Annotated in this window: 57 protein-coding genes and 4 pseudogenes; 20 read left to right on the top strand and 41 right to left on the bottom strand. The window is 55.5% G+C overall.

Annotation, left to right across the window (positions count from 1 at the left end):
- Positions 1-28: 28 nt before the first annotated feature.
- From B5G40_RS11350 to B5G40_RS11275, 16 genes and pseudogenes are all read right to left on the bottom strand, one after another.
- Positions 29-1,882 carry an antirestriction protein ArdA gene (locus B5G40_RS11350; RefSeq protein WP_087399684.1) on the bottom strand — a complete coding sequence of 618 codons (1,854 nt, stop codon included), beginning with the start codon at positions 1,880-1,882 and terminating at the stop codon, positions 29-31.
- A gap of 12 nt (positions 1,883-1,894) precedes the next feature.
- Positions 1,895-2,428 carry a hypothetical protein gene (locus B5G40_RS11345; RefSeq protein ID WP_242959408.1) on the bottom strand — a complete coding sequence of 178 codons (534 nt, stop codon included), beginning with the start codon at positions 2,426-2,428 and terminating at the stop codon, positions 1,895-1,897.
- Positions 2,415-4,514, bottom strand: a complete 2,100-nt coding sequence (locus tag B5G40_RS11340; RefSeq protein WP_087399683.1) for a type IA DNA topoisomerase — start codon at positions 4,512-4,514, stop codon at positions 2,415-2,417. The genes B5G40_RS11345 and B5G40_RS11340 overlap by 14 nt, the downstream gene beginning before the upstream one ends.
- Positions 4,511-5,254 (bottom strand): DUF4366 domain-containing protein, encoded by a 744-nt coding sequence (locus tag B5G40_RS11335; RefSeq protein ID WP_087399682.1) that lies wholly within the window; start codon positions 5,252-5,254, stop codon positions 4,511-4,513. The genes B5G40_RS11340 and B5G40_RS11335 overlap by 4 nt, the downstream gene beginning before the upstream one ends.
- Positions 5,244-5,525, bottom strand: a complete 282-nt coding sequence (locus tag B5G40_RS11330; protein ID WP_087399681.1) for a DUF4315 family protein — start codon at positions 5,523-5,525, stop codon at positions 5,244-5,246. Before B5G40_RS11330 ends, B5G40_RS11335 begins: the two co-directional genes overlap by 11 nt.
- Positions 5,512-6,252: a phosphoadenosine phosphosulfate reductase gene (locus B5G40_RS11325; protein ID WP_087399680.1), complete on the bottom strand. Its 741-nt coding sequence runs from the start codon at positions 6,250-6,252 to the stop codon at positions 5,512-5,514. The genes B5G40_RS11330 and B5G40_RS11325 overlap by 14 nt, the downstream gene beginning before the upstream one ends.
- Positions 6,253-6,267: 15 nt before the next feature.
- Complete coding sequence (locus tag B5G40_RS11320) at positions 6,268-8,118, bottom strand: CD1108 family mobile element protein (RefSeq protein ID WP_087399703.1); 1,851 nt, start codon at positions 8,116-8,118, stop codon at positions 6,268-6,270.
- A gap of 35 nt (positions 8,119-8,153) precedes the next feature.
- Positions 8,154-9,179: a DNA cytosine methyltransferase gene (locus B5G40_RS11315; protein ID WP_087399679.1), complete on the bottom strand. Its 1,026-nt coding sequence runs from the start codon at positions 9,177-9,179 to the stop codon at positions 8,154-8,156.
- Entirely contained in the window at positions 9,172-9,495 is a 324-nt protein-coding gene (locus B5G40_RS11310) for a hypothetical protein (protein ID WP_087399678.1), read from the bottom strand. Before B5G40_RS11310 ends, B5G40_RS11315 begins: the two co-directional genes overlap by 8 nt.
- Before the next feature lie 71 nt (positions 9,496-9,566).
- Positions 9,567-9,968, bottom strand: coding sequence for a hypothetical protein (locus B5G40_RS11305; RefSeq protein WP_087399677.1), 402 nt, complete (start codon positions 9,966-9,968; stop codon positions 9,567-9,569).
- Between the two features lie 30 nt (positions 9,969-9,998).
- Positions 9,999-12,335 carry a VirB4-like conjugal transfer ATPase, CD1110 family gene (locus B5G40_RS11300; RefSeq protein ID WP_343286735.1) on the bottom strand — a complete coding sequence of 779 codons (2,337 nt, stop codon included), beginning with the start codon at positions 12,333-12,335 and terminating at the stop codon, positions 9,999-10,001.
- Positions 12,336-12,369: 34 nt separating this feature from the next.
- Positions 12,370-12,756 (bottom strand): PrgI family protein, encoded by a 387-nt coding sequence (locus B5G40_RS11295; protein ID WP_087399675.1) that lies wholly within the window; start codon positions 12,754-12,756, stop codon positions 12,370-12,372.
- Between the two features lie 15 nt (positions 12,757-12,771).
- The gene (locus B5G40_RS11290; RefSeq protein WP_242853675.1) at positions 12,772-13,638 is read right to left on the bottom strand and encodes a VirB6/TrbL-like conjugal transfer protein, CD1112 family; all 867 of its coding nucleotides are present in this window, start codon (positions 13,636-13,638) and stop codon (positions 12,772-12,774) included.
- A 69-nt stretch (positions 13,639-13,707) separates the two neighbouring features.
- Complete coding sequence (locus B5G40_RS11285) at positions 13,708-16,902, bottom strand: S-layer homology domain-containing protein (protein ID WP_087399674.1); 3,195 nt, start codon at positions 16,900-16,902, stop codon at positions 13,708-13,710.
- Between the two features lie 12 nt (positions 16,903-16,914).
- A pseudogene (locus tag B5G40_RS17540) lies at positions 16,915-17,016 on the bottom strand (Maff2 family protein); the annotation flags it as partial.
- A gap of 90 nt (positions 17,017-17,106) precedes the next feature.
- Complete coding sequence (locus B5G40_RS11275) at positions 17,107-18,723, bottom strand: recombinase family protein (RefSeq protein ID WP_087399672.1); 1,617 nt, start codon at positions 18,721-18,723, stop codon at positions 17,107-17,109.
- A gap of 226 nt (positions 18,724-18,949) precedes the next feature.
- Between B5G40_RS11275 and B5G40_RS11270 the strand changes: the two genes are divergently transcribed.
- Complete coding sequence (locus B5G40_RS11270) at positions 18,950-19,444, top strand: AAA family ATPase (RefSeq protein WP_087399671.1); 495 nt, start codon at positions 18,950-18,952, stop codon at positions 19,442-19,444.
- Positions 19,445-19,497: 53 nt separating this feature from the next.
- Here the strand turns inward: B5G40_RS11270 and B5G40_RS11265 are convergent, their stop codons facing one another.
- From B5G40_RS11265 to B5G40_RS11185, 18 genes are all read right to left on the bottom strand, one after another.
- Positions 19,498-19,692: a transposon-encoded TnpW family protein gene (locus B5G40_RS11265; protein WP_087399670.1), complete on the bottom strand. Its 195-nt coding sequence runs from the start codon at positions 19,690-19,692 to the stop codon at positions 19,498-19,500.
- Positions 19,693-19,706: 14 nt separating this feature from the next.
- On the bottom strand, positions 19,707-20,549 hold the full coding sequence (locus B5G40_RS11260) for an ATP-binding protein (RefSeq protein ID WP_087399669.1): 843 nt from the start codon (positions 20,547-20,549) through the stop codon (positions 19,707-19,709).
- The gene (locus B5G40_RS11255; RefSeq protein ID WP_087399668.1) at positions 20,546-21,304 is read right to left on the bottom strand and encodes a phage replisome organizer N-terminal domain-containing protein; all 759 of its coding nucleotides are present in this window, start codon (positions 21,302-21,304) and stop codon (positions 20,546-20,548) included. The genes B5G40_RS11260 and B5G40_RS11255 overlap by 4 nt, the downstream gene beginning before the upstream one ends.
- A 112-nt stretch (positions 21,305-21,416) precedes the next feature.
- A complete protein-coding gene (locus B5G40_RS11250) occupies positions 21,417-21,803 on the bottom strand; it encodes a cysteine-rich VLP domain-containing protein (RefSeq protein ID WP_082430360.1) in 387 nt (128 codons plus the stop codon).
- On the bottom strand, positions 21,793-23,418 hold the full coding sequence (locus tag B5G40_RS11245) for a relaxase/mobilization nuclease domain-containing protein (protein WP_087399667.1): 1,626 nt from the start codon (positions 23,416-23,418) through the stop codon (positions 21,793-21,795). Before B5G40_RS11245 ends, B5G40_RS11250 begins: the two co-directional genes overlap by 11 nt.
- Positions 23,390-23,788: a plasmid mobilization protein gene (mobC, locus tag B5G40_RS11240; RefSeq protein ID WP_044960461.1), complete on the bottom strand. Its 399-nt coding sequence runs from the start codon at positions 23,786-23,788 to the stop codon at positions 23,390-23,392. Before mobC ends, B5G40_RS11245 begins: the two co-directional genes overlap by 29 nt.
- A gap of 566 nt (positions 23,789-24,354) precedes the next feature.
- Complete coding sequence (locus B5G40_RS16695) at positions 24,355-25,029, bottom strand: hypothetical protein (protein ID WP_072854003.1); 675 nt, start codon at positions 25,027-25,029, stop codon at positions 24,355-24,357.
- Between the two features lie 271 nt (positions 25,030-25,300).
- Positions 25,301-26,023, bottom strand: coding sequence for a hypothetical protein (locus B5G40_RS16690; protein ID WP_143185511.1), 723 nt, complete (start codon positions 26,021-26,023; stop codon positions 25,301-25,303).
- 111 nt (positions 26,024-26,134) lie between these two features.
- Entirely contained in the window at positions 26,135-26,653 is a 519-nt protein-coding gene (locus B5G40_RS11225) for a hypothetical protein (RefSeq protein WP_087399666.1), read from the bottom strand.
- A gap of 39 nt (positions 26,654-26,692) precedes the next feature.
- Complete coding sequence (locus B5G40_RS11220) at positions 26,693-26,971, bottom strand: hypothetical protein (RefSeq protein WP_072852880.1); 279 nt, start codon at positions 26,969-26,971, stop codon at positions 26,693-26,695.
- 261 nt (positions 26,972-27,232) lie between these two features.
- Entirely contained in the window at positions 27,233-27,694 is a 462-nt protein-coding gene (locus B5G40_RS11215; RefSeq protein ID WP_072852882.1) for a hypothetical protein, read from the bottom strand.
- Positions 27,695-27,866: 172 nt separating this feature from the next.
- Positions 27,867-28,007 carry a Maff2 family mobile element protein gene (locus B5G40_RS11210; protein WP_087399665.1) on the bottom strand — a complete coding sequence of 47 codons (141 nt, stop codon included), beginning with the start codon at positions 28,005-28,007 and terminating at the stop codon, positions 27,867-27,869.
- Between the two features lie 36 nt (positions 28,008-28,043).
- On the bottom strand, positions 28,044-29,810 hold the full coding sequence (locus B5G40_RS11205; RefSeq protein ID WP_087399664.1) for a VirD4-like conjugal transfer protein, CD1115 family: 1,767 nt from the start codon (positions 29,808-29,810) through the stop codon (positions 28,044-28,046).
- Positions 29,807-30,289 (bottom strand): PcfB family protein, encoded by a 483-nt coding sequence (locus tag B5G40_RS11200; RefSeq protein WP_087399663.1) that lies wholly within the window; start codon positions 30,287-30,289, stop codon positions 29,807-29,809. The genes B5G40_RS11205 and B5G40_RS11200 overlap by 4 nt, the downstream gene beginning before the upstream one ends.
- Before the next feature lie 5 nt (positions 30,290-30,294).
- Positions 30,295-31,188, bottom strand: coding sequence for a DUF6017 domain-containing protein (locus B5G40_RS11195; RefSeq protein ID WP_087399662.1), 894 nt, complete (start codon positions 31,186-31,188; stop codon positions 30,295-30,297).
- Between the two features lie 282 nt (positions 31,189-31,470).
- Entirely contained in the window at positions 31,471-32,580 is a 1,110-nt protein-coding gene (locus B5G40_RS16685) for a ComEC/Rec2 family competence protein (RefSeq protein WP_143383407.1), read from the bottom strand.
- A gap of 40 nt (positions 32,581-32,620) precedes the next feature.
- Positions 32,621-33,454, bottom strand: coding sequence for a hypothetical protein (locus B5G40_RS11190; protein ID WP_087399661.1), 834 nt, complete (start codon positions 33,452-33,454; stop codon positions 32,621-32,623).
- A 203-nt stretch (positions 33,455-33,657) separates the two neighbouring features.
- Entirely contained in the window at positions 33,658-33,867 is a 210-nt protein-coding gene (locus B5G40_RS11185) for a helix-turn-helix domain-containing protein (RefSeq protein WP_087399660.1), read from the bottom strand.
- Positions 33,868-34,592: 725 nt separating this feature from the next.
- Between B5G40_RS11185 and B5G40_RS11180 the strand changes: the two genes are divergently transcribed.
- Positions 34,593-35,639 carry a Fic family protein gene (locus tag B5G40_RS11180; protein ID WP_087399659.1) on the top strand — a complete coding sequence of 349 codons (1,047 nt, stop codon included), beginning with the start codon at positions 34,593-34,595 and terminating at the stop codon, positions 35,637-35,639.
- Between the two features lie 65 nt (positions 35,640-35,704).
- On the opposite strand, the pseudogene B5G40_RS11175 reads toward B5G40_RS11180, so the two are convergent.
- Positions 35,705-35,905, bottom strand: a pseudogene (locus B5G40_RS11175) (helix-turn-helix domain-containing protein); the annotation flags it as partial.
- Positions 35,906-36,180: 275 nt separating this feature from the next.
- On the opposite strand from B5G40_RS11175, the gene B5G40_RS11170 reads away from it, so the two are divergent.
- Positions 36,181-38,211, top strand: a complete 2,031-nt coding sequence (locus tag B5G40_RS11170) for a DEAD/DEAH box helicase (protein ID WP_087399658.1) — start codon at positions 36,181-36,183, stop codon at positions 38,209-38,211.
- Between the two features lie 17 nt (positions 38,212-38,228).
- Positions 38,229-38,882, top strand: coding sequence for a hypothetical protein (locus B5G40_RS11165; protein WP_087399657.1), 654 nt, complete (start codon positions 38,229-38,231; stop codon positions 38,880-38,882).
- 350 nt (positions 38,883-39,232) lie between these two features.
- Here the strand turns inward: B5G40_RS11165 and B5G40_RS11155 are convergent, their stop codons facing one another.
- Both B5G40_RS11155 and B5G40_RS11150 read right to left on the bottom strand, forming a co-directional pair.
- Positions 39,233-39,430: a helix-turn-helix domain-containing protein gene (locus B5G40_RS11155; protein ID WP_087399656.1), complete on the bottom strand. Its 198-nt coding sequence runs from the start codon at positions 39,428-39,430 to the stop codon at positions 39,233-39,235.
- Positions 39,431-39,761: 331 nt separating this feature from the next.
- Positions 39,762-40,034 (bottom strand): annotated as a pseudogene (locus B5G40_RS11150) (tryptophan--tRNA ligase); the annotation flags it as partial.
- On the opposite strand from B5G40_RS11150, the gene B5G40_RS11145 reads away from it, so the two are divergent.
- The 6 genes from B5G40_RS11145 (at position 40,035) to vanT (ending at position 45,847) form a co-directional block, all read left to right on the top strand.
- On the top strand, positions 40,035-41,186 hold the full coding sequence (locus B5G40_RS11145; RefSeq protein WP_087399655.1) for a DUF7088 domain-containing protein: 1,152 nt from the start codon (positions 40,035-40,037) through the stop codon (positions 41,184-41,186).
- Positions 41,173-42,585, top strand: coding sequence for a DUF4340 domain-containing protein (locus tag B5G40_RS11140; protein ID WP_087399654.1), 1,413 nt, complete (start codon positions 41,173-41,175; stop codon positions 42,583-42,585). The genes B5G40_RS11145 and B5G40_RS11140 overlap by 14 nt, the downstream gene beginning before the upstream one ends.
- Positions 42,586-42,722: 137 nt before the next feature.
- Positions 42,723-43,760, top strand: coding sequence for a D-alanine--D-serine ligase VanG (vanG, locus tag B5G40_RS11135; RefSeq protein ID WP_087399653.1), 1,038 nt, complete (start codon positions 42,723-42,725; stop codon positions 43,758-43,760).
- Complete coding sequence (locus B5G40_RS11130) at positions 43,757-44,245, top strand: D-alanyl-D-alanine carboxypeptidase family protein (protein ID WP_242959404.1); 489 nt, start codon at positions 43,757-43,759, stop codon at positions 44,243-44,245. Before vanG ends, B5G40_RS11130 begins: the two co-directional genes overlap by 4 nt.
- 4 nt (positions 44,246-44,249) lie before the next feature.
- The gene (locus tag B5G40_RS11125; protein ID WP_087330640.1) at positions 44,250-44,717 is read left to right on the top strand and encodes a serine O-acetyltransferase; all 468 of its coding nucleotides are present in this window, start codon (positions 44,250-44,252) and stop codon (positions 44,715-44,717) included.
- Complete coding sequence (vanT, locus tag B5G40_RS11120; protein WP_087399652.1) at positions 44,714-45,847, top strand: serine racemase VanT catalytic subunit; 1,134 nt, start codon at positions 44,714-44,716, stop codon at positions 45,845-45,847. The genes B5G40_RS11125 and vanT overlap by 4 nt, the downstream gene beginning before the upstream one ends.
- A gap of 38 nt (positions 45,848-45,885) precedes the next feature.
- Here vanT and B5G40_RS11115 read toward each other — a convergent pair whose 3' ends face one another.
- Together B5G40_RS11115 and B5G40_RS11110 are read right to left on the bottom strand one after the other, a co-directional pair.
- A complete protein-coding gene (locus B5G40_RS11115) occupies positions 45,886-46,638 on the bottom strand; it encodes a 4Fe-4S binding protein (protein ID WP_087399651.1) in 753 nt (250 codons plus the stop codon).
- On the bottom strand, positions 46,631-47,077 hold the full coding sequence (locus B5G40_RS11110; RefSeq protein WP_206407233.1) for a hypothetical protein: 447 nt from the start codon (positions 47,075-47,077) through the stop codon (positions 46,631-46,633). The genes B5G40_RS11115 and B5G40_RS11110 overlap by 8 nt, the downstream gene beginning before the upstream one ends.
- 330 nt (positions 47,078-47,407) lie before the next feature.
- On the opposite strand from B5G40_RS11110, the gene B5G40_RS11105 reads away from it, so the two are divergent.
- The 10 genes from B5G40_RS11105 (at position 47,408) to obgE (ending at position 55,943) form a co-directional block, all read left to right on the top strand.
- Positions 47,408-50,038 carry a cation-translocating P-type ATPase gene (locus tag B5G40_RS11105; RefSeq protein ID WP_087399650.1) on the top strand — a complete coding sequence of 877 codons (2,631 nt, stop codon included), beginning with the start codon at positions 47,408-47,410 and terminating at the stop codon, positions 50,036-50,038.
- A 306-nt stretch (positions 50,039-50,344) separates the two neighbouring features.
- On the top strand, positions 50,345-50,599 hold the full coding sequence (locus tag B5G40_RS11100; RefSeq protein WP_087399649.1) for a DUF2508 family protein: 255 nt from the start codon (positions 50,345-50,347) through the stop codon (positions 50,597-50,599).
- Positions 50,600-50,652: 53 nt separating this feature from the next.
- The gene (locus B5G40_RS11095; protein WP_087330653.1) at positions 50,653-50,922 is read left to right on the top strand and encodes a pro-sigmaK processing inhibitor BofA family protein; all 270 of its coding nucleotides are present in this window, start codon (positions 50,653-50,655) and stop codon (positions 50,920-50,922) included.
- 131 nt (positions 50,923-51,053) lie between these two features.
- Entirely contained in the window at positions 51,054-51,668 is a 615-nt protein-coding gene (locus tag B5G40_RS11090; protein WP_087268341.1) for an S-layer homology domain-containing protein, read from the top strand.
- 42 nt (positions 51,669-51,710) lie between these two features.
- The gene (locus tag B5G40_RS11085; RefSeq protein ID WP_087268344.1) at positions 51,711-52,148 is read left to right on the top strand and encodes a MarR family winged helix-turn-helix transcriptional regulator; all 438 of its coding nucleotides are present in this window, start codon (positions 51,711-51,713) and stop codon (positions 52,146-52,148) included.
- Between the two features lie 36 nt (positions 52,149-52,184).
- Entirely contained in the window at positions 52,185-53,207 is a 1,023-nt protein-coding gene (locus tag B5G40_RS11080) for a putative glycoside hydrolase (RefSeq protein ID WP_087399648.1), read from the top strand.
- A 300-nt stretch (positions 53,208-53,507) separates the two neighbouring features.
- Positions 53,508-53,819, top strand: coding sequence for a 50S ribosomal protein L21 (gene rplU, locus B5G40_RS11075; RefSeq protein WP_087337843.1), 312 nt, complete (start codon positions 53,508-53,510; stop codon positions 53,817-53,819).
- A 1-nt stretch (position 53,820) separates the two neighbouring features.
- Positions 53,821-54,153, top strand: a complete 333-nt coding sequence (locus B5G40_RS11070) for a ribosomal-processing cysteine protease Prp (RefSeq protein ID WP_087188874.1) — start codon at positions 53,821-53,823, stop codon at positions 54,151-54,153.
- 49 nt (positions 54,154-54,202) lie between these two features.
- Positions 54,203-54,487 (top strand): 50S ribosomal protein L27, encoded by a 285-nt coding sequence (gene rpmA, locus B5G40_RS11065; protein WP_087268353.1) that lies wholly within the window; start codon positions 54,203-54,205, stop codon positions 54,485-54,487.
- A gap of 175 nt (positions 54,488-54,662) precedes the next feature.
- On the top strand, positions 54,663-55,943 hold the full coding sequence (gene obgE / locus B5G40_RS11060; protein ID WP_087188872.1) for a GTPase ObgE: 1,281 nt from the start codon (positions 54,663-54,665) through the stop codon (positions 55,941-55,943).
- Positions 55,944-55,985: 42 nt separating this feature from the next.
- On the opposite strand, the gene B5G40_RS11055 is transcribed toward obgE, so the two are convergent.
- Both B5G40_RS11055 and B5G40_RS16905 read right to left on the bottom strand, forming a co-directional pair.
- Entirely contained in the window at positions 55,986-56,264 is a 279-nt protein-coding gene (locus B5G40_RS11055) for a DUF1294 domain-containing protein (protein WP_343214251.1), read from the bottom strand.
- Positions 56,258-56,541, bottom strand: a pseudogene (locus B5G40_RS16905) (hypothetical protein); the annotation flags it as partial. The pseudogene B5G40_RS16905 and the gene B5G40_RS11055, both read right to left, overlap by 7 nt.

Below are 56,541 nucleotides of genomic sequence, written 5' to 3'. Positions count from 1 at the left end.
CATTCCAGACGCCATTTCTTGCTCCGGCTCATAAGTCATGCTCCGGGGGCTTCTTCTGATGAGCCTTGTCCGGGGGCTTGCGCTCGCCGCACTCCCGCTTTGCGTCCTCCAGCCGTTCCCGGATAGAGGGCTTTTTCTCCGGCGTGGTTCTGCGCGCCTCATCCTGGGCTTTCTCCAGTTCCTCCCCACGGCGGCCGTTGTTGATGATCCCGTCGATCATCCCATAGTCGTCCTCCAGAGTCATTTCAGCGGTGCGGAGAGGGTTTTCCTGCTCCACCGGCAGGGCGACAATCTGACCGTTCAGGTTGATGAACTGCTCCGGCTGCTTGAAGTGCTCCATGTACTTCTGCGCCAGTTCCGGGGGCAGAGAGGTGAAGGACTCCTCGCCGAGACCCACCACCAGGAATGTGCCAGCCACAATGTCGTAAATCTCCCCATGCTCGTCCCGGAGGGAACGGTTCAGGTCCAGGCTGATGAGCTTGCCTTCGTCGTTCAACACCAGCCCCACCGGATCGTCAAAGGGATAGGAGGCGGCAATATCGCCGCCCACCTCCGCTTGCAGCGCATGGAGGCCGGGGTCGATCTCCTTCACATAGGGTTCCTTCATGGGCTCCACCACCAGGACGGTCAGCTTCTCCGGCGCGGTATGTTCGGGGGTGTCTCCGCTGGGGATGGCAAAGGCGCGGCTGCCGTTGGCCATGATAAGATACTTCCCGTCCTCGGACTCATGGTGGAAACCGTATCCGGCCGCCTCCATCTGTTCCCGGCTCATATCCGTCACATGGAAGGTGCCCCTGGGGGTCCGCACCGTTTCGCCGGTCTCACGGTCGTCCGGGGTGGGCGCCGCTTGCTGGCCGTACAACTCCGCCTCATATTCCCGGTTTGCCTGTTCCGCAAAGGCCAGCATCTCGTCCACATGGGACTGATCCGGGTTTTCGATTGCCTCCCGAATTGCCTGGGGGTCCACATCCAGACATTCCTCATAGCCGGTGGCGTCCTTGAACTTCTCGATCTCCGAAGGCAGATAGTCCTCCTGGGTCTGTCCCAGGGCGGCCAGCTTCTCGTCCAGGGCGGAGATACGCCCGGCCATCAGATTTTCGTAGATTTCTTCCTTCGCCGCGTGTTCCTCCGGGTGCTCGGCGGCATACTGCGGATCGTTCTGCCGGAAAAACTCGTCCATATCGTAGGCAAGGTCCATGGCCCATTCCGAAATTTCTTCTTCGGGGATGTCGTCCTGGAAGGTCATTACCCGGTATTCCTCCGGGATGCTGCCGCGCTCGCCATCGTAATACTCATGGAAGCTGTCCCCGGTGTCCCGCACATAGCCCAGGTCGGTGAACTGACCGCTTTCCTCCAGGGCGATGTCCCGTCCGTATGCCTCATAGTCGATGTAATTGCGCAGATGCTCCGGCACCTGCATAGCGTCCAGTTCCTCGATGTAATACCGGCCCAGATCGTCGTGGTCGTGGATGTCGGGGTAAACATCGTAGCAGTCCAGGTTCTCCGTCAGGTTGATAAGCTCCTGGATGCTGCCCGTGTGATCGCCGATCTCCATAGCCGCCTGGAAACGCTCGTATTCATCCTGGCTCATATCATCCAGTTTGGAGGCCAGGTAGTTCAGTTCGTCCAGGTTGGCATACTCGCCCAGCAGGTCATAGAGACCGTCCACATAGCAGTCGTAGTCCGTGATGAACCATTCCTCATAGGTCTGCCCGAAGTCGTCCTTCGCGCCGATCCCGATGCGCTCAAAGACCTTTTTCAGTTCCTCCGCCGTGGTGGGAAACTTCACCCATTCACCCACAAGGGCGCCCTCGTTGTACTTGCCCAGGTTGGTGATGAAGGCGGCAAAGGGATAATCTTTGTCATAGTCATAATGGGGCATACCGACACCTCCTTACAGTTCCGGCGCAGACTTTTCCCGATGGGGCTGCGCCTTGCTTTGACCCGCACACTCTTTCCGGCTCTGCTCCAGCCGCTCCTTGATGGAGGGCTTTTTCTCCGTCTGCTTCTCCTTGGGGCGCTCATGCTCCCACTCATCGCCGGAGAGAGTGAGATAGCCTCGGCTCGTAAAGCACCCCTGTTCCTCCTGCATGGCGTGGTTGCCGAAGGGAACGGGATCAATAGCATCCAGCAGCTCCGGGGGCAGAAGGACGTCCAAATGCTGCGCCAGATAGCGCCAGCCCACATCCTCCACTTTGCTGATGTTGTTCTCCAGGATGAAATACTCCGTGTTGGCGGGAAACTCTCGGAACTGCTCCCAAGTGGTCAACCGGAAGGGGGACTCCTGCACAGCGGCCAGGAGGTCCCTATCCTCCGGGGAGAGGGAGGACAGAGCCCGAAGCGTTGCCTCCTGCTCCGCAGGTTCCCCCTCCTGGGGGAGCATTGCTTTCAGATCGTTCAGCGAAATATCCGATTTACTTTTTGCCATTCACACCCTCCTTTCGCTTGGGAAACTCCAGTTTGAAGCGGACATACTTTTCTCCGGTATCATCCAGCACCACCACCGCGTCATAAGCGGCGCCCTTCTTTTCAGACCACATCCCCCTGACGGAGGTGCGGCCCTTCTTCAAAAGGTCGGCGGCCATCTTCTTTGTCAGCTCCTTTTTGCGGGAGGTCCAGAAACGGTCGTCCTTCCACAGCACGAAGCGGCAGGAGCGGTCGGAGCAGTAAAAATTCTTTTTGCCCTCGTAGACCGGCTTGCCGCAGCGGGGGCAGAGGCCCACGGTCTCCCGCTCCGGGGCGAACAGTTTCTGACCTTCCTCGGAGATATGGGAATAGGTTTTTACCAGCTCCCGCGTCATTTCAGAGATCCCCGCCATGAAAGCGGCGGGGTCTCCCTCGCCCCTGGCGATGGCGGTCAGTTTCTGTTCCCACTCCGCCGTGAGCATGGGAGAGGTCAAAGTGTCCGGCAGGACCGTAACCAGGTTGATCCCCGCCTTGGTGGGGATGACGCTTTTTCCCTTGCGCTCCACAAAACCGGCCGCCACCAGCTTTTCCAGGATCGCCGCCCTGGTGGCCGGAGTGCCCAGGCCCTTGCGCTCGACGTCCTCCGGCATATCGTCTTTCCCGGCAGTCTCCATCGCCGCCAGGAGGGTGTCCTCCGTATAGGCTTTGGGTGGGGTGGTGAAGTGCTCGGTGACAGCGGCCTCCACCTGGTCAAAAAGTTGACCCTCGGTGAAATCCGGCAGGGTGGCGGGTTCCGCCTCGCCCTCCGGCTCCTCCTTCAGGGAGGCGCGGAAAATGCGGTCAATGTCCTTCCATCCCAGGGACAGCACACGGCGGCCCTTGGCGGTGAAAGCCTGCCCGCCGCAGGTAAAGGCCGCTGTGACAGTCTCGTACACAAAGGGCTCCGCAACCGCGCACAGCAGCTCCCGGCACACCAGCAGAAGGATATTGCGCTCGCCCACGGGCAGTTCGGATAGACTGGCCTTCTCCAGCTCCAGGGTAGGGATGATGGCGTGGTGGTCGGACACCTTCTTGTCATTCACCAGCAAAGTCACATCCGGGAAGAACTCCTTGCATCCATCAAAGGGCGGCAGCTTGGCCGCCAGGTGGAGGACCGCCGAAGCGGTCTCCGCCATGTCAGAGGTCAAAAATCGGCTGTCCGTCCGGGGATAGGTCAGCAGCTTCTTCTCATAGAGGGATTGCGCGTAGTCCAGCGTCTGCTTCGCCGTGTAGCCGAACACCCGGTTTGCCTCCCGCTGCAAGGTGGTCAGGTCGTAGAGCTTGGGCGGCGCCTCTTTCTTCTGTTCACGGGTGACGGAAGCGCAGACCGCCTCCGCACCGGCACAGGCCGCCCGCAGGGCCTCCGCCTCCTCCGGAGCGGCGATCTTCTCCGATACCGCCTCGGCTCCGCCCAGGGTCAGGCGTACATGGTGGTACTTCTCTTTGCGGAACATTGTGATTTTGCTGTCCCGGTCCACCAGCATGGCAAGGGTGGGCGTCTGCACCCGCCCCACATTCAGAGTGCGGTGATACAGCACCGAAAAAAGCCTTGTGGCGTTGATCCCGATGAGCCAGTCCGCTTTCTGGCGGCAGAGGGCGGACTGGTACAGCGGGTCGTACTCCGCACCGGGGCGCAGGTCAGCGAAGCCCTCCCGGATCGCCGCGTCCTCCATCGAGGAGATCCACAGACGGGAGAAGGGCTTCCGGCATCCCGCCATCTCATAGACCAGCCGGAAGATGAGCTCGCCCTCCCGCCCGGCGTCGCAGGCGTTGACCAGCTCGGTGACATCCTCCCGGTCCATAAGGCGTTTCAGGTGCTGGAAGGCGTCCTCCTTGTCCTTCGCCAGCACATAGCGGAAGGGCTCCGGCAGGATGGGAAGGTCGTCATACTTCCACTTCTTATAGCCGGGATCGTACCCAGCCGCGTCCATCGGGGACACCAGATGCCCCACGCACCAGGAAACGATGAGCCCATTCCCCTCAAAACAGCCATCGGCCCTGGATGTGACACCCAGAGCCGACGCAACGGCTTTTGCAACACTCGGTTTCTCGCAGATCACCAGCTTCATTTCGTATCCTCCGTTTCTTCCTCCGGTTCAGGCTCATCCTCGTTGATATATTCCTCCTCGTCCGCAAAATCGTAGTCATCCGGGTCCGCGCTGGCCTTGGACGCCTGCTTGGGACGGATGAACTTGCTGTAGGCGAAGGCTCCGCCGCCGCCCAGCACCACCAGCACCAGTACCAGCGCCAGGGCGCCCATGCCCCCGGACTTCTCCTCCTCCGGTTCGGGTTCGGGCTCCGGCTCCGCGCCGGCGCACTCGGCCATATTCACCGCGCACACCTCGCAGGAAGTGTTCACCGCCCCGGCCTGGCATTTCTCCGTACAGGTGCAGACCGCCGGTGCCTTCTGGGCCTCGCCATCCTCCATCAGGGCAAGAAGGTCCGCCTCGTCCACCTGGTTCAAAAAGTGAACGGCGGTCTCCGCGTCCTCGTTTGCCCGGTCGATCAGGATGTAGAAATAGTTGCCCGCCTTGGTGGTGACCGTGATGAGCTGCTTGTCGCCGTAGAAATCGTCCACCAGGGTGGCGTTGCCCTCCGGGGTCAGCGGCTGTCCCTCCGGCTCCATGCCCCCGGTGCTCTCCTCTGCGGGTTCCTCCTCGGCGGGCTCCGTCACTTCCGGCTCGGCGTTTTCTGTATAATAGGGTTCTCCCTCTCCGCCACCGGCGAAGGCCGGAACCGCAAAAGCCGTGGTACAAAGTACCACGGCCAACATCGCCGTAAACAGCCGGATGATCTTTTTATTCTTCATACTCGGCGTCCTCCACCTCGTTCTCGCCGGGGTCAGCCGACGCCTCCGCCTCCATCATGCCCTCCGGCAGGGTGATGAGGCCGCTGGCGTAGGCCTTCAGGAAGGCGGTCAGTTCCTTGTTGTCCATCCGCACCGCCTTGACCATGCGGACGATCTCCAGGTTTTCTTCCTCGGTGAGCTGCGCCTCCAATTCCCGAAGGCGCTTCTGCTGGGCGGAGATCTTCTCCTTTGTCTTTTCAATATCCTTGCGAATCTTCTCAACCGTTGCCATGTGTGTAAAACTCCTTTCCAAATCGTTCTTTCCATGAGTAGTTGCGGCCCAGACCCTGGACTGTTTTCAAATTGGGACGGGCGTTATCCTCCAGCATGATGGCACGCCGGAACAGATCCGGGTGGTGATCCCGAAGCCGGATGATTTCCTCCGCCCTCATGCTGGGGCAGAAAAAACAGGACGATTTTCCCGGCTGGGGCAGCCCTGCCGCCTCGATCTGCCGGATGCAATCGTCCCGTGTCCATCCCCATTCCATCAGGGGATACCACTTGCTGTATTTTCGGTCGGCCAGGTCTCCCAGCAGCACCTTGTCGCTGCGGTAGCCCTCGCCTGCGTCGTAGCCGATGAATTTGACTACCCGCTTGCCCGCCTCCCAGGTTCGGCGGCATGGCGGGTAATGGTTGCAGAACTTTTCCTGCGGCCCGATCTTGTGTTTCAGGGAACACCGCTTGAAGCCGTAGGCGATGGACGGAAGGCTGCAACTTTGCAGACATTCATCCTCCAGCGTCAGCCGTTTTCCGTCACGGGTGGTCTTATACACTCTGGTAATGGGCGGCATCCCGTGGTCCTTCAGCCAGCGGTCCATCACATCCAGATAGGCGTAGGTGTGGGGATGCTCCGCCCCCGTATCCGCAAAGAGAATCAGGTCTACCGGGATACGGTGCTGGTGCAGCCCGATCAGAAGGGCGGTGCTGTTGGCGCCGCCCCCATAGGAAACCATATTGATGCTTCATCACCTCCATCAGTTGTACGGCGGTCTGCCATATGCGTAGAAATGGGACTGCCAGTAACTTGTGTTCAGGTTGGAATACTGGATGGGGTCGCCGCAATGCAGCATCATCCCGTCGCCCACATAGATGCCCACATGGGACACGCCGCTGGTGTCGTAGGTGCCCACGAAGAACACCAGATCGCCGGGCTGGGGGTCGGATACCGGCGTGGAGATATTGTAGAGCCCCTGGGCGCCCAGCCGCCCGGTGTTACAAAGCCCGGTGCTGGTCAGCACATAGCTGACGAAGCCGGAACAGTCAAACGATGTCTCCGGGCTACTCCCGCCCCACACATAGGGGTATCCCAGGTATTTCTCCGCCTCGGTGATGAGGGTAGCAAACCGTTCATCCGTCAGGTACTCGGCGGGGATGTCCCAGGCCGTAGGCGGGTTCTCGATGTACTTGCCCACATACCCGGAGGACGGAAACAGATCCGGCCGGTTGCCCAGAGTGGACATATAGGTGGCGTACAAGGAAAGCTGTTCTTCGCCCATCATGTAAACAGGCACATGGGAGAGGTCGAAGTTTTCCAGCGTGACGGTGCAGATATACCAGGTGTAAGGCACCTGAACCGTGTAGGGGTTACCCTCGCTGTCAGTCCGTGTTTCCGTCCGATACCGGGTTTCCGTGGTCACGGTTTCGGTGAGAATATATTGTTTGTCAAAGAGGGTTTGAAGGTCGCCCTGTACCTGGTCGATGGTGAACACCCCTTCATGGAGCGCCGACAAAATGGAAATCAGCACATAGGGGTCGTGCTCGATCTCGTCCAGGTCGAAGTGATACTCGTCATAGTCGTGGGTGGCCTCGTAGGTATCCAGGTACTCCCGCAATTCATCTTCTTTGGCGCAGTAGGCTTCTTCCGTCGCCAGCATATCCGCATCCTCGGACAGATAGGAGGACGCCATGATGTTGGACACCCCGCCGCCGAACATGGAGGAACAGGATTGCAGGGAGCCCAGCAGCATCACCAGCAGAAGGCCGATGCCGCCCACGATCAGCGCACCCTTCCAATGCCGTTTCAGAAAAAGGGCGGTGCGCTTGGACTCCTGGGCGGTTTTCTTGGCCGCTTTTGCCGTGGCCTCCGCTGTTTTCCCGGCCTGGGCGGTCTTGCCCGCCGCCCGGTATGCCGCCGCATATTGCTTTTGCAGCTTCCGTTTCTGCCACAGGCGGGAGATAGGATTGGATGCAAGCTGGGGGTTCTCCGCCACGGCTTTCCGATAGTAGAAATCTGCATTGGCCTTGACCGCCGCCTGCTCCGCCTTTGCCGCGTCTCGCCAGGGTTTCAGCTTGCGTTCCGCCCGCCAGTTCTGGACACGGCGGTTTCCATAGCCCACAGCCTTCTCAAAGCTGCGTTCCCCCAGGTGGCCCGACTGGACGCCGGAATTTTCCTGCTCCACCTCCCGAACCTTGCCGTGAATCGCTGCGCCTGCCTCCTGAATGGGGCGGGACAGCGGATTGGCATGGGGCTTTCCCGGACTCTTATTGGGGATCGCGTCCCTGGCGGCATCCAGCCGGTCCGCCGCCTTGTCCGACTTGCGGATGGCCCCTTGCAGCTCCGGTTTGACCTGGTCCGCCTCGGAAAACTGCAATCGGGAGGATGGACGGCCCGCTGCCGCCTCGCCCTCCCGATAGGCTCTGCGCTGTTTCCGACGCTTCTTTTTGGCTGCTGTCTGTTCCCGGTGCAGTTCCACACGGTCCACCGCTTTCCCAGCGGCGCCCGCCGTGTCGCCGGATACGGAATGGTCCTGCTCCGGCGTCCGGTCAGAGGGATAGGTCGTCTCGCCCGTGACCAGATTGACGGATACCGCCCCGTCACGGGTCATCTTCTGCGCCTCCTTTTCGGGGGCTTTCCATTCTTTCAAGGTGCGTCACCTCCTGTTCCATAGGGGCAGATGTTGACACAGGCCCCGGTTTCGATCATGGCGATGTACTGGAAAATGGGATAGGCCTGGGGTGGGCAGACCGCGTTCCCCAGGGTTTTCAACCGCAGCGCCCGGTTGTCGGTATCCTCGGTCATGCGGGGGACTCCTTCGGGCTCGGAACGCCAGAGGATGCGTCCGTCCATTTCGGGGGGAATCCCATAAGCCATTCCACCCAGTCCGGGTTCAGCGCCGCTTTCTCGGAAAGGGGCTGCTCCTGCCGGTTCACCTGGGCCGACAGGTTGGAGGACGGGGATTTGTCCCGGAAGGCCACCGGTTTCAGGGTGGAACGGTAGCCCTCCGATGCTGCCGGGGTCAGATAGAACACCGCCGCCGACAGGGACAGGCTCCAGATCGTCCCGTCCTTGTTCCGCTTGCGGAATATCCCGTTGTCCGACAGGTACACATCCAGGTTGGCAGCGTCCCGCCCCGTGGATTTGTCGGAGGCAAGGGGTGTGGGAAACATCAGCCGCGACGATAAAAGTTCGCTGGCGCTCATGCCATGCGCCGACGCCGCAAGCCGGAAATACGAATGGGAGAACAGCGTATCCCGCTTTTGCCAGGTCAAAAATCGTTTTGTCGAGCCCCATATTGATGAAGCCAGCAACATTTTCCCCAAGCACCCAACGGGACCGCAGTTCGGCAATAACGCGGCACATTTCCGGCCACAGGTAGCGTTCATCCGCAAAGCCCCGCCGCTTTCCTGCGGTGGAGAAGGGCTGGCATGGGAATCCGCCGGAGAGGATGGTGACGGTTTCAAGTCCTGTTTTCTCAAAAAATGCCTCCTTCGTGAATGTGGTGATGTCCCGGAACTTCGGCACATCCGGCCAATGCTTTTGCAGGATGGAATAGGGATAATCCGCCCACTCGCATTGACAGACCGTTTCAAAGCCTGCCGCCTCTGCCGCCAGGTCCAGCCCGCCGATGCCGGAAAACAGGCTGACATGGGTGAGGCGGTCAGGCATGGGGCTGGTCCTCGTCGTCCTCGCCCTCCACATAGAAGGCGTCCAGCTCGCACAGCTCCAGGGACTTCAGCCGAGCGAGGTCGGCCTTGTCACCGAACACCAGGTAGCGGCCGGGGATGCTCCAGCGGTCAAACATCTGGTCGGCGATCTCGCCATACCGCCGGGCGGTGTCGATCAGGTTCTCCATGTCCCGGCGGTCCTTGATCTTCCCGGCAAGGAAGGCCAGCTGGTGGAGCAGCCCGTAGAGATGCACTTCCTCGTCAATGTGAGCCTCATAGGTCTTTTCCTCGATAACATATAACTTTTCCTGTTCCATATTGTGCTCCTTCCTGAATTTTGGGCATAAGAAAACCCGCCTCGGTTGAGGCGGGAAAACAAGCCACTAAATCAATGAATCTTCAATTCAGATCTCATAATTTCAATTAGGGCAGCAAATTCCTGTAATTCCTTTAGAACGGTATCCTTGTCCAACATTTTTTTATCTGCGATATTGAGTCGTGACAAAAGAACAAGGTTTTTAACCCTCTCGGTTTGTTTTTTTACTTCATCGCTCCCATAAAGCAATAGTTCAGGAGTAAGTAACTGAAATTCATCCATCGCATCTCTAGTAGAATTAATATCTGTATCTCTGGTAGATTTCAGGTACTTTTCAATTATCGGCAGATATGTTTGCACTCTTTTTTCCAAAAGGAACAGATTGACACTATTTTTGTTCTGCATATGCGTAGTTACAACACCAATTAATGCGCCAATAATTACACCTGCAAGACCAATAATTGCTTCACCCAAAGCGATCGCCCCCCTTATTTTTTTATTATATCATTTCCTTTCTATTTTGTCATGTTCCACCTCGCTGGGTTTGGTGGTGAGCAGTTTATAGAGCTCGGTATCCTTCGGGAAATCATCTGCAAAAGGCAGAATGACATTGTTGAAGAACAGCAGCCCGTGGCCCGGCTCGGAGTTGGTCACATAGGCAAGCTGCTCCGAAGAAATGTTCAGCCGCTCCGCCAGTATCTTCCGGTCACCCGCCGCTTGGTTGAGCATATAGATGAAGTCGCTGTTCTCTAGGATGTTTTCAATCTCCGGGGAGGAAAGCAGGTCTTTGGGGTTCTGGGTCGCCCCGGTGGGGATGCCGCCCCATTTTCTGAACCGTTTCCAAACCTCGGCGCTGTACGCTGCGGTCTGTTCCTCCTTCAGCAGAAGGTGAAACTCGTCCACGAAATACCAGGTGGATCGCCCGATAGCCCGGTTGATGGTGACGGTGTTCCACACCGCGTCCTGAACAATGAGCATCCCCGGCTTTTTCAGGTTCTTGCCCAGGCCCTTGATGTCGAAGCAGACCAGGCGGTTGGAGATGTCCACGGTGGTGCGGTGGTTGAAGAAGTTCAGCGAACCGTTCACATACAGGTCCAGCGCCTGGGCCACCCGGTCGGCCTCCGGGATGTGCTGGGACAGCAGGGCGTTCATCAGGTCGCCCAAAATCGGCATATTCTCCGGCCGTTGGTCGGCAAAGTAGGGCTGGTAGATTATCTGCACCGCCCGGTCAATGACGGTTTTCTCGATGGCCTCCAGCCCCGTCTTGCTGCCCATGATGAGCTCGCAGAAGGACAGCACGAAGTCGGATTTCAGCGCCAGCGGGTTTTCTTCCTCGGAGTAGTTGAGGTTGATGTCCAGGGGGTTCACATAGTCGGTGCTGGACGGGGACAGCCGGATCACTTGACCGCCCAGCCGCTTCACCAGGGGCGAATACTCGTCCTCCGGGTCACAGATGATGACATTGTCCTGGGTCATCAGCATGATAAAGGTGATCTCCCGCTTGCAGCTCATGGATTTGCCGCTGCCGGGCGTGCCAAACACAAGGCCGTTGGGACAGCGGGATTGCTTGCGGTCCAGCAGGATCATGTTGTTGGAGAGGGCGTTGAGGCCGTAGTACATGGCGTCGCCGCCCATGAACACCTCCTGGGTGACGAAAGGAACGAACACCGCCAGGGCCGAAGTGGTCAGGCTCCGTTCGATCTTGATGCGGTTAAGGCCCAACGGAAGGCTGCTCATAAGCCCGTCCTCCTGCTGAAAGTCCAGCCGGGTCAGAAGGCAGTTGTAGGTCTGGGCGACGCTGGCCGCTTGGGATACGGCGATCTCCAGTTTTTGCCGGGTCTCCGCCGTGTGCAGCACCAGGAAGGTCATGTTGAACATTCTCTCGTTGCGGGATTGCAGGTCGGTGAGAAGGTCCTTTGCCGCGCCGCCGTAGGTGGAGAGGTCGGAGGGAAGAATGTCCATATCGTAGCCGCTGCGCACCGCCCGCTTCTGCTCCTGTATCTTCATGGCGTCCAGGTCGGTGATCTTCCGCTTGACCATTTTGATGGCCTCGTTCTGGTTGATGCCCCGGATGTGCATGGTGACCATGATATTCCCGTCCGCCTCCATGAAGTCGGTGAGGATACGGTCGTGCATCTCCGGCGCCAGGATTTGCAGGAAGGACACCGCCCCGAACCGCCTGCCAATGCGGAAAGTGCGGGTCTCCCCGAAGTGGAAGGAGGACGGAGAAATGAAGTCCTTCACCGAAAGACCGCTGGCCGGGAGCCAGTTCCATTCAAAGGCAAACTGCCCACCCTCCGGGTGGAGGATGTTGTAAAGCAGCTCCAGCCGTTCCTTTCCGTCCAGCACATGAGCCGCCGCACCCATGACCTTGAAGCGATTGAGAGTGTCGGTCTCAATGCGGGCAAAGCGGGCCCTCGCCGCGGGAAGGTTCTCCGCCTCGATGGTCAGGGTGACATACTTGGTTTTCACATAGCCGTTGTTGCCCCGCTTGTACTGCATCCGCAGGATGTCCACCGCCTCGTCCCGGATGGAGTCCAGGTCGTTGCCCTGTCTGCGGATGCCGAACATTTCATCGGCGGCGCTGCCTCCGCTGCGGCTGTCCAAAGAAACCTGGACGCCGATGGAGGGGTCGTAGCCGTTGTAGAAGTCACAGAGGCTTTCAAAGATGCTCCGCTGGTCCTCCGGCCCCGCCAGGCGGTAATTCACATCCTCAAAGGCGATGGTCTTGGAGAAAGTCCCGCCTTCCAGCCTGCACAGGCCGTCGGGGAACATATTCTGAAACGGGATGCTGTCCTGCACCGTATGGTTTTTCCCGTCGCCTTTGGCTTGACGGATCACCGCCTCGATCTGCTTGCGCTCAGCACGGGTGAGCTTACGCTTTTCCGGTTTTTCTGCCTTTTCTCGCAATCTGCTTCACCTCCTGTTCCAGTTGGGATTGCCGCACCAGGGCGGAATAGAGATTGTTGGTCTGGTAGATGCGTACCTTCGGCCGGATGAATTTGTTCTGGATCAGATGGCCCAGGAACACTTCCAGCGGCTGCCCGTTCTTCTCGTACATGGCGAACAGGAAAAAGGGCAGCATCACCAGGATCATGCACAGCGCCGCCGTGGTGGTCCCCAGGCTCGCCTTTGCCAAAAAGAAAAGCGGCACGCCTACCAGCGCCGCCGCTCCAAAACAGATCACTTGCCGTTTGGTCAGCCCGAACAGGACCTTGCTCTGTATCCGGCTCAGGTCCTTCGGGATCGTTACATAAGCCAATGTTTCACACCTCCTTTAGTGGGCGCCGAACAGGGATTTTGCAAGGCTACCGGTCTTGAACAGGGTGTAGCACAGTAGGACTGTATAGCCCATGCAGCCCCAGATGGCCGCGGATATGTTGTCGCCGGATGTGGAGATGCCCTCCACCAGCACTGCGTAAATCCCCACGCAGATCATAATGAGGAAGGCCTGGAAGCCCAGGGCCAGCAGGGAGCGAAGGTAGTTCTGCCCCGTGGAGCCCCATTCCCGGTTGACCATCGTGGCAAAGGGGATGGGACCGATGGAGGTCACCAAATACACCTCAATCATTCTGCCGTAGATCACCAGGAAGATGCAGATGGAAAGTATCTGCGTACACAGCCCCACGAACACGCTCTGGAACCACAGCCCCAGCAGGGCGCCCACGCTCCAGTCGGCAAGCTGGGTCTCCAGATCGCCCACCACGCCGGAGATGTCGATGCCTGCGTCCGAGATAATGACCCCCGCCGACTGGCTGACCACATTCTGCGCCACATCGAACACCGCCATGACGATGTTCCAGGTGTTGGTGACGATCAGCACCGCGCAAAAAGTTTTGAAAATCCACTTGAAGAAAATCCAGGTGTCGAAGTCGTGAAGGTTGTTTTTCTCGATGATGAGCTGGATCAGCTCGTAGCACATGACGAAGGTGAGGATAATACCCGCAATGGGGACGATCACCGTCTCCGAGAGATTGCGGATCATGTTGAAGATGCTGCTGTTCCAAGCGGCGGGCGTCATGCCGACCTCCCCGGCGATCTCGCCCACCTTTGTGTTCAGGGTATCAAACATCCCGGTCAGGTTTGAAATGATACCGTCAATGAGCAGTTCCTTGAACCACTCCTGGATCATGTCCAATATCAAGGGAGATCACCTCCTTTGCGGGGGCTCCCGCTATGAAGCGAAAGCCCCCGCTGGGTTTGGAATATATGGTCATGCTTTCAGCCAAGTTTCCGCATCTTGCATAGATACCGTATGCCTATTGGCTGCCTCCAGAATGTCATAGTAGGCCCAATAACTCTTGGACACATCCGGGAACAGAACCAGACCACGGGGATGGTCGGCAATATACTCCTGGTCGGCCTCACGCCCCAGCAGGCGGTTGACGATGGTAACGACCTCGGCGCGGGTGATTTCATCGTCGGCATGGAAAGTGCCGTCGCCGTAGCCTACCACCCAGCCATACCGGGCGGCGTCCTCAATGTAACCCGCAGCCCAATGTCCGGGGGACACATCCCAAAAGCCGCCGTACTCCTCCATGATGGCGGGATCGCCGTCGCCATAGGCGTCAAAGAACCGCACCGCCATGGCCGTGAACTCGGCGCGGGTGATGGGCTCGTCCCCGTGGAACAGTCCGTCGGTGTAGCCCACAGCAATGCCGTAGCGGGCCAGATAGGACACATACCCGGTGTACCATGCGTTGACGGGCACATCCGGGAAAGTGGTTTTTGTGGGGGCGGTGATGCGCTCCCCATTGCGCTGGGCCAGCAGGCGGGCAAAGATGGTGGCTGCCTCGCTCCGGGTCATGTCCCGGTCCGGCCCAAAGGTGCCGTCGGTGTAGCCCACCACATAGGCCCCGTGGGTTTCCAGCTCCGCCACCTCGGGAACCGTCAGCTTGCCGTCCTCGTCGGTTTCCCCGGTTGCCTTCTGGCCCAGATCGCCCTTGACGGTGACGGTCAGTCCCTCCTGGGGCTTACGCTTTTGGTCGGTGACAGTGACGGTGATCCGGTTGTCCTCGTCCATGTCGGTGCCGTCCGGCAGAGTAACGGTGATGGTGCCGGTTTTTCCGATGGATACCCCGGCGTCAGGTATGGGACGCTTTGTCTCAAAGTCCTCCACCTTGACAGTCAGGGTCCAACGGTCCCCGTCGGCATCCTCCCAGCCCACGGTACCCTTGCCGTCCTCATTGGTGGTATCCGAGCCGCCGGGGACGGTGAGCCGACCGGCGGCATCGGTTTTTCCGCTGCTGAAATTGTCGTTGCGGTCAGTGACAGAAACGCCCATGCCTACCACGGGAGACTTGTCCTTCACAAGCTGAACCTGAATGGTGGTCTGGTCGGCATAGTCCAGCAGGCGGCCAGAGGGCAGCTGGATGGACAGTGTGTTATCCGTATGGAGAGCAACGGTGGCATTGGCAACGGGGTTTTTGCTATCCGTATCGGTGACAATCACCAGATAGCCGCCCACAACGGCCTCGCCCTTGCTGTCCGTGGTGGCCTGATTGTAGATTTTCTCGATTTCTTCCGTTTCCAGGGTTTCGCCGCACACGGTACATTCCTTGTGCTTGCTGCCCTCACTGTCAGTGGTGGGTTCCTGGTCGATGATCCAGTCACCGGGCTTGTGTCCGGCAGCATCGGTGTAATTACCCTTATAGGTGTCGCCGCAGCGGGAGCAGGTATAGGTGGTGTAGCCCATTTCCGTGCAGGTGGGGGCGGTGACTTCCTCTTGATAGTCATGGCCCAGGGCATTGACGATCACCGCACCGCACTTGGTACAGAGTTGGGGCGTGGTGCAAGTGGCCGCCTCGCCGGGTACATGGCCCGCCGCCGCGTCACCCTCCAGACGGTGATAGCCGCAGCGGACGCAGCGATACTCGATCAGGCCCTCGCCGGTGCAGGTGGAGCCGGTGACTTCGGTGCCCTCGTCCCAGGAATGGCCCAGGGGGTCGGTGTAGTCGGTGACAAAGGAACTGCCGCATCCCTCACAGATATGGGCAGTCTTGCCGCCGCCCTCACAGGTGGCCGGGGTTACTTTGGCAATATAGTTGTGGGGCAATGCCGCCGTGATGTCCTCAATGTGCCGCTCTCCGCAGACGGCGCACTCCCGCAGGGTGTAGCCGGGACTGGTACAGGTGGCCGGGACAACGGTGGTGGAGAACTCATGTTCTCCCTTGGGGGTGGTGCTTTCCTGGACGATGCCGCACCGCTCACAGATTTCCAGCACCTTTCCGGCAGTCTCACAGGTGGCGTCCCGGATAACAACACGCTGGAACGCATGGCCCAGGGCGGCCTCATAGTCCCGCTTTTCAATCTTACCGCAGTCTACGCACAGATAGCGGTCATAGCCCAGGGTCAGGCAGGTGGGGTCCACACTGTCCAGCAGCGTCCAGTTGTGATCCTCGCCGCAGGTGCCGTCCCCGTCGGTTTCCTCGGTGCTTTCATCCCGCAGGTGGACATAGGCCACGCCGTCCTCCACCATGTCGGTATTCTGGAATGTGTAGGTGATTTTATAGTACACCGCATAGTCTCCGGCCTCGGTGTAATTGGGGGCGCTGGTCAGGGTGCAAGCGTCGGCGCTATGGCCGTAGCGGATAGCGGTGGTAACGCCTGCCTCGGAGAGATCAGATACAGTAACGGTGTGGGGCTGCCCGTCTACCACGCCGAAATAGTCCGCCACAACAGACTTGGCAGCGGTATAGTCGGTTTCGACATATCCGCAGTCGGCACAGGTATCCATTTCCACAAAGCGGTCATGGGCCAGCTCCGGGCGGATGGCCGTTTCCATGTTGTGCCGCTCCAGGGAGGAGGAAGTTTCCTTGTAGGTGCCGTAGCAGAACCCACAGTATTCACCGCTGGTAATGGTCACACGATGGTAGCTGCTGTCTGATTGCTCAATGGTCTTTGTTTCCGGCAATTCTTCAAAGAAATTGCTGGCGCAGTCGTACAGCCAGTACACATTGGTCTGATAGCAGTAATCGCTTTTGGCCATATTGGTATTGATACCGCCGCAGGTTTCACAAACTGCTTTGGTCCAGTGATACCCGGTATAGTAGGCATCCTTACCAGGAACACCGTCCAGGATGGAGCCTTTATCTTCGCCGCCAATCATTGTGCCATCCGAATAGCGGACATTTCGGGTCATAGCCGTTTGGCCATCACGGGTATATTCAGGAGTGCGGAAGGCTAAAAATGAAGTTTCCTGGCCGCATTCTCCACAGGTGAAAGTTTCATGGGTTACGGTGGCGTTAGCATCCAGCTCGTTGGTTCGGTTGTTGGCCTCCTGCCAATGGTCAGCCGGATCATGGTAGCTGTTCTGCTGGGCGGCAAAGGCCGAGGGCACCAAACCGACACACAGCGCCAGGGAAAGAAATAGCGCCATAGGGCGCCGAAAACGGATTTTTCTGTTCATGGAATCCCTCCCTTAGCCACCAGTGGACAGCAGACCGGACAGCAGGGGAACCAGAATCATACCGATTAGAGCAACGCCGCCGCCTGCCATGAGCTGCTTGATGCCCTGGGACTTTACTAATGTGTGATAAAGAAGTAATAGAAGTGTAAAAAATTTTGCCGTTCCTATCCGGCACTTGGCCATTGTGTCGGATAGGTCGGGCGGTTATTCCGGCAAATCAATCTTGCCGACAAAGCTGTAATAAATCTCAATGTCCTGCCTGCGGGTGCCGTTCTCGTCATAGCGGCACTCATGCACAACGATTTTTTCAATCATTTCCCGCAAGAGGGTGGGGGTAAGTTCCTCAAAGGCAAGGTGCTTTCGGACAATCCCCATAAACTTTTCCGCGTTGACGGTGGCGGCCTGCGACTTGTCCAGTTCGGCCTGCAAAGCGGCGGCGCGGTCTTTCAGTTCCCGCTGCTCCTGCTCGTAGTCTGCCGACAATTCCATGAAACGCTCGTCGCTGATTTTGCCGTTCACATTGTCCTCATACAGCCGCTTGATAATGCGGCTCACTTCGGCAATGCGCTCCTGCGCCTGTTCAAGCTGCTTGGTGGCTGCGGCGGTCTTTCTCTTGCCGCCGATCTCGTTCTGCTGGATAAGCAGCTTCACAAAGCGGCTCTCATGCTTGGCGGCGTATTCCGTCACTTGCCGGAGATTGGAGAGGACACCGGCGGTCAACAGGTCGGTGCGGATAAAGTGCGCCGTACAGTCGCGGGTGCGTTTCTTGTAGCTGCCGCAGATGTAACAGTCCTGCTTGCGGGTTTTGTTCTGATACCGCTGCTGGTACATCACATGGCCGCAATCGGCGCAGAACAGCATACCGGAGAACAGCCCCACTTCATCATAGCGGTTCGGGCGTTTGCGCTGCTTGCGTAACTCCTGCACGCGCTCCCATGTTTCCGTGTCGATAATCGGCTCATGGTGGTCGGGGAAAATGGCCTGCTTCTCCACGGGGTTCTCTACACTGTGCTTGACTTTGTAAGAGGGCTTCTCCGTCTTGAAGTTTACCAGACAGCCGGTGTACTCCCGGTTTTCGAGGATATGAACGACGGTGTTCGTCGCCCATTTGCACTCATAGCCGGGGTGGTAGCGGCGGGTGCTGCCCGTCCTGCGGTATTCCAGCGTCCCCGGCGTGGGGATTTGCTGCTCCGTGAGCATACGGGCAATCTTGGTCGGGCCATTCCCGGCAAGGCAAAGCTGGTATATCTGCTGGACAACCGGCGCGGTTTCCCCGTCAACGATATAGTTCTCGTCCTCGTCCATGAGGTAGCCATAGACCGGCTTGCTGGTAACGGGCTTGCCGCTCATGCCTTTTGCTCGTTTTACTGCCTTGATTTTCTTGCTCGTATCTCTCACCAGCCATTCATTGAACAGATTTCGCAGAGGGGTAAAATCGTTGTCCATGCCGCCGTTTGCGCTGTCCACATTATCGTTGACAGCGATAAAACGCACTCCCTTTTGAGGGAACAGCATTTCCGTGTAAAACCCTACCTGCAAGTAGTTTCGCCCTAACCGGCTCATGTCCTTGACTATGACCGTACCCACTTTCCCGGCTTCAATATCTGCAAGCATGGCTTGAAAACCGGGTCTTTGAAAGTTCGCGCCGGAGAAACCGTCGTCGGTGTACCAGCGCAGATTAGTAAAGCCGTTCTGCTTGGCGTAGGTTTCCAAAATCCTTTTCTGGTTCGATATGGAATTACTCTCGCCTTGCAACTCGTCCTCATGGGACAATCTCGGATAAAGGGCAGTAATGAGGTTTTGGGTGGCTTGTCTTAACATAAAATCCTCCGTTTCCGACAGCCAGCCCACTATTCCGTGGTTTCATTGTACCACGAAATAGGGCGGGCTGTATAGCGGCAAAAATGTAAAACCTGCTTCTTTATGATTTGTCAAATTGCCGATTTTGTTTGTAAGAGTTATCACGATATTACCGGTAGCTTATCCCCCTAATTTATGCTATACTTGTTCGAGAAGTAAGAAGCAAATCATATTGGGGAGATTATACATGAAGAAGTTGTTTATCATCGGTGGTACTATGGGAATTGGGAAAAGTACCGTTAGCCAAATCTTAAAACAAAAATTACCTAACAGCGTATTCCTTGACGGGGATTGGTGTTGGGATTCCAGCCCGTTTCAAGTTACCGCTGAGACAAAAGAGATGGTCATAAAAAATATTTGCGCGGTGTTAAACAACTTTCTCAAATGCTCCGTGTATGAGAATGTTATTTTTTGCTGGGTTATGCACGAGCAATCCATTATTGATACAATCATTTCTGGCCTGGACACCGCAAACAGTCGCATTATTGCTGTATCTCTGCTTTGTTCAGAGCAGGAACTTACCCAACGCTTACAAAAGGATGTGACAGCGGGTATTCGTACTCCTGATGTGATTGAGCGAAGCGTACAGCGTATTCCCCTTTATCAGAAATTGAACACAATCAAAGTGAACACATCTGGAAAGAGCGCCGCGGAAGTGGCGCAAGAGATTGCCGCACTATAAGAATACTCCCACAGCCACGCTCCCCGGCGTGGCCGCTTTTTCCATGCCCCGGTTCACGCCGGATAAGTCGGCTCCTGTGTAGCAGCGGCTTCCGCTTCCAGTACCCGCGCCATTTTGTCGGCGGCGGTGGTCGTGGTGTCTTTCTTGAAATAGCCGGACACGACAAGGACGGAATTGCCCATGCGAATTTCCGTCACGCAGTCGGGGCGGCGGGCGGTGAGGGTGTCGTGCTGCTTGTTATCTGTCATAGGCAATACTCCTTTCAGTCGGTAATCAGTTTCTTCATGCTTTCCATTTTCCGCTGCGCGGTTTCCTGCCGGAAGTTGTCGCCGGTAAAGCGTACCGGGACGCACATGGAAAGCAGGCGGTCATAAATCCGGGAATGGGCGGTGTCTTCCGGGTTCCGCAGGTCGTCCAGCGTGAGATTGGTCGTGACGATCAGCGGCTTGCCGCTGCGGTAACGGCTGTCAATCACATTGAAAACCTGTTCCAGCCCGTACTCGGTGCCGCGCTCCATGCCGAAGTCGTCAATGATAAGCAGCGGATAGCGGCAAAGGCGGGAAATGTACTCGTTGCGGTTCTCAAAGCTGGCGGCAAGGTCGTTGAGGATAAGGGCAAAGTTCGTCATGAGGACGGGGATTTCTTTCTCCATGAGGGCATTTGCGATACAGCCCGCAAGGTAGCTTTTCCCGGTTCCTACGCCGCCCCAGAACAGGCAGCCGATATTGTCGGCTCGCATATCCTCCCAGTGTTCCACATACCGGCGGGCAATCCCGGCCTGCGGGTTCCTGCCGTTGTCGTTCTCAAAAGTCCAGTCCCGCATGGTGGGGTCGGTAAAGCCACGGCGTTTCAGTTCTTCCACGGTGTCAAGGTGCCTGCGCCGCTTCTCGGCGGCCTCCCGTTCCTCGCGGGCAGCTCTCTGGCAGTCGCACTCTGCCGGGTGGCGGTCACGGCCAAAAATAGCGGCCTTATCCGGCGCAAAATAGGCTTCTTTCGGCTTGCGGCACTTGCCGCAGTACAGTAAACCGTCCTCGCCGGTGTAGTCCTCCGGCTCCGGGGTGGTGGCCGTCATATTCTCCAAAGCAGCGTTGATTTCGTTCTTCATAAACTCTCGCCCTCCTTGCATGAGTAGTCTGGTATGCCCTTTTTCGGGGCTTTCTTGGCTGCGTCCTCCTGCGCCCATTTGTAGATTGTGGCGGCATGGCTACGGTATCGCTTGCCACTGGACGCGATATGGCAGGATAGCCGGTCAATGTAGTAGTTCCATTTGTCGGGCAGCTCTGCTTTCAGCCCGTCCAGTTCTGATTGCGAAAGAAAGACATTTTCATACCGGCCATAGGCAGCGCGGGCGGGTTGTCCCGTATCTAACTCTCGCTCTCTCTCTTTTTCTATCTCTATCTCTTTCTCTATCTCTATCTCTGGTGGACAAATGTCCGCTTGATATGGTGGACATTTGTCCGCCCCAGCCTTTGGCAAGGCTTTTTGTTCCTGCAAAGCCAGCCTTGCCCGCCGTTTCCGCTCCCCCTCGGTAGAGGATTGGCCGATCAGCAGTTCAATGTTGCTCATATACAGCGCGCCGTTCTGCAACGGCTCCACAAGCCCCAGCTTCATAAAAATCTGCAAGGCTCGCTCTACGGTGCCGACTTGCTGGCGGGTAATGGTGGCAATCATCTGCGCGGTGTAGGGGATATTTTCATCAAGTTGCAACTTCCCGCCGTTTTTCAGCGATTTCAGGTACAGTTTCAAGAGAATGTTGGAATAGAGGATGCCGTCCTGCATACTTTCCAGCAGCACGATAGCGTCCTCGTCAAAGTAATTCTCTTTCAGCTTGAGGTAGTAGTATTTTCGGTTGTCTGACATGGTTCCTCCTTTGGGTGGATTTGGGGCGTTTGTACGCATTTAGAACGCCGTTTCCGGGGGAAAAGGATAAATGTATCGCACACCCTTTGACACCCACGAAAAAAGCCTTGATTTATGCGGGTTTGAAAGGCTCTAAAGCGTGACATCTCTGCCTTTGTTTCCGCTTTCTCTCGGCGGCTTTGATTTTCTTCATGCGTCCGGCGCAGTCGGGGCAGTATTTTCCCCGGTTGGATTTGGGGACAAATGCCGCGCCGCAGACCGCACACCGTTTCCGGCTCCCCCGGTACAAAAGGGCTGCGGCCAGCTCCCCGTCAAGGGGCAGGACAGCCACACGGAACCAGCGGCACATGAGGGAAAAGGAAATGCTCTGGACGCATACGCAAGGCTCCCCGTCGTCCAACAGCAGGCAGTTCCCCTCGTCGTAGTTACAGCACTCATGCACCAGCCGCCGCGCCCGCCGGTGCTGGCGGTAGTCCATTCTCGGCAGCTTATCGCTCATGGCTCTGCTCCTTTCTGCGGTGCGGCTCGCTCCGGCGCAAAATCTGGTCGATGTTCCGCTTGACGGTCTGCAACTCCGTGTACCGCTGCTTCTGTTCGTGGTAGGTGTTATACAGGCTGGATTTCTTGGAAACAAGCTGCTCGATCTCGTCCTGCAACGCTTTCCGGGCGGGCAGCTTGGTAATGCCATGCTCCCGGAAATACCGGGCGGCTGCGTCGGCTATGATAAAATCGCTCTCATGTGCCTGCCGGTATGCGGCGCGGGCTTTCTCGGATTTCTGCGCTTTCAGCCCGTCGCGGGCGGGCTTGGTCTTGGCGTAGGCAAGTACCTGCCGCTGCAACTCCTTTTTCCCTTGCAGCTTCGTTTCCAGTGCTTTCAGCTTGCCGCTGGTCTGGCGCATTTCCTGATAGGCGGTATCAACGGCGGCTTCCAACTGCTCCGGGGAAGTGAAGCCGTATTCCTGATACACATTCAGCGTCGCGGCCATTTGTTTGAGGTTGTGCATGGTCGCCCAGCGTTCATAGCCCCGGCCTTTGCCCTCGGCTTTCTTCTGCTCAATGTCCACAAGCCGCTGCACACCGTCCTGTTTCGGGGCGGTTTGAGGGGCTTTTGTGGGCTGTATGCCGGTTTTCCCACGCCGGGGGTATTCGAGTATGGCCGCGGCCTTTTCTGTGGCTCTGGCGGCGTTCTGCTCCAAAACGGCAAGGACAGCGGCGCGGTCAAAGTCGTCACCCAGCTTCCGGGCGGTAATGGGCTTTGTCCTGTCCGGCGTAAGGTAGGAAAGCCGCCCCCGGCTCTCCTTGACGGCCACGCCCTCCCGCAGCAGCAGAGAGGAAAAGTCCTCGAATGAGGCCGCTGTAGACAGCGCGGCGCGTATGGTCTGCCGCAGCTTCTCCTTGTTCGTTTCAAACTTGGTCTGCCGGGGCGTGATACCGTCTGCAATCATGGGGGCGTTCTGCTTGTCCAGCGCGGCCTGTCCCTTTTTCTGCGCCCAATACTCCCGGTCTGTGACGCGGTTCTTGCTGCCGTTCAAGAGGTCGATTTGGTAAAGCCCCTCCCGGTGGCACATTTCCATGACTTCGGACTTGAAGTAGCGCAAGGCAGCGTCGGTACAGCGGTGCTTGCAACCGGCTTTCGTGTCGGCTGGCCTGTCCATGTAGGGCAGGAACGGGACTTCCTCTATCCGCAGGCTGTTAATGACGATATGCACATGGATATTGCCGCTGTGGTTATGCCCGTCCGGGTGGGTGCATACAAGGGCTTGGTGGCCGGGGAAATGCTCGGCGCAAAACTTCTCGCCCAATGCCTGCGCCCGGTCTACGGTCAAGCCGTTGTCCGGGCCGTCCCGTGGGTCAAAGCTGATGATATAGTGGTGGCTTTTCACATCTTCCCGCCGCTGGTTCTTCCCATAGCGGAGATTTGCCCGCATACAGGCAACGGCAAAATCCTCCCCGCCGCAGTTCAGCGTGGACAGCCGGTAGTCCTCGCGGGGGATAAGCCTGCCGGTTTCATCAAGGACGGGCTTCATGGTAAACTCGTCATGCTCGAAAAGCAGGTATTGTTCGGCGGCTCCGTAGTCGGCATTTTTAGAGTTGATATGCTTGAGTGTTGCCAACTGCGTCACCTACTTTCTGTAAGACTTCATACTTGAGGGCGGCAAGGTCGGCTATGGCGGCGCGTACCTCGCCGGAGAGGGCGTTATAGGGTGCGCCGTACTCATTCAGATACCGGGCAATCTGATTGAGGTTGCCGCCGATCCTGCCGTACTCGGCGGTCAGCTTCCCGACAGCGGAGAGCAGTTCGTCATTGACCGCTGACACATGGATAACGGGGCGTATGGTGGTGCGCCGTATCGCCTGCCGGAGAAATTCCGACTGGCTGATACCATAGGGCGCAAGCCGCGCTGTGAAGTCGGCGTATTCATCTTCGGACAGCCGGGTTTTCACAACGCGGCTGCGGTGGGGTGTGTTGTATTTCTTTCGCATGGTCGTGACCTCCTTTCTTGCCGCATGAGCGCGGCGGGGATAAGCGGCGCAAGCCGCAAAGCAGGGTTTGGGGAAGGCACTCCCCAACAAGTTTCCCGCGAGGGGCAAAACCGCAGAATTGCGGATTTTGGCACCGTGGTAGAAACTTGCTCTCCGTGACTGCAAACTTCCTCTCACTTCCGTCCGCCACTTTTTCGGAAAATCGCAACCAGAAAAATTCATTTCTCCTTTGCCTACTACTCGTTCATCAAGAGCCGGTTTTGGCAAGCTGCTTTTCTTTTTCTGCTACTAATAATCCGGCAAAGGACATTCCTGCCCGTTTTCGCTAAAATGGCGACAGACACCGAACTTCCTACCTGATGCCGGAGAAAGCCTTTTTCACTCTCTGTAATACAAAAAAACGAGAATTGGCAACCGGGCAGACAGAAAATTTTCCTGTTCACTCTTAACACCACCGCCTTGCCTGTTCTGCCAAAAATGGGCGCAAAAAAACACCACGGATTTCAAAAAATCTGTGGTGTTGCCGCTTGGTCGATATTCAATTTATATCAGCAGAAAACAGTAATTTATATCTGAATACTTTTAACAAATGTAATTGATTCGGGTGTTGCATTTAGTGATTCGTAATATTTGTGTTTTGCAAGAATACTATGCAATTTCCCCCTATAATGTGGTTCGCATATTTCTTTTGCGATGGCAAGCGACCTTTTGGCTTCATCAGTCCTTCCGTGATGTAAAGAAATTATGATGTTCGCAACAGCTAATCTAAATTCACTGTTTACAAATGCTCTTGAAAACTCATCAGTTGCTAAATAACAAGAGTAATAATCTTCCAGTTCGGCTGAGTAACAAAAGGAATCTATATGCAGTTTCACCCATAAAAGATCTTTGGACAGTTCATTTACATATTCTTCTCGGTTTAATTCAAGGGCATCTTTCGCTAACAAATAGGATTCGTAAGCCTTTCGATAATTTCTTGCTTTTTCATAGATATGTCCTATATACAAATAAGAGGTGTATGTGGAAAACCAGCCATCTTCAAAGTTTTCAAGTCCATATTGTATTAACTTAACAGCCTGTTCAGCATATTCATCGGAGAATTGAATGGCTGTTGTATAACAATGTTGGCGTTTTAGAAGATTGCCTCGAACTCGTTTTAACAACTTTCCATATTCAAGAAAATCTTCATCGGTCATTCCGTGCTTGATGATTTTTTGTTCAAATTCATCTATTTTACTCATTCCATCACCTCACGAACTTCAAATTACATAAAATATTAATTGTAGCACTTGCGGGGTATTTCATAGTGCTTTTTCTACATTTATTCCCATCATGGTCGGGAGCGACAGCATTTTAGGATGTTGCTCCCTTGATTTCCTGTCAGCAAAGGCGGGCGGGGCTGTCAACGGCGGGCACAGCCCGTTCATCTTGACCGTTGACTGGCTCGGCTGGCTTTGCTATTTCCCCGACAAACGGGAATTGTCGTATCATAAAACGGAGTATCTTATTTTGTCATTTAACATCAAGTTTATACGCTATTCGCACTTGATTGCAATACGCATGGAATATCCTGTCCGCCTCGCTGTCCGTATCCATCCCACCCATATGTGACTCCAAATATTTCTTTACGATTTTGGGAAGGGTAGGTAGCCAAGTCCCGCCCATTTCTGAAAGGATCAATTCCATCCGCTTCTTCCCCGAGGCTCCATGTACACCGGATATAAATGGAAAATATGTGTGGGATATATCGTAGTGGCGAATCGGTTCTCCAAACAGTTTCCCACACGACTCGTAAAGCTGTATAAAATCATCCAGTGAACGCATCGCGTCCATCTCGGGTAGCAGACCGTTTACGATACTGCTTTTTAACGCTTCAAATTGGGGGAGAAACTGGCGCTGGTAATATTTTTCTTTCAGCACATCGTCCTCCGTATACCAGTAATCGATAGAACACCAACGAAACCCTCTATATGGGTTCTCATACTTTGCGCCGTTCGGCCCATCCGAGCCAAAGCTCACGATGGGCCGCGCATCAAACACTGGGCGATAGCTTACCCAGGGGCGCAGCTTACTGACCTCGACCTTGAAATAAAATTCCTGCAGCAGGCCGCCGCGCTCTCTGATATATGCGGTCGGGCCGCACAAGACAAATCCATATTCGTATAGGATAGGTCGCAGTTCCTTGCGGATCAATTCCCGCTGCGCCTTTTTGAAATCAAATTTTCCGCCTTCCATTTTGTTTTATTCCATCCTCTTTATCTTGCCAACTTCCGATTTGTCGCTTCGTTTATTCTTCCGTTTTGCGGCGGATTACCTTTTTCATTCCCGGCAAGAAGCTAAATTGGTTTACATTCTTTTGCGCCGTTTATAGAGCAGCAGCCCATTGACCGCAAGCCATACCAGCAGATAGGCCGCAGATACCCCGGCAATCGTCCAATAGGTGCGCTTCTGTCTGGTTTCGTAGGTCTGTGCGGTTTCGTCTGCGCCGATGGTGATGTAGCCGTCCTCATCAGGGATGGACAGAACACGGCGCTCTATCGGCTCGTCCGCTTCCAAAATACTCTGTGCGGTGCTTTCCACAGAGCCAGACTCGTACTTGTACTGATAGCCGCTCCCGTCCTCCGCCCGATAGCGCACGATGTAGACAGTCGTAGTGGGATGATTGCGCTTCTGCCGCCCGGTAGCGTGGTTCTCCCTCTGTACAGGATAAACTTCCTCCGGCACAAAAATGTGAACACCCATGTCCTCATAAGCTGACGCAGGCCGGATAGAGGACAGGTTCCGCAAACTGAAATAAAGGCATAGCGCCGCCCCAATCAACAGCATGATCCCAACGGCAAAAGCGATAGGTTTTAGTTTTGCCATGCGCTCACCTCCGTTTCTTTTTCACTGATAAATGGGAAGCTATTGTTTTTTAATTGTCCAACTATCATCTCGGTTTTTTCTTTGGGCATAGTAGCCGCAAGGCATATCCGCTAAAACGCCGACAGAATGATCAAAATCAAAAACCCATCTCAAAGATACTAATTTTGCTTCATCTGTTGTATGTACTTGTCCACATAGAAACTGCCACATTCCATCGTCTTCATCGTGCGATACATACAAAATAGGGGACTTACTCTCTATTATGTGACAACAAATAATTGCAGCAGTATTCGGTGCGTCATAAAAAGGAAATTCCATATTTATTGCTCCTTCAAATTCCGATTTATCGCTCTATCCCTTGTTCTTTTCTGGCCTCCGGGCCAAGAGCTGGAAGTACGCTGCCACCAATCCTGCCAAATCGCAGATATGGGTTTGCGAGTAGCAATAGGGCGAGTTGGCTCGATGATCTCTCCGATAAAGGCGTATTATTATAGCACTACGGCTTGCCCGTTGGGATAATCTCCAATCCATGCGCAAGGGAAATATCATCTTTATAAATTTCAAGTATGGTATTTATGTCTATAGCCCAAATTTTTCCCAATCTTTAACTGACTCAATAACGGGTATCCAGCTATCAATTTCAAATTTTTCTTTTATAGGTGGTTCCTTATATCCGTCTACTATAAGCGTTCCACTACATTTTATATGAGCTTTATCAGAGTCTATTTCAAGAATTTCTAATTTGTAATCAGCTAAAGGTTCATGTTCATAAATATAAAATGAATCTTCTCTATCATAGCTTTCATCTGTTGTCATTACCGAAAAAGATTCTCCCACCAAATCTGCAATTGATTCTTTTTTAGTGTCTATTGGATTTATGCAAAGAGAAGGTAATATTTCCTCTCCATTATAATCTCCCTTAGCAAATCCTATATCTACAGACCATGACGGCGCTTCATCTTCATTTCTCTTGAAATACATAAGACTACTCCGCCTATGAGTCCAATCATCTTCAAATACAAACTTTCCAATTTTTAACATGGCGCACTCCTATATTTTCCGATTTTCTGATCTTCTTAATCCACAATACATTCCAATTTATTGCTTGCATTATATTTCATTTTAGCACTCTGGAAATAATATTTCTACCAGTCAATTATGAAATATTTTACAGAATAATGGGGTGGCTATCTGCTCTCTTGTTTGTGCTACTTTACGACACATGAGCATTGGAGGCGGGGTTGTCCTGACCGTAACCTTCCAGAAGGTTGATGCCGCCCCACACGCACAGGCCGCCGCCCAGCGCGATAACCAAAGTTTGCAAAACCTCAATCGACTTTGCAAAGAAATCCATAGGTCAATTCTCCTTTCGTTCGTTGGAATTATCAGGTTAAAGGTCGGTCGCTTTCAATTCGTACATCTCGAAAGGCTCGTCCGGCTTCACGATGGCCGGTCTGCGTTTCATGTACCGTTCCATATCAAAGAGGTACTTCTTGTCGGCGTCGGCAGTATATTTGTAATCGGGATGCCTGGTCAGGTCGTACTTGTCCGAAAGGAACGGGCGCACGCCCCGCAGCATGAAAATACATTTGCCTCCGTCCATTACTGCCAGTTCGTCTTGTGTCATCAGCTCCTTTCCCAATTTCTGATAGTTAAGACCGTGGGAGACTTGGCTGCCCCGGTTCTCGGATTGATTGAAGCTGTCGATGGTCTCCTTGCCCAGCAGCTCCGAGATTTCTTTCAGGGTGGATTTCTCCTTGCCTCCCAAAAACAAGGTGCTGTCGCAGTTGCCCACAATGGTGTCTGCGGCGTCCTTGTAGATGGTCTTTAACTGACTTTGTGACTGCAAAATAATAGAAGCCGAGATCTCCCGGCTCCGGATGGTGGCGATCAGCTTGTCAAAGTTAGGTATCTGCCCGATGTTGGCGAACTCGTCCAGGAGGCACCGCACATGAACCGGCAGGCGGCCGCCGTAGAAGTCGTCCGCCTTGTCACACAGAAGGTTGAAAAGCTGGGAGTACATGAGCGCCGCCACAAAATTGAAGGTGCTGTCCGTGTCGGAGAGAATGACGAACAGCGCCGATTTCCAGTCTCCCAGGGTGTCCAGCTCCAGTTCGTCCTCCGCCATAAGGTCCCGCAGTTCCTGAATGTCAAAGGGAGAGAGGCGGGCACCGCAGCTAATCAGGATGGATTTCAGAGTTTTGCCGGCAGCCATCTTGAATTTGCGGTATTGCTTCACGGCGAAATGATCCGGCTGCTCCTTTTCCAGCTTGGCAAACAGCAGATCCACCGGGGACTGAAACTCCTCGTCATCCTCTCTGGCCTCCGATGCGTTGATAAGGTCCAGCAGGGTGATGAAGTTGCGCTCCTCCGGCTCCGCCTCATACCAAATGTAGCCGATGAGGGCAGAATAGTATAACCGCTCGGCTTTGACCCAAAAATCTTCGGAACTCTTTTCGCCCTCACCCTTGGTGTTGAGAATGAGGGCGTTCACCAGTTTCAAAATGTCCTTTTCGCTGCGGATATACGCCAGGGGATTGTATTTCATGGATTTTTTGAAATTGATAAGGTTCAGACTTTTGATACGGTATTGCCTGCGCTCCAGCAGGGCGCCGACCTCCTGTAAGATGGTGCCCTTCGGGTCCGTGACCACATACGAGGAATGGCATTGAAGCAGGTTGGGCTTGACGAAAAATCGGGTCTTGCCGCTGCCGGAACCGCCGATGACCAGGATGTTTTTGTTCCGTGCGTACTTGGGCTCCTTGGGGCGGCTTGACATGGTGATCCGCTCCGTTTGGGTGAGGAGAACATTTTGGGAGAAGTCCTTATCTATGTAGGGAGCGATGTCGGCCGGTGTGCCCCAACGAGCACTCCCGTACTCAATGCCGCGGCGGTATTTCTTGGCGTTTTTGCCCTTGGAGTAGACCGCCAGCCGGATCAGCACCGCGCCGGCGGCACCCGCGCACAGGTCCAGCAGATGGAAACTGGGCGCCAGACTTGTGAAGGCCGTTGAAAAGCCCTGCCCGATATGGAGCAGCTTCTCCGAGGCGTCAACCCCAGGAGCCAGCCGCACGCCCTGGCAGAGCTTGTCAAAGAGATACACAAAGACGAGATACGGAAGGTTGAGGATGAGCTGCTTTTTCAGCTTATCGGTCATCGTGCCACCTCCCGGTCCTTGGTCTTGACCTTCTCCCGTTCCCAGTGTTTGGTCTTGGACTGTTCCTGAGCCTGGGCCAGCCGCTCCCGGATGGTGGGGCGCTTCTCCCGATCCAGGGTCATGGCGGTGAACTCCTTGAAGGCCGGCTGGAGCTGGTCCTTATCCTTCGCCTTGAAAAACACATAGTAATGCGGGGGGGCCGTGGTGGGGTCCTTCTTCAGGGCATAGTCGATGTCATACTTTTTCGCCACCACGGAAAACGCCTTGATGTTCTGTTCGGTGATCTCGATGTTGGTCAGGGAGGCCCCATGCTGTTTGAGCTGGTGCAGGGTCTGCTTTCCTTGGTGGAGGGTGCGCTGGGAGGGCTTTTTCTGCATCTCCTCCAGCACCTTCTTCAGGGCCTTTTGGAGCAGGTCCGCGGTCATCTTGCCCGCCTCCACCGAGAGGGAGACCGCGCCCTGGGTGATTTCTTCCTGCATAGGCACTACCTCCTTTCTCCGCCGCCGTACAGGTCATGGCTCACCAGGGAAGTGTAATAGCTGCCGATGGTGGCCGGGGCGTTATACAGGGCAGCCAGCAGATATTTCTTGATGTTACGGACATAAGTGGTGTTCTCCCGCATACGGTCCAGCACATACTCGATGTGGGAACTGTTCAGCTTCAGGAACCGGGATTTGACCACCTCCGCCGGATAGTCGTCCCCGGCAACGCGGATCATCTCCCGATGGGAGCAAACCGTGTCCACCATGAGCTCCACCAGCTCGTTCAGACGCTCACGATCCATGCGCTCGTTCTGTACGAGGATGTCATACTCGATGTTCTCCAAAATCAATTCCCGATAGCTCTCTCGCTCCCGCATCCAGTCCCGTCCGGTCCGGTTAGCCCCCGCGGGGGTTTGGGGGCTTGATTGGATAGGATTTGATCCTTCCGTACTTGGTGAATCAGTATTTGGTTCTTCAGGATTTCTTTTCTCTTTATTTAATTGCGGCCGGTTTTCCAGACATGGGTTATCCATATCCGGATTTTCCGTATCTGGACAAGCCGTATCCGGCTCGTCCTCACACGGCTGGCCCGTGTCCGGGGGATGAGGCGTCTCGTAGATGACATACTCCACATCCACGATCTTGCCCTTGCTGTCCCGCAGCCGATTGCGGACTATGTATCCGGCGTGCTCCAGTTCCTTCAGAGCTGATCCAATGCTGTCCGTGCCCTCCTTGCAGATTTGGGCCAGGCCCTTGGTGGTGTAGTTCCAGTCCTCCGGTAAGGACAGCATCATGGAGAGCAGCCCTTTGGATTTCAGCGACAGCCCCGCATTCCGCAGGTGGTGGTTGGACATCACCGTGTAGTCACGGGTTTTCTCAATGCGAAATACCGCCATGTTATCACCTCCTTTCGGCGGTTCGGAAAAGTGTTTATTTTGGGGGAAAAGACGACCTCTATACCGACCAGATACCCTGGAAGGGAAAACCTATGGGCGGTGTCCTTTCGGCTGATTGTGGAAGAATAAACATGGAATTTTAAACGCCTTTCGGTGCAGTTTTTGACATGAAAAAATGCCATAGAGATTAAACCATGGCATTTAGATAAGAATATAATATTTCGTATAATATTGGGATTTGTATTAATAAAAACCGCCGCGGGACATACCTGCGGCGGTTTTTCACTCAAAATTTTCGTTGAGGATCTGTGTGATTGTACCATTTAGTATGTTGACTTCTACTCCCCAGATTGCATTATTAGTGGCGGTTGGCACAACTCTGAACACTTTTTCGCAACACGAATTATAATATTGTAGCGCCTCGTCTCTTGGTAAGTCACTACTACGTTTTGCTGTTGTGACCGCTATGTCAGTTAACCAATCGTCACTAAAAAGATTTATGATATCTGTTGAATCTTTAGAGCCATGGTGAGGGATTTTCAAAATATTGGGGGTTGGAATCGACATAGACAATTCTTCTGACATAAAACCAACCATTCTGTTTTGAACATCACCTGTAAGAAAAACAGAAAAATCTCCAACTATTAATTCTAACACAACAGAATAATCATTTAATGTTGAGTAATTTCCATCAACAGCATTTTTCCGAACCTTTCCACTACAGGGTGCTGCTGCAAAAAGTTGAAATGGAACAGTGTATTGCCCCACAGAAAGGTATTCATTATATAAGTACATATTTGCCGCCAGACCTTGTACTCGTGGCTGATGTTTACATCGACGGTCATATCCCTTATACTTGTTGATATGTTCTAATACGCTTGCTGATAGACTCCGATTATTTTCAGGTAATCTCTGCAATTCAATAGGGATATAAATGCTCTGTGGAGTAAAGGTCTCAATTAATTCCACCAAACCATTAGAATGATCATCATGGGGATGCGTCCAAAACAAGTCGGTTATTTTATCTACGCCTAAACCATATAATAAATCTTTAGGAACAACTCTATCATTTTGAACAAACGAATCTACTACACATGAATATATAATTCGTTTATCTCCATAAAGAGCAAATACGATGCTTTCACCTTGAGATGGATGTCCTAAAATAAAGATTTTGCAAGTCAATTGTTGGTAATATTGCTTAAACAATGGATTATTTATCATTGTACTTATATTTTCTTCGGGCGTCCATGCAAATAAATGCCGATGTCCCCGAAGTTCCTCTGTGTTTCTCTGTTGTAAAAAATTGACTCTTGGTGCTGCCAGACATCCTCTCTTGTGCAACTTTCTGTTTAGATTGCCGTGGTGTAAAAACAGAAAAATAATCCCCATGAGAAGTATATTTTTGCTTTATCATTTAATTCACCTCAAATTAAAAGGGAATAATATGATAGTCTTCTAGTAAATCGCCTGTGTTAATTCTATCAACAATGTCGGGTTTAAGAGTTTTAATGAAAAATTCGTAAATCAAACGGTTCATTTTCTCTAAACCGATTTTTGCATCTTTAGCAAATTCGTTTAATTCGTCTAAATCAGTAGTAAACAGGTCAAAGTCAAACGCAATTAAATGTGCAGGGTGATTTACAATTCCTAGACTCTCATTGTTCAGATTGCCGCTTGAATAGTTTTTTTGGAATTTTAAAGTATACGGTAGATTATTATAAACCTGCATTTCCTGAAAACTATCCAAATCAAAGCCTTCACTATCTGTTTGCGACAAATACTGAATGGTAAACAAATCATTTACTACATCTTTGTGCTCATCTAAAAGGAAGAAAGAATTGAATTTTCTTAACCCGACGCGTGACAATCTAAACATACGATTCTCAAAAAGGTGATTGACTATTGCCGACATCCATTCGTAATATGGAATTTTCATCGATTGTAAGGTCAGCGTCAACTCTAAAAACAAAAATGTTCTCCCTATTTTTAATTGTCGCCCATCGCAATCCGGAGTTTGCGGGCAAGAAAAAACAAAAACAGGTTGAGCTTTCTGATTTAGTCTAGATTGTTCAATTTGGTTAGGGTTTATCTCAATCCCAATAGAATTTTCCATCTCTTGGTCATGAGAGGAAAAAAATTCTCCAAATTGTTGCCCAACAAAATCAAATAGATCTTCTTGCATTTTTTCAGTTATTAATTGAAAGTCAATCCGGTATAAGACTTTTCGTAAGAATACTCTTTTGGGTGCGTTACCGTCTGCCATAACCTATCACCTCTAAGCACATTATAACATTTTAAGGAAAAATGCACTACCTCTAAAATAATTTATATTCCATGTAAACGCACAAAAATCGAAAATATAATTTGTCGATAATTACAACTATATATTGGGGGGTTATTGGAATCAATATATCTTCAAAATATAGATCGACATAGATTATTAATAGTATGTCAGTCCCTTAATTCTTATTCACTTTCATCGCCCAGCCCCTCTGCCTTCAGCCAATCCTCAAAGGACTTCCTGGAGATGCGGATCATGTTGCCGATGCGGATCGTCTTGAACAATCCGGAGTTGGCGAGTTTATAGGCCGAGGCACGGCCGATACCGAGAATGGCTGCGATGTCATTCACGGTGTATGTTCTGCTTTGGGGTGTCCCTTTTTCTTTGGTGCTCATAAAATGATCCTCCCTTGCTAATAGCATTTTGAAATGGCCCCTGAAAGCCCCCTGTCACAAGGGGTTCCTGCTAATACCTTGCTAATACGACATTTGAAAAGCCGTTGTAAGGCAGCATATTTCAGGGGTTTTTGTGCAAATTGACCTGCCTCCAGGCAGCACAATTTGCGAAGAAACAACACGGGAAGATATGATATGAACAATTTACGAAATGGTACGCCGTACTCCTAAACGCAAGTGGTATTTCACCACTTTTCTGTATAATCCATAGCGTATTACATTGTCCCGTGCCATGCCGTCCTTTCCAGTGAAATTGCGGGCGTTATGCACAAAAGACAAAATATAGCCAATTATATGCCCGTACGCAGTGGAAAAGCGATCATCTCTTTTTGCGGTTTGAAAATAGAGTTTTTGCAGGGGAAGGCCCTGACTGGAGAGCCTAGATGTTCTAGATAGGAGAAACCTATGGGCGGCAACCTCGCCACCGATTGCGGAAGAAAAAACATGAGATTGACTCCTTTCAGTACAGCTTTAGGGATGAGTGATAGAAACGGACATGAAAAAAGCCACAGGCGCAAACCATGGCAGGAATACGGTTGATTTTCCCTTACAGGCGTATATAATCCCTTGAATTTGGCATAATATTAAGGGAAAGTTCTTTCCGCGAGTTGATATTCCCCTTATTTTTTGCTAAAATTTAAGGAAATAAGGGAGGGCGTAAGGGTATGCGTGCATTCAACTACTCTGCGATCCGGGAGCAGAAGTGGGACTCGGAGATTTTGGGCCTGGTCGCGGCGATCTATAAAGAAGCCGGAAAGCAGGAACTGTACCTGAAACAGCGGCCAGAGGAATTGGAGAAACTGGTAGAGATCGCAAAGGTGCAGAGCACCGAGGCATCCAATGCCATTGAGGGCATCGTGACCACAAACACCCGTATCCGGCAGCTTGTGGAGGAGAAAACAACGCCGAGAAACCGGGACGAACAGGAGATTGCAGGTTATCGGGACGTGCTGAACCTCATCCACGAGAACTTTGACACCATCCCCATCACCCAGAACTACATCCTGCAGCTCCACAAGATCCTTTATAGCCACATGAACAATCCCATGGCGGGCAGGACCAAAAGCGTGCAGAACTACATCAGCGCCACCTATCCCGACGGCCATGTGGAGACCTTGTTTACGCCACTGGCTCCCTATGAAACGCCGGAGGCCCTGGACAGGACCTGCGAGGAGTACAACCGGGTCATTGGGAACATGGAAGTGGAGCCGCTGATCGTCATTCCTGTGTTCATCCACGACTTTCTCTGTATCCACCCTTTCAACGACGGAAACGGCAGAATGAGCCGTTTGCTGACCACACTGCTGCTCTACCGCAGCGGGTTCTATGTGGGCAAGTATATCTCGCTGGAGGCCAAGATCGCCAAAAATAAGGACCTCTATTATGATGTCTTGCGCCAGGCGCAAATTGGGTGGCACGAAGGCACCGAAGATGTGGTTCCGTTCATCAAGTATCTGCTGGGGACCATTCTTTCCGCCTACAAGGATTTCGAAGATCGCTTTGCTCTGGTGGAGACCAGACTCCCTGCCCTGGAGACTGTGCGCCGGGCGACCATGGAGAAAATCGGCCGGTTTACGAAGCAGGACATCCGGGAACTCTGCCCTTCGCTCAGCATCAGTTCCATCGAAGGGGCACTGCGGAAATTGGTGGCATCCGGTGAACTGAAACGGGAGGGCTCTGGGAAGAATATTTGCTATTACAGATTAAAATGATTCCCTTCATCAGTCGTGCACTGCTATCCTGGAGACAGCTGTGCGATGTACCTGGCACATGTCTGTTCATTCAAAGCGGAGCTGATGCTGTCCGTGCCCTCCTTGCAGATTTTGGACAGCCCCCTTGGTAGTGTATTCCAGTCCTCCGGCAAGGACAACATCATGGAGAGTAGCCTTTTGGATTTCAGCGACAGCCCCGCGTTGCGCAGGTGGTGGTTGGACATCACCGTGTAGTCGTGGGTTTTCTCAATGCGAAATATCGCCATATTAGCACCTCCTTTCGGCGTTCTTGAAAAGTGTTGACCACATAAGTATACATTAAATAGGTGACAAATGAGAGATTGATCTGGGCATACAAAAAGCCATGGGCATGAAACCTATGGCTGAAGTAAAATTATATAATATAGGGCAAGAAGGGTGTTGTTGTCAATGAAACCAAATGGTATAATAACTTTAATATTCAATTTGTGAAGGTGCACAAATCAATTATAGCGGATGCTTTAATACCAACATCTCTTGTGGAATTAGCGAGGTTAGTACTATGGATCACAGTCTTTTTTTCTGTAATGTGGAAAAAAACGAGTTTAACTCTAATTTAATCGAATTGCTTTCACAATTTTCCGAGGAAAAATCTGTCCAGACTTATGTTATTAATGCACCACTAGGAATAGATGCATCTGCACAGTATGAGTTTAATGATGCTGTTGTCATCTTGATGCCAAAGCAAAAAATATGCTTTGTAAATCTAAAGGAAGATCAAGACTCGTTTGAGGAGTTTTGTGAGGATTTTATAGAAGATTTAGGATATTTATCCGAAAAATTTGAATATCGAGAGCAGTTAGGGCGTCCAAGAGCCTGGAAAAAAGCTCTTACCGCATATATGCAAATTTCTGATATTTCCTGTGTTGAGGATATTTTGGATAAATGCAAACTAAATAGTACAGTTGAGCAACGCAATGCGGAATTTCTGCTTTCATTGCTCATTGGAAGTATAAATGATATTAGCAGAATCGGAGGAGAAAGTCCGTCAACTATATTAGATCAAGTTAAAAAGAAAATTATTCTATTTGATGGTGACCAAAGCAGATTCATATATTCTCAACCGTCTGCTCAAAAAAGAATAACCATTCAAGGTTTAGCTGGTACAGGAAAAACAGAATTGCTACTGCATAAGTTGAAAGACTTATATACAAAAAACAAATCCTCCAAAATTGTGTTTACCTGCTTTAATAAAGTCCTTGCGAAAAGCATGAAGATCCGAATTCCAGACTTTTTTAACTTTATGAAGGTTGATGAACAGATTAAATGGGATGAGCGCCTTTGGGTCATGTCCAGCTGGGGATCTAGAGGACAACCCAATACTGGAGTTTACAGTTATATCTGTTCAAACTATAAACTGGAGTTTCATTCTTATTCTTATCAATGGCAGTTTGATGCAGTCTGTAATCTTGCAATTCAAGAACTACAAGCAATACAAGACTTTGAGCCCTGCTTTGATTATGTATTAATTGATGAAAGCCAGGATTTTCCTCAAAGCTTTTTCGAACTATGTGAGTTAGTTACTAAATATACAGTTTATCTGGCGGGGGATATATTCCAAGATATTTATGATCGAACGATTAATCAGTCAGTTCAAAGTGATTATCTTCTAAATAAATGTTATCGGACAGATCCCAAAACACTGATGTTTGCACATGCCGTAGGAATGGGACTTTATGAATCCCCCGTAATCCGTTGGCTTGATGATGATGAATGGATTTCTTGTGGCTATAAAATTAAGCGAGAGAAATCGAATTTTATCCTGTCACGAATTCCTCTAAGAAGATTTGAGGATTTGGATACTTCGAATATTAATAATATTGAAGTTGTAAGTAGTGACGGTGAAAATGAGAGGATGGAAGATGCTATAATAAATATTATTGATTCCATTCGGAGTAATCACCCCACAGTTCATGCAGGAGACATTGCAATTGTATTTTTAGAAGGAGGACTTAAATCTAACTATACCCTCGCAGATTCTCTTGCAATAACAATCCACAAGAAATATTCATGGAAAGCAGTTAAAGGCTACGAAACTAAGGACAGCACAAGAGATGCAGTTTTTATTAGCAATCGAAATAATATTAAAGGATTGGAATTTCCATTTGTAATCTGTCTTGTGCGTGGCCAAATTACAGATAATGTTTTTGCTCGAAATACAATCTATATGATATTAACGCGCTCTTTTATAACATCATATTTTCTTATCAATAACATGGATTCTAATGCTGATTTTATTTCTATTTATAAGGCTGCGGCCAAATCTATAAGCGATAGCGGAGTTATGTGCTTGCATGAACCTCCTGAAGAAGAGAAGAAAATGCAAAATCAAAAAGTTAGTATTGCGGTCACTAAGAATCAACGGCCTCTCAGGGAAGTGATTGAAGAAGTTTTTGTCAAGTATCCAGAGTTAACTACAAAAAGTAAACGGCGTATTGTAGACGCAATGCTAGAGCTTATTGGCGAAGAAGGTTCAATGACTGAAGTTGAGATTCAGGATCGTACGAGTAAAATGATTTCTGCTTATTTATAATAGCGGTGAAATATAGTATGAAAAAATTTGAATTTGAGCTTTCTGATTTGCTATATGACAAGGCAATGTCGCCAATTCGCACAAAAGGCGATTTGTTAAGGTTATTAGCTCATACCGTAAAATTTTTAATTCTTAATCCTGCCGCAGATACAACTAAGATTGTAGAAGATAAAAAGCTAATTTTGTATATTGATAAAATGAGTCGTCTGTTCTTTTGCGTCAAAGACAAAATATTTTCGTTTCGCTTTCCCTTTTATGTGGGCGTAAATCCGGAAGACAATTCAATATCTATTAGTTTTAAAGATTACTTTGAATTTGATAGTATTACGAGTTCATTACTATTAGCTATCTTGGAGCAAGAAGATCTTTTTAATGGAACACTAGAAAATGTTAATGAAAAGATGCTACAGGAGATTATAGAAAACGAATGGGAAAACATTGATTTAGAAGGTGTATGTGAACTTGTAAAACATCTTATGTTGTTTGAGCCCGGATATTTGCGATATGATCACGATGTGGAGCATAAAAATGGAGCAATGCATCCTGAACACCATTTGGATATATTTTTTTCTTCAAATGGCACTATGAAATTGGGGCTAAAACATAGTGTAGAAAGTGAGTGGTTCATAGATTTAGTAAATATACTTACAGAATGCAAATATGTTGTCTAGGAATGTATAATATGGTGAATATTTTCCCTGCTTACCTACTATCAAAGAATCCCATGGTTTTGAAACCTATGGCGTTTCTACCAGTTATTTAGTTTCTTCGTCCAGCCCCTTCATCTTCAGCCAATCCTCAAAGGACTTTCTGAAGATGCGGATCGTCTTGGACAATCCGGAGTTTGTGAGTTTATAGGCCGAAGTGCGGCCGATGCCGAGAACATTCTATTTATCATACCTAGGATTCCTGCGATGTCATTCACAGGAAACCATAGCAATTTATTTGGCAAGCAACAGATGCTAAAGAACCGTCGTAGTTTTAAACCTACGGCGGCTCTTTGAACATGTGCTGATCAATCCTACAGTTCCAGTTCCTCCAGCCATTCATCGAACGACTTCTTAGGAATGCGGATCGCCGTGCCGATCCGCACGGTCTTAAAGTGACCTTCCTTTACCAGAGTATAGGCCGATGTGCGCCCAATGTTGAGCATGGCCGCAATATCTTCCACGGTATAGGTGCGCGCCTCCGGCAACGGACGCTTTTCATGATTTTCCATTGTATGACCTCCATGAATTTGTTCAGTGACAAGGTGATAGAGTGTGATGAAAAGACGTTGTGGGCAAGGCGATTCCTGCTAAGAGCTTGCTAATTGGCCGTCTTAAAAAGCGCGGCAGTACACGGCATTTTGTGCAAATTGCACCACAAAAACCTTGTACCTCAAAATATATCACGAACGAGGAATCACCATAAATTATGTCCGTTCCGTACGGCATTGGGCACGCCAAACTCCTAAGCGGTAGGTCGGAGGTTCGAATCCCCTCAGGCGTGCCAAAAACCGCAGCAGACCCCATGCCGGGCCTGCTGCGGTTTTTCTTTGCCCTCTCAGCTCAGAACGTTCCGTTTTTATATTTTTCCTTATGGGCTTCGATGAGCCCCGGATCATCAAAGTAGTTGATTTTCATGGCGGCCTTGACCTCGTTCAGGGTGACCTGGGCGATAGCCCGGGCCTCGGCGCTGCCCGCTTTGAGAATGTCATAAACCGCCCCAATATCCTTCTCGTATTCCTTCCTTCTGGCCCGAATGGGGGCCAGCTCCTCCTGAATGATGCTGTTTAAAAACTTCTTGATCTTCACGTCTCCCAGGCCGCCTCTCTGATAGTGATGAAACTGCCGGTGCATTTGAATCCAAACGGCGGGAAGGGGCGGGGCAGGATCGCCTTCCAGGGCGGCTCCTATGCCCTGGCCATCTCCGCCATCGTGCTGGCCCTGCTGGTGGTGGTCAACGTGCTGGTGTCCATTCTGCCCACCAGCCTGACCCGGTTCGACATCAGCTCGTCTCAGCTGTACTCCATCACCAGCAACACAAAGTCGGTGGTCAACGCCCTGGAGGAGGACGTAACCATCTACTGGATCGTCCAGGCTGACGAGGAGGACCCCATTGTGGAGAATCTGCTGGACAAATACGACAGCCTGTCCGGCCACATTTCGGTGGTCAAGAAAAACCCCGACGTCTACCCCACCTTCACCCAGCAGTATACCGATGAGACGGTGACCAACAACAGCCTGATCGTGGAGTGCGGGGACAAGAGCTGCTATATTTCCTACAGCGACATCTATCTCTATGAGACCGACTTCTACTCCTACGGCTACACCAGCGCCTCCTTCGACGGCGAGGGAGCCATCACCTCCGCCATCGACTATGTGGTCAGCGACGAGCTGCCTCAGCTCTACCTGCTGGAGGGCCACGGGGAGGCGGAACTGCCCCAGACGTTTCAGGAGCAGCTGGAGAAGGACAACATCGAGACCCAGCCCCTCATCGACGAGAACTACTATCCCATCGTGCCGGTGGCCACCGGCCTGACCGTCAGCGGCAGCGCCTCGGGTGCCACCGTCACCGAACTGCTCACCACCTCGGACAGCGCCTTCAGCAAGGTGTCCGGCTATGAGATGACCACCTATGACGAGGAGGAGGGGGACATGGACGGACCCTTTGCTGTGGCGGTGTCGGTGGAGCGGAACGACGGCGGAGAGATGGTATGGTTCTCCTCCTCTCTGTTCCTGGACGACGGGTACAATGCCTACTCCTCCGGGGCCAACGTGAACCTGACCATGAACGCCCTCTCCCAGCTCATCGGCGAGCGGGAGGCCATGTCCATCCGCAGCAAGTCCCTGAATTACAACTACCTGACCATCAACGAGTCCACCGCCTCCCTGCTGAAGGTGACCATGATCGGCGTGTTCCCTCTGATCTATCTGGCTGTGGGCATCGGTGTGGTGGTCAAGAGAAGGAGGATGCAGCATGAGCCGGTCTAAAAAGCTTCTTTTGCTGCTGGGCGTCCTGGCGGCGGTGTGCGTGGTGACCTTCTGTGTCAGCCGCTACCAGGAACACAAGGAACAGATCAAAACCAGCGACCAGGTCATTCTGGAAATTCCGGAGGAATCGGTGACCGCCCTGTCCTGGACTTATGAGGGCCAGAACCTGGCCTTCCACCGGGACGACGCGTGGTATTACGACGCCGACGAGACCTTCCCGGTGGATGAGGACGCCATCAGCACCCTGCTGGAGGTGTTTCAGTCCTTCGGCGTCTCTTTTATCATCGAGGAGGTGGAGGACTACGGCCAGTACGGCCTGGACGACCCGGTGTGCACCATCCGGCTCACCACCGGGGACGCCAGCTATGAGATCCAGCTGGGCGACTTCAGCACCATGGATTCCCAGCGGTATGTGTCCATCGGGGACGGCAACGTCTATCTGGTGCAGGAGGACCCCCTGGACGCCTTTGGCGTGGCGCTGTCCGACCTGATCGCCAACGACAGCCTGCCCTATGTGGAGACGGCGGACCAGATCAGCATCCAGGGTGAGGACGCCCTCCAGATCACCTGGCAGGAGGAGAGCGCCAGCTACCGGGAGGAGGACCACTATTTCGTCACGGTGGACGGAGAGGTCCAGCCGCTGGATACCGGCCTGGTGGAGGACTTCCTGTACACCCTGAGTTCTCTGAATCTGACCGGCTATATGACCTACAACGCCGGGGAGGATGACCTGGCCGCCTACGGCCTGGACGATCCGGAGCGCACCATTACGCTGGACTACCCCACCCAGGATGAGGACGGCAACGAGACCGCCCACACCGTGTCTCTGGCGGTGAGCCGTGCCCCGGCGGAGCGGTGGGACGACACCCAGGCCGACGCCGAAACGGAGACCGGCGAGGAAGAGGAGGTCACCGCTTACGCCCGGGTGGATGATTCCCCCATCATCTACAAGATCACCACCCAGGAATACCGTGCTCTGATGGACGCCTCCTACGACACCCTGCGGCACAAGGAGATCCTGCCCGCCGACCTGGAGAATGTGTCTCAGGTGGACGTGACCCTGGACGGCACCTCCTATACCGTCACCGCCAGCGGCCAGGGGGAGGAGCGGACCTGGTCCTACGGGGAGCAGGAGCTGGAGACCAGCGACCTGCCCGACGCCCTCCAGGCCCTGACCGCCGACCGCTTTACCGAAGAGGAGCCCACCGGACAGGAGGAGATCTCCTTTACCCTCCACCTGTCCCTGGAGGGGGAGCCCACCGTAAGCATCCAGTTCTACCGCTATGACGGCGCCTACTGTCTGGCCGTGGTGGACGGCCAGTCCACCGCCCTGGTGACCAGAAGCCAGGTGGTGGACCTGCAGGAGGCAGTGTATGCCGTGGTGCTGGGAGAAAGCTGACCCTGTAAGAAAACTGAAAGAAATGTTCGGAAACTTGTAGGGTGCGGGAAAGAAAAAGCAAAAACATCAAACGCCTTGCTTTGGTACCATATCGGTATCAAAGCAAGGCGTTTTTTGCCTGTTGGGAGGAATCTGCCATGAAAACCATTCTGGTACTTTTCGGCGGCTGCTCCACGGAGTACGCCGTTTCTCTGCAATCGGCCCATGCCATGGTGAGCCATATGGACCGGGAGGCCTATACGCCCCTGCTGGTGGGCATCACCCGCTGGGGACAGTGGCTGTACTACACCGGCCCTCTGGACCGGATGGAGGCCGACACCTGGCAGCAGGAAAACTGTACCCCCTGCACCCTCTCACTGGACCGGGAGCGGGGAGCGCTTCTGCTGCTGGACGGTACTGGAACGCGGCTCCATTTTGACGGGGCATTCCCGGTGCTCCACGGGAAAAACGGGGAGGACGGCACCCTCCAGGGCCTGTTGGAATTGGCGGGGGTGCCGGTGATCGGCTGCGGCACCCTGTCCAGCGCCCTGTGCATGGACAAGGACCGGGCCCATAAGCTGGCCGCCCTGGCGGGGGTGAAGGTCCCCCGGGGGACGGTGGTGGACCGGAGCTGGCGGGAGGACGACCTCCAGAGGGCGGCCCGGGACCTGGGCTATCCCCTGTTCGTCAAGCCGGTGCGGGCCGGTTCCTCCTTCGGCATTACCCGGGTGACCGGGCCGGAGGCCCTGGTGGGGGCGATAAAGGGGGCCCTGAAGCACGACCGGGAGGCCCTGCTGGAGGAGGCGGTGCCCGGCTTTGAGGTGGGGTGCGCCGTGCTGGGCAACGAGGAACTGACGGTGGGGCTGGTGGATGAGATCCAGTTGTCCCAGGGTTTTTTTGACTACGAGGAGAAGTACACCCTCAAGACCTCCGCCATCCACTGTCCCGCCCGCATCCGGCCGGAGCAGGCGGCCGCCATCCAAGCGGCGGCCAGGACCATCTATCGGGCCCTGGACTGCCGGGTGTTTGCCCGGGTGGACCTGTTCCTCACCCCGGAGGGGGAGATCTACTTCAACGAGGTCAACACCATCCCCGGCTTTACCGCCCACAGCCGCTACCCCAATATGATGAAGGGGATCGGCCTGGACTTTTCCGCCCTGGTGAGCCGCCTCATCGCCCTGGGGCTGGAGCCGTGAGAGGGGAGGGGACGGTCCGGGACCTGACCTGTACCGGACCGCTGATTTTGGTCAACGCCGCCCACCCTCTGAGGGTCCCGGCTGATCCGGAATTGGTGGAACTGGAGGGCGGGGTGCAGCTGGAGCGGCGGGCGGCTGCGGCTCTGAGAGCCTGTCTCCGGACGGTGGGGGGGACGGCGGGCATCCTCCCTGTGTCCGGCTGGCGCAGCCGGCCGGAGCAGCAGGCCATCTGGGACGACACCCTGGCCAAAGAGGGGCTGGCTTTCACCCAAAGCTATGTGGCCATGCCCGATTGCAGCGAGCACCAGACCGGTCTGGCCATCGACCTGGGCCGGCGGCAGGAGAACGTGGATTTCATCCGCCCCTATTTTCCCGACGAGGGAGTGTGCCGGGCCTTCCGGCTGGCGGGTCAGCAGGGGCTGCTGTGCTCCGGCGACAACTGCGGGGGCGTGGTGGCCGCCTCCTGGCGGAGCACAGGGAGGTGAGTCCATGGGAAAGGACAGGCTGGTTGCCCGGTCCAGAGGGGATGGACTGGGCTGGTTCTGGCGGCTGTACCGGCTGCGGCAGAAAACGAAGAACCGGTTGGTGCGGAGCTTCTGCACCTATCTGATGTGCCGCAGCGCCCACCGCCACGGGGGCTATGTGGGGCCGGGGGCGGAGTTTGAGTCTCCACCGGTTCTCCCCCACGGCCTCCACGGGGTCTTCATTTCCCGCTACGCGGTGGTGGGGGCAAGGTGCAAAATCTATCAGAATGTGACCATCGGCGAGGTGGACGGAAAGGCCCCGACGATCGGCCCGGACTGCCTCATCGGCGCCGGGGCGGTGCTGGTGGGAGACATCCGGGTGGGGCGGAATGTCCGCATCGGCGCGGGGGCGGTGGTCTGTCGGGACATCCCCGACGGCAGCACCGTGGTGGCCCCGCCGTCCCGGATCTTGGAAAGGAAGCAGAGGGTATGAAGTACGAGGAAGTGAGCACTGCCCGGGCCTGGCGGGAGGTGGATCTGGGAGCCGTGGCCCACAATGCCGCATGGCTCCAGGGGCGGATGGGCCCCGAATGTAGGCTGATGGCGGTGGTCAAGGCGGACGCCTACGGCCACGGGGACGGGCCGGTGGCCCGAAGCCTGGAGAAGCAGGGGGTAAAGGCTTTCGCGGTGGCCTGCCTGTCGGAGGGGATCAGCCTGCGGCGGCAGGGAGTGGAGGGGCTCATTCTGATCCTGGGCTATACCCCGCCGGAGGAGGCGGCGGAGCTGGCCCGGTGGGGGCTGACCCAGTGCGTGGCCGACGAGGCCCACGGCAGAGCCCTGTCGGCGGCGGGGGTGCCCCTGGAGGTCCACCTGGCTCTGGACACCGGGATGCACCGGCTGGGTATCCCGGCGGAGGACCATGGGGCCATTGCCCGTACCCGGACCCTGCCCAACCTCAAGTTTACCGGCACCTTTTCCCACCTGTGCGTGTCGGACAGTACCAGCCCGGAGGACCAGGCTTTCACCCAGGCTCAACTGGACCGGTTTTACGGGGCTGTGGCCCGGATGGCCGCCGCCGGGCTGGACCCGGGGGGCGTCCACATCCAGGCCAGCTACGGCATCCTGAATTTGCCGCACCAGCCCTGCGCATGGGCCCGGGCGGGCATCGCCCTGTACGGCGTGTACAGCCGGGAGGAGGACCGGCCAGATTCCGACGGTCTGCGTCCCGCCCTGTTCCTGCGGGCCCGGGTGGCCGCCCTGCGCACCGTGTCCGCCGGGGAAGGGGCCGGGTATGGCCTGGCCTTCCGGGCCAGGGGGGACACCAAGCTGGCGGTGGTCACCGTGGGCTACGCCGACGGCCTGCCCCGGATGCTGGCTCAGGCGGGCGGGGAAGTGCTGATCCGGGGGGTACGCTGCCCTATGGTGGGGCGGATGTGCATGGACCAGCTGCTGGTGGACGTGACCGGCGTACCCCAGACCGCCCCCGGCGACGTGGTTACCCTCATTGGCCGGGACGGCGGGGCGGAGATCCGGGCGGAGGAGGTGGCCGCCCGGTGCGGCACCATTACCAACGAGCTGCTCTCCCGGCTGGGAAGCCGCCTGCCCATCCGATATTGTCCATAAAAAATACCCTCTGCCTAAGGCAGAGGGTATTTTTGCGGTTACAGGAAAAACTCCGGCTGACGGGGGACGCCTGCCTTTTCCGTCAGCATGGCGGTGGTGGCCTGGAGGGCAGGGGCGGGGATGGTCCGGGCCCCACGGGGGCAGAGGGAGACGCAGCGCATACAGGTAATGCACCGCTCCGGGTCGGTCTCCTTGGGGCTGCCCGCCGGAATGGCGCCCACCGGACAGCGGGAGGCGCACAGACCGCAGGAGATGCAGCTCTCCCCGGCGGCGGGGTGGAAGGGGACCCCCTTCCAATCCTTGTAGGGGGTATTTCCCGGCACGGCTACCGGAGTAAGGGGGTCGGGTCCGGCCAGCTTGTCCAGCACCGCCCGGCCAAAGTTGGCGGCAGCCTCCAGATCGGCCTGGTCCGGACGGCCCTGGGCAATGGTGGGGGCGATGGAGTGCTGGGCCACAAAGGCCGCAGCTCCGATCACCTGAAAGCCGCCCGCCTTCAGGGCGTCGGACAGCTCCAGCAGAGCGTCCTCATAGTCCCGGTTGCCGTACACCGCCACGGCGACCGCGGGGCCGTTGCCGCTGAGGGCGGCCAGCCGCTCCAGCGCCACGGCGGGGATACGCCCGCCGAACACAGGCGCGGCGGCCAGCAGCACGGTGCTGTCCGCCACCGGCGTGACCGGCGCGGGAACGGACAGATCCACGACATGGCCGTGGCCGCCGGTGATGGCCTTGGTTATGGCGGCGGTGCCGCCGGTGGGACTGAATATGGCAGAAAGCCAATGAAAATCAGTCATGATGGGATGCCTCCTCTTTTTGGGCTGCGATCTCCTGAGAAAATTGGTTGATTACTTCTTTGGGGGGCACCGAGTCCTCCCGGCTGAGCAGGAACTTCTTGATAATGAAGATCAGGGCCACTGCCGCCACCCCCAGCAGGGTGTCCATGGAGCTGGAGTGGCTCACCACCAGCTGACGGGCGATGGCAAAGAGCAGCACATCGGTGACCGCCCGGGGGGTGTGGAGAATGAGCATCTTCACAAACTCCAGGCATACCACGATGTTCATGGTATTGGCCAAAAACTCGTCCAGGCTGAATTGCCCCAGGGCCAGATAGTCCAGGGAATCCATTCCCGTCAGAACCATCTGCACCACTGTAATCACCAAAATAAACAGGGCAATGGCCAGTTCCAGAACCCAGGCGGTTTTCAGAAGGAATTTTATGACGGTTCCTTTCATGGAGGGCGCTCCTTTCCTGTGTGCCTTCTATCATAAAATTATAACGGATGGGCGATGCGCCGTCAACGCTGGGAGGTATAGGATGGAAAAATTCGGGTATCCTATCAAAATGAGATTGACTTGCCGGTCAAACTGTGCTATGATGGCCGCAGTTGAAAAGGGAGTAGTTTAAAGTCACACTGCCAACAATCACGGCTGTCACCAGCCTGGCTGTGTGCACCCCATGGGTAACAAGACTTTTCGACAACTGCCGTGCTATGCCCGGCGGTTGGCGGAGGGTCTTTTTTTATTTGCTCTTCGCCGAAAGTAAACTGTAAGGGAATGAAAGGTATGACAGAGGCTTATTACCGGAAAACCACCCAGCAGGCGCTGGAGGCCCAGCAAGCCGGGATGTCCGGCCTCAGCGATCAGGAGGCCGGACGCCGGCGGGAACAGTACGGCCCCAACAAGCTGTCCGAAGGGAAAAAGAAGAGCGCCATCCAGGTCTTTGCCGAGCAATTCAAGGACCTGCTGGTCATCATCCTCATCATCGCGGCTATCATCTCCGCGGTGTCGGAGAATGTGGAGAGCACCATCGTCATCTTTGCCGTGCTCATCCTCAACGCCATTCTGGGCACCGTCCAGTATCTGAAGGCGGAAAAATCGCTGGAGAGCCTGAAGGCCATGTCCTCCCCCACCGCCAAGGTACTGCGGGGAGGCGTGCGGGTGGAGATCCCCTCCGCCGACGTGGTGCCCGGCGACATCGTGCTGCTGGAGGCCGGCGACATGGTGGTGGCCGACGGCCGTGTGCTGGAAAACTTCTCCCTCAAGGTCAATGAGTCCTCCCTCACCGGCGAGAGCGAGGGCGTGGATAAGACCGCCGACGTGATCGAAGCCGACCAGGTGGCCCTGGGCGACCAGAAGAACATGGTGTTCTCCGGCTCCCTGGTGACCTATGGCCGTGCCACCGTGCTGGTCACCGGCACCGGCATGAACACCGAGCTGGGCAAGATCGCCGCCCTGATGAACCAGACCCAGCAGCGCAAGACCCCCCTGCAGCAGAGCCTGGACAATTTCTCCGCCAAGCTGGCCATCGTCATTATGGCCATCTGCGTCGTGGTGTTCGCCCTGTCCATCTTCCGTACCGGCATGGGGGTGCTGGACTCCCTCATGTTTGCCGTGGCCCTGGCGGTGGCCGCCATCCCCGAGGCTCTCAGCTCCATTGTCACCATCGTGCTGGCTATGGGTACCCAGAAGATGGCCAAGCAGAACGCCATCATCAAGGACCTGAAGGCGGTGGAGAGCCTGGGCTCCGTGTCCGTGATCTGCTCGGATAAGACGGGCACTCTGACCCAGAATAAGATGACTCCCCAGAAGGTGTATGCCGACGGCTCCCTGCTGGAGGGAGGCGATCTGGAGCTGGTCAACAACGTGCAGCGGCTGCTGCTCAAGGCAGCCCTGCTAGCCAGCGACGCTACCAACAACGCCGAGACCGGTACCTCCATCGGCGACCCCACCGAGGTAGCCCTGGTGATGCTGGGCGAGAAGTTCGGCATCGACGAGGAGGTTTACCGGTCCCAGCATCCCCGTCTGGGCGAGCTGGCCTTTGACTCCGACCGTAAGCTGATGAGCACCCTCCACGACATCGACGGGACGCCCACCATGTTCACCAAGGGCGCCATCGACGTATTGCTGGACCGGTCCAAGTGGCTCCTCACCCGGCAGGGCAGAGTGGAGATGACCCCCGAGCGCAAGGAGGAGATTGCCCGGGTCAATATGGAGCTGTCCATGGAAGGCCTGCGGGTGCTGGCCTTTGCCTACCGGGAGGTGGACGCGGTCCGGCCCCTCACCCTGGAGGACGAGAACGATTTTACCTTTATCGGCCTCATCTCCATGATTGACCCGCCCCGGCCCGAGGCCATCCAGGCGGTGGCCGACGCCAAGCGGGGCGGCATCCGCACCATCATGATCACCGGCGACCACAAGGTTACCGCCTCCGCCATTGCCCGCCAGCTGGGCATCTTCCAGGACGGGGATGAGGCGGTGTCCGGCCTGGAGCTGGACCAGATGAGCGACGCCGACCTGGATGAGCGGCTGGCCAAGATTTCGGTCTACGCCCGGGTGTCCCCCGAGCACAAGATCCGCATCGTCAACGCCTGGCAGCGCCGGGGCAACATCGTGTCCATGACCGGCGACGGCGTCAACGACGCCCCCGCCCTGAAGAAGGCGGACATCGGTGTGGCCATGGGCATCACCGGCACCGAGGTGTCCAAGGACGCCGCCTCCATGATCCTGGCTGACGATAACTTCGCCACCATTGTCCGGGCGGTGGTCAACGGCCGCAGCGTGTACACCAACATCAAAAACGCCATCCAGTTCCTGCTCAGCGGCAACACCGCCGGCATCTTCTGTGTGCTGTACGCCTCCCTGATGGGGCTGCCGGTGCCCTTCCAGCCGGTGCATCTGCTGTTCATCAACCTGCTCACAGACTCCCTGCCCGCCATTGCCATCGGCATGGAGCCCGCCCGGAAGGGCCTGCTGGACCAGAAGCCCAGAGATCCCAAGGAGCCCATCCTGAACAAGCCCCTGCTCTCCCGCATTGGCGGACAGGGCCTGCTCATCGCCATTGTCACCATGATCGCCTTCTACCTGGGCTACCAGAACGGGGACGCGGCGCTGGCTTCCACCATGGCCTTCTCCACCCTCACCCTGGCCCGGCTGTTCCACGGCTTCAACTGCCGGGGCGCCGAGTCCATCTTCCGGCTGAAGTTTGGCACCAACAAGGCCTCCATCGCCGCCTTCTTTGCCGGCGTGGTGCTGCTGATGCTGGTGCTCTTTACCCCCGGCCTGACCAGCCTCTTTATGGTCTCTCCCGCCTTCGGCCTGATGAATCTGGGCGAGATGGTGGGCCTGGCCTTCCTGCCTACTCTGGTGATCCAGATTGTCAAGGTCATTGCCGACCTGAAAAAGGGCAAGGACTAATTGCAAAAAAAGGCGCGCCCGCAGGGCGCGCCTTTTTCACGCATAAAACCGGGGCGCGGTGTTTCCACCGCGCCCCTTACAGGATCGGAGTTCGTTTGATTCCACTCCTTTCGCCTTTCGCCAGAGGGTGAGCTCACCCGGCACCGGCTTAAAAGGAGATGCAAGAACCAGCGGTCATCCGGTCCAACATCAGTATGCCCCGATGGCGGCCTGAAATACAGGAAAAAAACGGTATAGAACCGGACATAATTGCCCAAACTGGACATAGGATAAAACCGGAAAGCCCGGAGCAAGGAGGAGGATCGTATGCCGGAAGCCACCAAGCGCTTCAGCCTGCGCCGACGGGAGAGCGAGCGGGAGGGAACCCGCCGGGTCCTGCTGGAGGGACTGAGCCAGACCAGGGCCCTTATCGCCCAGGCCTATCAGGGCTTCAACGACGCCTGTGACCCGGATCTCATCGAATCCTATGTCTTTGAGATCAACGCCCTTCAGTCCCGGTACACCTACCTGCTGCGCCAGGTCAAGGAGCTGGAGGGCGGGCAGGCTGTCCACACCGGATAAGAGGGGCCCGCCCCGCCGCCAAGGTTCTGGCACACAGAAAGGAGGTGGCGGCGGTGGAACCGCTGCTCAACGCCCTGCCATGGGTGGCGGGAGGACTGTTTCTGGTGCTGCTGCTGGCAGTGCTGCGTAAGCCCCTGAGCTGGCTGGGCCGTCTGGCGGCCCGGACAGGGGTGGGGCTGGGGGTGCTGTGGGTTTTGCGCTGGGCCGGGGGCATTCTGGGCCTCCAGCTGGGGGTCAACCTGACCAACGCCCTGGTGCTGGGGCTGCTGGGGCTGCCCGGATTCGGCCTGCTGGCGGCCCTGGAGTGGATGCTGGCTGTGTAAGAAAAGGACGCCGCCCGGAGGTGCGGCGTCCTTTTTGTAAAATTATTTATAAATGGGTCCTTTTGTGTTCATAGTTTTTTAAAATCCGTATCGTAAAATAAATAATACTCGATTATAAGGAGTGGACCCATTTGAAAAGACGACTTGCGGCGCTCACCTGCGCCCTGACTTTATGCGCCGGCCTGGCGCTGCCCGCCTCCGCGGCGAATTTTACCGACGTGCCCGCCGGAGCCTGGTATGAATCGGCGGTGAAGGAGTCGGTGGAACAGGGGTGGATGACCGGTGTGTCCGATACCCTGTTTTCTCCCAACGCCACGGTGACCCGTTCTACCGTAGCCATGGTGCTGTGGCGGATGGAGGGGGAGCCCACCCCGGTGTGGCGGGGCCATTTCCCCGATGTGCAGATCAACAGCTGGTACGGCATTGCCGCCGACTGGGCCTGTGAGGCCCGCATCATCAACGGCACCGATAAGGGCACCTTCAGCGACGGCGTGGTGACCCGGCAGGAGCTGGCGGTGATGCTCAGCCGCTATGACACATATAAGGGCCGTACGATGGCGGAGGGCGCCCTGAACCTCTACAGCGACGCCAACCAGGTGGCCTCCTGGGCCAAGGAGGGTATGTCCCATGCCATCGGTATGGGCTGGATGGAGGGAGACGGCGGCAAGCTCTCCCCCAAGAGTACCACCACCCGGGCCCAGCTTGCGGTGATTTTACAGCGGATGAATACCCAGGCCATGGGCTGACGGCCCCTTACGGCACGGGCAAGAGAAAGGAGAACGCCCAACATGGAGCAAAGCAGTCTGTTCATATCTTATCTGCGGGTGACTCAGCATATGTCCCAGCAGTTTCGCAGCCACTTCGGCCGGATGGATCTGACCTTTCCCCAGGCCATGGTACTTACCGTACTGGGGGAGGACGGACCGGTGCCCATCAGCACCCTGGCCGAGCGGACCGGCAGTGCCAACAGCACGGTGTCCGGCATTGTGGACCGGCTGGAGAAGCTGGGGCTGGCCAAGCGCCAGCGCAGCGAGACCGACCGCCGGGTGATCTACGTCAGCGCCACCGAGAAGTACGCCGCGCTGCGGGACAAGGCTGTCACCGACGTGAACAGCTACTTTACCGCCCTGATGGGGAATATGCCGGAGGAGGACCGGAAGCTGGTGGCTGCCGCCCTCCAGAAGCTGGACGAGGCGTTGAGCCAGGTAGAGGAAAAGGGGAAGTGATCCCTGATCTGAGAGGAAAGAGTGAGGTGTCCTGCCGTGAGGCGGAATGGTTATGAATCCTACCATGGGCGCAGCCGGGGACGTAATGCGCTGAAAGTGCTCATCGGCGTACTGCTGGTGCTGCTGGTGCTGTCGGTGGCGGCGCTCTTTTTCCTGGAGCCCTATATTCGGTATTCCGCCGACGGCGTGCGGCTGGAGCTGCCCTTCTTCGGCGGCGGCCAGACCGAGCCTGACCCGCCGGTCGGTACCGTTCCCATCCAGATCACCACACCGGAGCCCACCCCGTCCCCCACGCCGGAGCCGGAGGTGGATTTCCGGGGCGTGCAGCTGCCTGCCGCCGCCCTTACCGACGGTACTGCCCAGACCCAGCTGGAGGCTAACCGCGGCACCGCCGCCATCTTCTCTATGAAGGAGGCGGACGGCACCCTGGGTTATCAGTCCCAGACCACTTTGGGCACCTCCACCGATCAGGAGGGCATCAATGAGGCTATCCAGACCCTCAACGGAGGGGAGCTGTACACCGTGGCCCGGATCTCCTGTTTCCGGGACAACGCCCTGCCCTGGAACGACCGGGCCCTGGGCATCCACAGCAATTCGGGCAACTGGCGGGACGACGAGAGCGTCCGCTGGAGCAGCCCGGCGGTGGAATCGGTGCGGACCTATGTGGCTCAGGTGTGCGGCGAACTGGCCGGGCTGGGCTTTGACGAGCTGCTGCTGGACAACTGCGGCTACCCCACCCGGGGCACCGTCAGCTATATCAAGAGCGACAGCAACTACGATCCCAACACCCTGACCCAGACCATGGAGGCCTTCTTCCAGACGCTGGACCAGACGTTGGCCCAATATCCTGATATAAAGGTATCGGTGGTGACCAGCCTGACGGTGCTGGGCGGCGGCTCCGACGGCAGCGGCCTCACCCTGGACCTGCTCAAGCAGTATGCCGACCGGGTCTATGCCCAGGTGCCCGAGGGAGAGACGGTCCCCGCCGTCGAAGGGCTGGAGATTGTGCCCATTGTGACCCAGAGGACGGATACCGGCAGCTGGGCCCTGCTGAGCTGACAAAAAAGCTGCAAAAAAGTTGAAAAATGCTTGACTTTTAAAGATTGCATTGATATACTACTAGAGCCGCTTTGAATGGGAATGAGAAGCGCGGAGACGCCCGGGAGCAGGGCAACAGCGAAACACGCAGGCCAAAAAACAGGCCAGCCAGGGGCTGGCGGCATTTTTGGCGGAGGGTTGAGCAGTTGGCCGTTGCGGAGGGCGTGCAGCGTGACAACCAAGTGACCGACGTGACGGATGTGACGTCACGCTTCGGCCCTCCCCCGACAGCGAGCCCGTAATGAAGGAGTTGAAAACGTAATGCACGCAATCATCGAGACCGGCGGTAAGCAGTATAAGGTGGCTGAGGGCGATACCCTCTTCATCGAGAAGCTGCCCAACGAGGCTGGCGACAACGTGACCTTTGACAAGGTTCTGGCTGTCATCGACGGGGACAAGATCACCGTGGGCACTCCCGTGGTGGAGGGCGCCAAGGTGGCCGCTTCCGTGGTGAAGAACGGCAAGGGCAAGAAGATCCTGGTCTTCAAGTACAAGCCCAAGAAGGGTTACCGCAAGCGTCAGGGCCATCGTCAGCCCTACACCAAGGTGACCATCGGCGCCATCTCCCTGTAAGATGACTACCGTCTCTTTTCACATGGAGGGGGACCGCATCGTGGGCTTCACTGTGAAGGGCCACAGCGGTTACGCCGAGGCGGGGAGCGACATCGTATGCGCCGCCGTCACCAGTGCCGTCCGCCTGACCGAGTGCGCCGTCAACGACGTGCTGGGCCTGGGGGCGACCGTAAAGGTGAAGGAGCATGACGCATCCATCTCCCTGCGCATCCCTGGCGGGCTGAGCCAGACCAGCGAGAGCACCTGTCAGACCCTTCTGACCGCCCTCATGGTCCACTTTACCAGCCTGCACGAGGAGTATCCCGAAAATATTCTCGTACTGGAGGAGGATTGACCTCTCCGTACGGCGACTTTTTAACACACAAGTTTGGAGGTGTGACACCATGCTGAACATCGGTCTTCAGTTCTTCGCCCATAAAAAGGGCGTGGGCTCCACCCGTAACGGCCGCGATTCCGAGGCCAAGCGTCTGGGCGTGAAGCGGGGCGACGGTCAGTTCGTTCTGGCCGGCAACATCCTGGTCCGCCAGCGGGGCACCCATATCCATCCCGGCGTCAACGTGGGCAAGGGCAGCGACGACACCCTGTTCGCCCTCAAGAGCGGCCGCGTGAAGTTTGAGCGCCTGGGCAAGGACCGCAAGCAGGTCTCTATTGTGGAGATCGCCCAGTAATTGCCCGCAATATGGGTACACTAAGCCCCGGACGGACTCCCGTTCCGGGGCTTTTTCTATCGCCTTCCCCTGGGGGAAGGTGGCTGGCCGTAAGGCCAGACGGATGAGGGGAACGGCCGGGCGACCACAAGGGTCGCCCCTACGAGACAAATCACCCCTTGGCAAGGAGGTTTATATGGCAGCACCCTTTGTAGATACCGCCCGCATCACCGTTAAGGCGGGCAACGGCGGCAACGGCGCGGTGGCCTTCCACCGGGAGAAGTACGTGGCCGCCGGCGGCCCCGACGGCGGCGACGGCGGCCGGGGGGGCAATGTGATCCTGGAGATCAACCCCCATATGTCCACTCTGATGGACTTCCGCTACAAGCGCAAGTATGTGGCGGGCAACGGCATGGACGGCCAGGGCAAGCGCTGCTCCGGCAAGGACGGGGAGGACCTGGTCATCAAGGTGCCCCGTGGCACCGTGGTCCGGGACGCCGAGACCAACGAGATCATCTGCGATATGTCGGAGACCGACCGCTTCGTGCTGGCCAGGGGCGGCAACGGCGGCTGGGGCAACAAGCACTTCGCCACCCCCACCCGTCAGGTGCCCCGCTTCGCCAAGGCGGGCCTGCCCGGTCAGGACCGGCAGGTCATCCTGGAGCTGAAGCTGCTGGCCGACGTGGGCCTGGTAGGCTTCCCCAACGTGGGCAAGTCCACCCTCCTCTCCGTGGTGTCCAAGGCCAGGCCCAAGATCGCCAACTACCACTTTACCACCCTTTTCCCCAATCTGGGCGTGGTCTATGTGGACGAGGGTGTGTCCTTCGTGCTGGCCGACATCCCCGGCATCATTGAGGGCGCCTCCGACGGCGCCGGCCTGGGCCACGACTTCCTGCGGCACATCGACCGCTGCCGGCTGCTCATCCATGTGGTGGACGTGTCCGGCTGCGAGGGCCGTGATCCGGTGGAGGACTTCAAGGCCATCCAGGAGGAGCTGAAGCAGTACGGCCCCGATCTGGCCTCCCGGCCCATGATCGTGGCGGGCAACAAGGTGGACATCGCCAACCACCGCACCGGTCTGGAGGCCCTGAAGGCCTATGTGGAGGGGCTGGGTATGCCCTTCTACGAGATCTCCGCCGCCGCCCAGCTGGGCACCCGGGAGCTGATGTTCGCCGCCGCCCGGGAACTGGAGCACCTGCCCCCCATCACGGTGTACGAGCCCACCTATGTGGAGCGGCCCCCGGAGGTGGATACCTCCGAGCCCCTCAACATCATCCATGAGGACGATACCTGGATCGTGGAGGGCCCCTGGCTCCAGCGGCTCATGGCCAACGTCAACTTCGGCGACTACGAGTCCCGCAACTGGTTCGACAAGATGCTCCGCCAGTCCGGCCTCTTCGACCGGCTGGAGGAGATGGGCATCAAGGATGGGGATATCGTGTCCCTGTACAACCTGGAGTTTGAGTACCAGCGCTGAACAAACTACCGGGCTGCCTTATCGGCAGCCCGGTAGTTTTGGTTATGGCAGAAAAAACCGCCAGTACAGCCAGCCGCCCAGGGCCAGCTGGGCGATGAGAATGGCGGGCAGGCCCCACTTGAAGTACCAGTGGCGGGTCTTGTGGCGGAAGGCGTACATACCCAGAATGGCCCCGGGGGAGCCACCCACCAGGGCGATGAGGAAAAAGGCCTTTTCCGGTACCCGCCAGCGGTGCTTTTTGGCTTTCCGCTTATCCACACCCATGAGGACAAAGTCCAGGATGCTCCAGAAGAGCACCCACAGCGCGATCCACTTCAGCATGAGGCAAATTCCTCCCCGGCGCCCAGGGCGGACACAAAGCCGCCCCGGGTCTTGGTGGTGTCGTACCACAGGTGCAGGTCCATGGTGAAGGCCTCGCCGTTGTCCACAATGGAGGCAGTGTCGCCGTCCAGCCCGATGAGGGTCACCCAGTGCCACCGGTGGAGCTGCTTGACCTTGCCGTTGTCCAGGTTGAGAAAGGCCACCGGACAGTCCGTCTCCAGACTGGCGGTCACAAAGGAACGCAGCTGTTCCCAGGGGGGACGCTTGGTGCGGGGGG

The organism is Flavonifractor sp. An9 (assembly GCF_002161245.1).
Taxonomy (GTDB): Bacteria; Bacillota; Clostridia; order Oscillospirales; family Oscillospiraceae; genus Flavonifractor; species Flavonifractor avicola.
This window is presented reverse-complemented; position numbering and strand designations above follow the sequence as displayed.

Excerpts from the sequence above, each read along its gene's own strand:
- B5G40_RS11350 (WP_087399684.1), bottom strand. The coding sequence starts at position 1,882 with ATGCCCCATTATGACTATGACAAAGATTATCCCTTTGCCGCCTTCATC.
- B5G40_RS11345 (WP_242959408.1), bottom strand. The coding sequence starts at position 2,428 with ATGGCAAAAAGTAAATCGGATATTTCGCTGAACGATCTGAAAGCAATG.
- B5G40_RS11340 (WP_087399683.1), bottom strand. The coding sequence starts at position 4,514 with ATGAAGCTGGTGATCTGCGAGAAACCGAGTGTTGCAAAAGCCGTTGCG.
- B5G40_RS11335 (WP_087399682.1), bottom strand. The coding sequence starts at position 5,254 with ATGAAGAATAAAAAGATCATCCGGCTGTTTACGGCGATGTTGGCCGTG.
- B5G40_RS11330 (WP_087399681.1), bottom strand. The coding sequence starts at position 5,525 with ATGGCAACGGTTGAGAAGATTCGCAAGGATATTGAAAAGACAAAGGAG.
- B5G40_RS11320 (WP_087399703.1), bottom strand. The coding sequence starts at position 8,118 with ATGACCCGTGACGGGGCGGTATCCGTCAATCTGGTCACGGGCGAGACG.
- B5G40_RS11315 (WP_087399679.1), bottom strand. The coding sequence starts at position 9,179 with ATGCCTGACCGCCTCACCCATGTCAGCCTGTTTTCCGGCATCGGCGGG.
- B5G40_RS11310 (WP_087399678.1), bottom strand. The coding sequence starts at position 9,495 with ATGGAACAGGAAAAGTTATATGTTATCGAGGAAAAGACCTATGAGGCT.
- B5G40_RS11285 (WP_087399674.1), bottom strand. The coding sequence starts at position 16,902 with ATGAACAGAAAAATCCGTTTTCGGCGCCCTATGGCGCTATTTCTTTCC.
- B5G40_RS11275 (WP_087399672.1), bottom strand. The coding sequence starts at position 18,723 with ATGTTAAGACAAGCCACCCAAAACCTCATTACTGCCCTTTATCCGAGA.
- B5G40_RS11270 (WP_087399671.1), top strand. The coding sequence starts at position 18,950 with ATGAAGAAGTTGTTTATCATCGGTGGTACTATGGGAATTGGGAAAAGT.
- B5G40_RS11265 (WP_087399670.1), bottom strand. The coding sequence starts at position 19,692 with ATGACAGATAACAAGCAGCACGACACCCTCACCGCCCGCCGCCCCGAC.
- B5G40_RS11260 (WP_087399669.1), bottom strand. The coding sequence starts at position 20,549 with ATGAAGAACGAAATCAACGCTGCTTTGGAGAATATGACGGCCACCACC.
- B5G40_RS11255 (WP_087399668.1), bottom strand. The coding sequence starts at position 21,304 with ATGTCAGACAACCGAAAATACTACTACCTCAAGCTGAAAGAGAATTAC.
- B5G40_RS11250 (WP_082430360.1), bottom strand. The coding sequence starts at position 21,803 with ATGAGCGATAAGCTGCCGAGAATGGACTACCGCCAGCACCGGCGGGCG.
- mobC (WP_044960461.1), bottom strand. The coding sequence starts at position 23,788 with ATGCGAAAGAAATACAACACACCCCACCGCAGCCGCGTTGTGAAAACC.
- B5G40_RS16695 (WP_072854003.1), bottom strand. The coding sequence starts at position 25,029 with ATGAGTAAAATAGATGAATTTGAACAAAAAATCATCAAGCACGGAATG.
- B5G40_RS16690 (WP_143185511.1), bottom strand. The coding sequence starts at position 26,023 with ATGGAAGGCGGAAAATTTGATTTCAAAAAGGCGCAGCGGGAATTGATC.
- B5G40_RS11225 (WP_087399666.1), bottom strand. The coding sequence starts at position 26,653 with ATGGCAAAACTAAAACCTATCGCTTTTGCCGTTGGGATCATGCTGTTG.
- B5G40_RS11220 (WP_072852880.1), bottom strand. The coding sequence starts at position 26,971 with ATGGAATTTCCTTTTTATGACGCACCGAATACTGCTGCAATTATTTGT.
- B5G40_RS11215 (WP_072852882.1), bottom strand. The coding sequence starts at position 27,694 with ATGTTAAAAATTGGAAAGTTTGTATTTGAAGATGATTGGACTCATAGG.
- B5G40_RS11210 (WP_087399665.1), bottom strand. The coding sequence starts at position 28,007 with ATGGATTTCTTTGCAAAGTCGATTGAGGTTTTGCAAACTTTGGTTATC.
- B5G40_RS11205 (WP_087399664.1), bottom strand. The coding sequence starts at position 29,810 with ATGACCGATAAGCTGAAAAAGCAGCTCATCCTCAACCTTCCGTATCTC.
- B5G40_RS11200 (WP_087399663.1), bottom strand. The coding sequence starts at position 30,289 with ATGCAGGAAGAAATCACCCAGGGCGCGGTCTCCCTCTCGGTGGAGGCG.
- B5G40_RS11195 (WP_087399662.1), bottom strand. The coding sequence starts at position 31,188 with ATGGCGGTATTTCGCATTGAGAAAACCCGTGACTACACGGTGATGTCC.
- B5G40_RS16685 (WP_143383407.1), bottom strand. The coding sequence starts at position 32,580 with ATGGGGATTATTTTTCTGTTTTTACACCACGGCAATCTAAACAGAAAG.
- B5G40_RS11190 (WP_087399661.1), bottom strand. The coding sequence starts at position 33,454 with ATGGCAGACGGTAACGCACCCAAAAGAGTATTCTTACGAAAAGTCTTA.
- B5G40_RS11185 (WP_087399660.1), bottom strand. The coding sequence starts at position 33,867 with ATGAGCACCAAAGAAAAAGGGACACCCCAAAGCAGAACATACACCGTG.
- B5G40_RS11180 (WP_087399659.1), top strand. The coding sequence starts at position 34,593 with ATGCGTGCATTCAACTACTCTGCGATCCGGGAGCAGAAGTGGGACTCG.
- B5G40_RS11170 (WP_087399658.1), top strand. The coding sequence starts at position 36,181 with ATGGATCACAGTCTTTTTTTCTGTAATGTGGAAAAAAACGAGTTTAAC.
- B5G40_RS11165 (WP_087399657.1), top strand. The coding sequence starts at position 38,229 with ATGAAAAAATTTGAATTTGAGCTTTCTGATTTGCTATATGACAAGGCA.
- B5G40_RS11155 (WP_087399656.1), bottom strand. The coding sequence starts at position 39,430 with ATGGAAAATCATGAAAAGCGTCCGTTGCCGGAGGCGCGCACCTATACC.
- B5G40_RS11145 (WP_087399655.1), top strand. The coding sequence starts at position 40,035 with ATGAAACTGCCGGTGCATTTGAATCCAAACGGCGGGAAGGGGCGGGGC.
- B5G40_RS11140 (WP_087399654.1), top strand. The coding sequence starts at position 41,173 with ATGAGCCGGTCTAAAAAGCTTCTTTTGCTGCTGGGCGTCCTGGCGGCG.
- vanG (WP_087399653.1), top strand. The coding sequence starts at position 42,723 with ATGAAAACCATTCTGGTACTTTTCGGCGGCTGCTCCACGGAGTACGCC.
- B5G40_RS11125 (WP_087330640.1), top strand. The coding sequence starts at position 44,250 with ATGGGAAAGGACAGGCTGGTTGCCCGGTCCAGAGGGGATGGACTGGGC.
- vanT (WP_087399652.1), top strand. The coding sequence starts at position 44,714 with ATGAAGTACGAGGAAGTGAGCACTGCCCGGGCCTGGCGGGAGGTGGAT.
- B5G40_RS11115 (WP_087399651.1), bottom strand. The coding sequence starts at position 46,638 with ATGACTGATTTTCATTGGCTTTCTGCCATATTCAGTCCCACCGGCGGC.
- B5G40_RS11110 (WP_206407233.1), bottom strand. The coding sequence starts at position 47,077 with ATGAAAGGAACCGTCATAAAATTCCTTCTGAAAACCGCCTGGGTTCTG.
- B5G40_RS11105 (WP_087399650.1), top strand. The coding sequence starts at position 47,408 with ATGACAGAGGCTTATTACCGGAAAACCACCCAGCAGGCGCTGGAGGCC.
- B5G40_RS11100 (WP_087399649.1), top strand. The coding sequence starts at position 50,345 with ATGCCGGAAGCCACCAAGCGCTTCAGCCTGCGCCGACGGGAGAGCGAG.
- B5G40_RS11085 (WP_087268344.1), top strand. The coding sequence starts at position 51,711 with ATGGAGCAAAGCAGTCTGTTCATATCTTATCTGCGGGTGACTCAGCAT.
- rplU (WP_087337843.1), top strand. The coding sequence starts at position 53,508 with ATGCACGCAATCATCGAGACCGGCGGTAAGCAGTATAAGGTGGCTGAG.
- B5G40_RS11070 (WP_087188874.1), top strand. The coding sequence starts at position 53,821 with ATGACTACCGTCTCTTTTCACATGGAGGGGGACCGCATCGTGGGCTTC.
- rpmA (WP_087268353.1), top strand. The coding sequence starts at position 54,203 with ATGCTGAACATCGGTCTTCAGTTCTTCGCCCATAAAAAGGGCGTGGGC.
- obgE (WP_087188872.1), top strand. The coding sequence starts at position 54,663 with ATGGCAGCACCCTTTGTAGATACCGCCCGCATCACCGTTAAGGCGGGC.
- B5G40_RS11055 (WP_343214251.1), bottom strand. The coding sequence starts at position 56,264 with ATGCTGAAGTGGATCGCGCTGTGGGTGCTCTTCTGGAGCATCCTGGAC.